The following is a 57,072-nucleotide window of genomic DNA, read 5'->3' on the forward strand; positions in this document are numbered from 1 at the left end:
CCGCTTCGCGGTCCTAGGGCCGGCCCTTCGGGCCGGAGTCCTGCGCTTCGCTCCGGACTGGTTCGGGGTTCCGCTTCGCTCCACCCCGAACAGCCTGCTCTGCAGGCCTGGGTGACCCCGTTTCACGGGGTCGGGGCCTACGGCCCGTTGGGTGGCTTCGCTCCGCTCCCCACCGTCCTTCCGGCTTCGCCTCCAGGACCAGCCCGCTCCGCGGGCGGCTGGCAACAGAAGGCTGTGCGCGCCGCGGTGGGGGCAGGTAGCGCAGAGGTCGACGCGCCCCCCTGCAAGACGCCGGTTCGAATCCCGGCCCGTCCCACCGCGTGCTCTCAAGATGACCCCGGGGTCCAGACCTTCGGCCTGTTGGGCGGGTCCGCTCCGCTCCCCCGCCCTGGGATCCTCCGGCTTCAGCTCCGGCAGCAGGCGCGGCGACTACAAGCTTTCCTGTGGCGTGCCAGGCTGCCAGGTACCGGGGGCGATACCGAGATCCTTCCGCATCTCGTCCCTGGCCACAGTCAACCGATCCCACAACTCGCTTCTGCGTACATCGAGCTCTTGCAGAGCGGACTCCCGATCGGCAGTACCTCTACGCAGTCCCTGCACAAGGCCATGCATCTTTCGGAGGGAGCCGTTGACCGCTCCCAACGCGACGAGTACCTCATCGGACACACTCATCTGCGCTTCAGCATGCTGCGCAACATAAGCCGCCCAAACACTGTCCAGCACAGCACCCGTCTCCGGCGCGACAGACCCCGAATCCAGAAACTCGACGCTGCACGCCACCAGCGCATCCCTGGCACTGCGAGCAGCAGCGTTGATCCTTGCGTAAGACGCTCGCCGCCCCTCAAGGACCTGGGTGTCCCAAGTGTGTTTTCGGTCCTCCAACCGATGGCGATCCAAGCGCTCCAGGTCTTCCCTCCGAAGCCGCTCCGCCCCCCGCTGCGTCAACAGCACCGACATGAGCGTGACCAGACCCCCGAGCACAGCAGCCCCGAGAGTAAGTAATGCCGGCCCCATCAATCTCCCTCCATCAACTCCCCCGGCCGTACCCCCACCCCCGGACATCAACCCAGGCAACCCCACCGAAAGAACCACCGCTCGGGCGTGCTTCAGAATGAGATCTGGATAGAAACTGGACCTGAAGGGATCCCATAGTGCTACTCGGCGCGGGGTTCACTTGCGCTTCGGCGCCAACCTTCAGCTCAGAATCGTGACCAAGGCTTCAGTCACCCAGCCCTCTCGCCAACAAAGCTGCAGGTCACAGGGGTCGACGCCCAACTACAGCCAATACACCAAACCCCTGAAAAAGAGCCGCCGAGTAGCAGTGTTTCGCGTAATCACAGCATGCCGTACGGCGCTCGTTTCGGTTTGTGGCCGGGCGGCTGAGGACAGCCCTTCATGTCTTCGGGCATGAACCAGGGCAGGTAGTGGTGGGCGTTGCTCAGTGGCCACACGGTCGGTGGTGACAGCTTTCGGCACGTGTTCTTGCGCCGCTTGGGGCGTGGCGGCTGGGGTGGGCGAAGTTTCAGCTGCTCTGCGAAATCGGTCAGGCGAGGCAGTCTCCTTGCGTCGAACGGGTCGGTGAAGAGCTTGCCGCTACTGGTATCGGTGGCAAGGAGATGAGCAAACACGGCGGCCTGGAGTAGCGGGCGTGCCCATGGCGGCACCGTGTGGGTCATACAGCCCTGACGGACGTTGTGGGCGTCATGGAGCGTGATCGTGCCGCCGTCGAGCGCGGCGTCGCGGACACGCGCGGTGTCCAGCTGGCTCATCGAGGCTGCGGTGAAACAGGCCGTGGCAAGCTGTGCCGCGAGATGTGGGTGCGCGGTCCCCGTGTGAAGGCGGCGGGCAACCTCCTTCGTGGTGAGGTCCGGCAAAGCGGGAGGTGCGAACCCGCACTCTCCTGTCGGTGGGGCCGTACACGCACACCCGGGGCTGTCCTCCCAAGACAACAACGTGGTCAGGGCCGGCAAGCTGATCCAGCGCCCGCGCAGTGCCCCGGACGCGCTTCCCTCATCGTCGGCCGACTCCCCTTGCTCAGACAGCACCGCCTCCGCGTCGACGAGCTGGTGCTCCGTACGTGCCAGCGCTCGCTCCAAGACCGCGGGCGGTCTGCGGTGGTGACACACCAGGGTGAGCCGCACCCCGGTACAGGCCCGCAGGGCCAAGAGATCAGCCAGGCCGCGGGCGTGGAGGAGATGGGCACGCAGAACCGTCAGGTCAGTAACAGGGAGGGCGAGAATCCAGGCGGCGCACAAAGTCCAGGCCGGGAAGAGGTCCGAACGCCAGTAGCCGGTGAGCGGGACGGGTTTGCCGAGGGCAGCCAGGACGTCCAAGGCCAGGATGAGCGTGGAGTCGGTGCCCGGTGTCGGGTGGATCGTGGCGCGTCCCTTGGGCAGACTGTGCGCGGCCAGCGCCGCCCGGGTGTGGGCCGCGTCGTCACGCGGGTCCATCACCAGTGTGACCGGCGGCAGGTTCGGGCAGGTCAGCACGGTCTCATGCCGCCTGGCGGGTGCTGAGCTTACTGTAGGCCCAGCGCAGCAGTTCCTCGTCCACGGCCTTGCGCCCGGACTCTTTCAAGCCCATGGTCAGGTGGTGGGTGATCTTCGCCCAGGCGCGGAAGTTCCCGTGCGCGGCCTCCTGGTCGCATACCGCGATCAGGGCGGGGTCCGCCTCCTCCCATACCGGGTGGAAAGCGGGAACGACGTCCAGGACCTCATCCATCGGCATACGGCCGATCTCCTGCCACGCATACACACGGGACTCCAGCATCGGCTCGCTCTGCAGCATCTCGAAACAGCCGTTGCCCCCGGTGAAGACGATCGTGAGATCGGAGTCGGTGTCATCCCAGAGGTAGCGCAGGTACTCGAAACAGAGCTTGGACAGCCACTGCGCCTCGTCACACACCAGCACCCGCGGCTCCTCCAACGCCCCGCGCAGCATCCGGTCGAACTCGATCGCATGCGACGGCGGACGGCCCTGCAAACCAAGAGCGTGAAAGAGCTCATGACGCAGGTCCCGGGTGGAAGGGCGGGCGCGGAACTGGATCCGGCGCGTCAGCGTCGGCGCGAGCTCACGCAGACAGGCGTTGACCGCGAAGGACTTGCCGTTGCCGGCCTGCCCGTAAACACAGATCATCGCCTTCGCCTCGATCGCCGCCCGGATGTTCTCCCTCGCTGCCAGCAGAGCGCGGGTGGAGACAATCTGGGCACCGGGAAGGCGCATGAAGTGATCCTCACGCTCTCCCGGCAGCCGTCCCCGCCTTGATGACGTGGGCATCTGGCATCACTCCTCGACAGCCGGTCGCACCCCAGCCACTGGATCGTCTGCGGCGGATGTGGAAAGCCCGGAAGCCTGCGGTACTGCCTGGCCTGTGGGCGCGGCACCGCGCTTGCGAGGCCGGGCCCAGCCCGGCGGCGGCTCGCGGGGCGGGATGAGGTCCGGCAGCGCCCGCGCGGCCAGGTCCACCGCCCCGGACCGGGCGATCTCCGCCTCGGCCTGACCGGAGGTGACCGTGCGCCGAAGACGAGGCGCAGCAGCCGTGGTCGTGGCGGTGTAGCGGGCCTTGCGCAGCTTCTCCGCCGCCTTCAGGTCCGCCTTCAACTGCCGGGCCTTCTTCTCCCTGACCGAATTCAGCGCACGGCGCTGCTCCAGCGTCGCCGCCTCCGCCAGATGGGCGCTGCCCAGGTGCCGGCCCCACCCCTCGGTGGAGAACACCTCGATCTGCCCGTCGTAGTGCGGCAGATACCGCAGCCGGACCCGCATTCCGACGTTCCCCGCCATCCACGGCGCGATATAGGCACGGCGCCGCCATGAAATCCCGTTCGTGGTGATCTTCCGGACCCGGCCATCGTCCTCCAGCGCGAAGAACGCCAGCCTCTCCTCTGCGATGTCCTCGATCGGCGTCGGATCCGCCTCCCACGCCGCCAACGGCGTCAGCCCGTCCGCGAGACCCTCAGGACGGTGACCGGTGTTCCACCCCCGCACCCACCTCAGCAAGGCCTCGACGAACTCCGGATACGACAAGAGGTCTTCCACACGGTCCGGACAATGAGCACCGACCGGCCGGGCCCTGCGGGTATAGCCAGGCAGAGAAACCAGGAACATCTCCTCCACCGCATCGTTCAGCGCCTCGACAGTGCCCTTGAGGTACGGCTTGTACGCCGGCAGATCATGGACCGGGACCGCGAAACCCCCCAGAGCACGCTCCACCGTCCGACACAAGAACTCCTTGCCCCGGTCCACCCGCACCACCCCGGGCAGACCACCGAACGGCCCGTACGGCTCAGCCCGGCTGATCCCCGTGCGCAGCGCGGCCAGGACCGCGTCCCTCGCCGGCTGATGCGGAGTCACCGCCACCCCCACAATCACTTTCGTCGCCACATCGATGAACCACGTCACCCACGGGCACACTGCAAAACCCTCCAGGTCCACGCGTACCGGGATCCGCTTGTGATCCCCCTCCCAGCACGCGTTCCGATGCGTGGGCGGACGCTTGCTGTACACGTCATACCGGCGCCGGGCAGCCTCACCGCCCTTCAGACCCGCCCGCTCCCCCGCAGACAAATCCCGCACCACCGCCCGGTGAAGCACCGACAACGACGGCACCGGGCCCAACGACGGATCCCCCACAGCGCGAGCCACCAGCTCACGGTGCACCGCGGAGACATTCCCACCCCACAACGCCAACAGCTGTCGTATCTCCCGCGTCACCACAAACCTCGACCGCGGCCTCGGACCCGTCCGTCCCTCACGGCGCCCCGCAGACAGCCAGCTCCACACCGTCCGCTCTGACACCTGTAGAGCCGTCGCCACCAAGCGGACGTGCGCGCTCGTCAACTCATCACGCGCGTCCAAATCCAGCAGACGCGAGACCGCGCCCTCACGCCCCAACCCGGCCGACACATCCGAACCCGCTGAACCAGATCCAGGACCGTCCTCCTCCACCCAGCCCCACCCCCGCTACACGCCCGCTACCAGGGGACACTGTCCAGGAACCGGAAGACCACACAGACACACCACGCGAAACACCCAAACGGGGTATCAGGTCTCGCGACAACATAAAGACAGCGCTCTCAAGACCCAGCCCGAGCAACGCGTCTACGCACACAACTGAGGCGAGATACCCGCGCCTGCGAAGCGGTGAGGAGAACGATCAACGCGTAACCGCGCCTGGGCTCAACCAGGCGATTGTCAGTGCCAGGAGGGAGGATAAGGGTGTGGAAGGAGGTCTAGTGTCCCAGTCAGATCCTGCTCGAAACGACTTTTCTCCTGCGCCCAGCGGATGCAGATGGTGCGGCATTGAAGCCTCTGTCCATGCCCGGCAATGGGTGGAAGGGGTGGGGTGGCATGCCTGGGCGGCACCCACCCTCGCTCAACGCAAGGAACGCATGATCAAACGACGGCAGAGTCGCCGACCGGCGAGCCAGTAGCCAGCGCTTGAACCTCAGCAAAGAACTGTCGCAGCTGTTCGGGTACCTCATGGGCGGCCCTCAAGTTTGTGGCCAGCCCGAAGACCATGTCCGGCTTACCATTGGGGCTCGTCTCCTCAGCGTTTTCCTTAATCATCCCGAGAATGCCTGAGCTGAACTTTCCCCCTCGGTGCGCAGCGAAGTCTGACGCCTTCCAGTTCAGCGCAGCGGCACGGGGCCAGCGCGCGTTGGCAGCGGCAGCCCACTGCTCGTCGCTGAACAGCTCTTCCAACTCGTTGTAACCGGCCGCCTCGCCCACGTAGGAGACCTGAGTGCGCAGATCAAGGCCAGCTCGGCGGATCCGGTCGGGTTTGAAGAGCTTGTTGTCCCGACTGTCGGCATCGACCATCAGCATCACGGTCCGCTTGTGTTTGACCAGGTAACTGGCCAGGTGCAGGGCTCCCTCATTGTTCTCGCATGCCCAGAGGGCGACACCGGCGGCCTGAAGGGACAGGCCCTGCGACAAGCGGAAGAGCAGGGGGATGCTCTGACGCTCGGTGTCCCCCTCCACTGCCAGGAAGCAGCGTTCGTGCAGCAGCACTGAGTTTCGCAGACCGAGGGCGGAGGCGATCTGGCCGAGGTGGAAGTCGATGCCTTCGTGTGAGTCGGCGGCGAGACGTTCGACGACAGTGCGGCCACCGTCACCGAGCCTGAGGTGGACAACATCGGCGATGTCGACGCCGTCGATGAGGTTCATGGAATGTGTCGCGACGAGCACGCTGACATGCGGCTGCGCGCACTGCTTGCGAATGATGTCCATCACGGTCCGCTGATGGCGGTAGTCGAGGTGCGTGTCAGGCTCGTCATAGACGACGATCGTCTGGGTGGGTTCTTCGACGTCTTGTTCCGAGGCTGCGGCCAGTTCGTTCTTCTCCAGCAGATTGCTCGTCCACTCCCACACTGCGAGAGCGATACGGCGTGTGCTGCCCTGTCCGGAGCGCGCCAGGTCCACTAGCTCTCCGTCGGCACGCGAGACGTGCAAGGGGGCTCCCTTGAATCCGCCCCTGAAGGACACCTCCGGCTTGACCTCAACGCCGACGAACTCGACACAGTGTTCGCGAATGTGCCGGCACAGGGAGTCAGCCTCCTTCTCCAACCGCTGACTGATCTCTGCTTCGATCTCCTTCACCCGGCCCTGGACAGTCTCATCCTGCAAGTGCAGCTCGTAGCAGCTGTTCAGCGCCGTCCGGACGGCGTCGTCGGGACTCTCGTCCTTGCCTCCGAATGCCAGCAGCCTAGGCAACCGATCTTCCAGCTTCTTGGGGAGCGGATGCCACATTTCAGACTGCGGCAATGTCGCCGCATGCGCTGCCACAGCGGCGAGGAGGTCGTCCTTCAGATTGCCTCTGGCTACGAGGCCGAACTCTTCGACCAGAGCTGCGAGTGTCGACCGGAGCGACCGGCTGAGATCACGCAGACGCGGATCCTCCGGCTGCATGCCCAGGTACTCCAAGGACGGAGCTTCGCCTGCCCGGGCTCGGCGCCGGATGCGGATCGCTGCCGGCAGGTCGCCCTCACTTCGCTCGGTCATGTTTAGAGTGAAGGTTCCCTCCACCCAGGTCTCCGCACACCGGCCCGACTCCGAACCAGTCCCGACCTCGTACGTACGGTCTTCGTCAACCAAGCGGTAAGTACCCAGAAGGAAACCGAGCGCCGCCAGCACACCGCTCTTACCACCGTCGTTGTGACCCGCAAGGATCGTCGGTGAACTGACAGGGATGTCCTCAACGCAGGACAGTGAACGAAATCCGCAGACGGAGAAGCTGTTGAGGTGCACGAAGAGCTGCTCCGTATCCCCGCCCGGACCCCACCAGACGGTTGTGCCTTATGAGTTCATGCAAGCTGCGCCACAAGGCAGCCATGCAGACAGCCAATACTAGGGTGCTCCAGCGCGGCACCTGAGGTGCTTTCAGTCAGTTCCCATACCTCTGGGCTTCGTCTCGTCGAGGCAGTCTGAGGACCGGTCCGGCTCACCTGATTGCCGGATCGGCGAGCAGGGCAGCTCTTCCAGCATCACGAGGGGGGGCTGATGGCACCGAAAAAGTCGTTAGCGGCGCAGCTGATGCAGGCGTACCGCGATGCGCAGAAGGCCAAGGCAGCAGCTGCCAGGCAGGCAGAGGCTGAGCGGGTCCGGCAGGCTCGTGCGGCGGAACGGGAAGCGTCGCAGCGTGCCAAGCAAGAGGCGCAGCGGGAGCGGGAGCAGGCGCAGACCTGGATGCGGGCCAAGAAGCAGAACGAGCGGGCTCGTGCCGAGGAGGCGCGCAAGGCTGATCAGATCGTCCGGGATCTGGAGAAGCGTGAGGCAGCCCGGGTGAAGGCTGCCGAGCAGAAGAAGAAGGCCGCGGCTCGTGAGAAGTCCGAGGCGGATCGGCGCGCGAGGCAGCAGGTGAACGAGGATCTACGCCGCGAGGCTGCGGCGAGGACAGCCGAGGTCGAACAGCAGGTCCAGCGCGTGGAATCCGTGCTCACCACCAGGACTACGGGACTGCAGGCTCACCGCCTACCGGTGGAGGAGGCCCTGGTCAGCGGCGGCCCGGACTCTATGACCGACCATGTCGAAGCCGCGCTCGCCCAGATCGTCTACCCGCCAGGGCTTCGCGGCGTGTGGCGCACCGCGTTCGCGCCGGAATCACGAGAGCTGGTGCTGGAGGTCGAGCTTCCCGGTCAGGCGGTAGTACCAGCGGTCACGCAGTATCGCTACAAAGCATCGACCCCGCCGGCGATTGTGCCACAGCCGCGGAAGGAAGCCGATACCAAGGCCATATACAGGGACCTCGTAGCCAGACTCGCTCTACGCGCCATTGACGAGACCCTCGCCGTGACGCCACCCGCGCTCGTCGATGTCGTGGCATTCAACGGACACGTCAACGCCAAGGACCGCGCCACCGGAAAAGCCGTCCGCCCTTGCCTGATCAGCCTGCGTGCAAGCAGGGAGACCTTCGAAGAGCTCGTCCTCGACGAACCAGAACTCGATCCCGTCCAGAGCCTGCGCTACCTCAACGCGATCGTCTCCCAGCACCCGTACGACCTCGAGCCCATCCGCCCAGTGGTCACCTTCGACCTCACCAAATACAAGCTGGCACCCGAGCAGGACGTGATCGCCGGCCTCGACAGCCGCCCCGACCTCGTCGCACTCGACCCGATTGAGTTCGAACACCTCATCCGCCGACTGTTCGAAGCGATCGGGCTCAAGTCCTGGGTCACCCAGGCCTCACGTGACGACGGAATCGACGCCGTTGCCCTCAACGAAGAACCCCTCATCGGCGGACTCTGCATCATCCAGGCCAAACGCACCAAAAACGCTGTCCCCGCCGAAGCTGTCCGCGCCCTCGCTGGCGTCATGCACGACAAAGCAGCAGCCAAGGGCATCGTCGTCACCACCGCCTGGTTCGGCAAAGCCAGCCACGACTTCGCCCACCGCACCGGCCGCATGGAACTCATCGACGGCCGACACCTCAAAGCGCTCCTCCTCGAACACCTCGGCATCGACGCCCTCATCGGTCTCCCCAAACTCCCACCCGGCTGGGAAACACGAGACCTCACCTAACCCCGCACCCAGCAAGACAACAGCCCCCAACACCAGCCACTGATGGGCCACCCGAGGCCCCACAACCGCCCCCCACCAGGCAGCACACTCACACCGGCTGCCTACAGACTCGGCGCCGAGCTCACCCCCACTTCGGCGTCGCTCTTCAGTAGCAAATCGGCATCAGACCTTCAGTAACGCCACACCCCCACAGCAAACCTGCAGGTCACACAACGCAGCATCCACTGAAAACGAAACGCCAAAGCACTGAAGAACCACCGCCGAATAGCACTCGCGTCCCACCCACGGTGACAGAACAAGGTCGGCGCTGAACGGCCGAAGGTACGTCGGGAACTGCACCCCACCCGACCCAATCCGACTCCTTGCACTGATGTGTGGGAAAGGCATCTCAGGGTCGGCCGGGAAGGGCTCTCCTACGTCTTCGGCGGGGGCTTCGCGTTGCGTCGCTGCCTGCGGCGGTTCTCCAGATCGGTGGCCTCGGCAAAGCCGTGTACGCGACCATCTGGGACCCCGCCACACATGGTCTGACCTGCGCGTTCATCTCCAGGTACCTAGGATGGAACGGTATCCGTGAGGGCGTGGAGCCGGCTTTGTCTGCTTCGGTTACGCCTGCTCACGAACATGCTCAGGACGGTCCAGGGAGGGTGCTTCATGACCGAGACAGGCAACCCCAGTCAGCCCGCGAACGTGCACGAGTACAGCGGCAGCCACATCCAGGTACTCGAGGGCCACGAGGCGATACGCAAGCGCCCCGGCATGTACATCGGCTCGACCGGCGAGCGCGGTTTGCACCAGATGGTGTACGAGGTCGTCTCGTGCGCCGTCGACGAGCATCTGGCCGGCCACGCCGACGTCATCGATGTCACGCTCACCGCGGACGGTGGCGTGCGCGTCGCGGACAACGGGCGTGGCCTGCCCGTTGATGTGCAAGGACCCGGCGGGAAGTCGGCCGTCGAACGCCGACTGACGGAGTTTTTCTTCGACTCCAAGCCCCACACCGGCTACAGGGTTTCCGGTGGCCTCGGCGGCGTGGGCCTGTACGTGGTCAACGCGCTGTCGAGCCGTCTCATGGTCGAGGTCCACCGGGACGGCCACCGCTGGACCCAGGAGTACGAGGAGGGCGACCCCGTCACCGCCCTGACGAGGAACGAGGAGACGGGCGAGCACGGCACCGCGATCGCGTTCCTGCCCGACGCCTCCATCTTCGAGACCACCCACCACTCGTTCGCGACGCTGTCGGAACGCCTTCAGGAACTGGCCTTCCTCAATCCGGGCCTGACCATCTCACTCACCGACGAGCGACCGGAGCGGCCGGTCCGCCACCGGCACACAGACGGCCTGCGGGCCTACGTCGCTCACCTCAACCCCTATCCCCCGAGTCTCGTCCACTCCCCCGCCATCGCCTTCGAGTCGGAGAATCGGGACGCGACGATCTGCGTACAGGTCGCCATGCAGTGGAACACCTGGTCCACGGGAGCGTTCCACTCCTTCGCGAACAGCACCCGCAGTCACGAGGGCGGCGCCCACGAACTGGGCTTCCGTACCGCACTCACGGACATCGTCAACCGTTACGCGCGACGGCAGGGCCACCTGTCGGCAAGCGACGAGGACATCACCACCACGGCCGTCCACACCGGCCTGACCGCGGTCGTCTCCGTGAAGATCGCCCACCCCGTCTACGAAGGCTCCACCAGGACCAAGCTCGCCAACCCGGAAGCAAACGCCTACGTCCAAGAAACCGTCCGAGAACACCTCACCGACTGGCTCGACCACCACCCCAGCGAAGCCACGGCCATCATCCACCACATCCTCGACACCGCCACCTGACCCTGGCGGAAGTCCCTCAGCCGAGCCGCTCCAGGAGGAAGAGGAGGAGCACCACGCACACCACGGCGACCGCCACCCCTCCGGCACCCGTCTTTCCGGCAGAGGGATGCTTGACGTCCTGGATGCAGATGAGTCCGTGCTTGCCGCTTCCGGCGACTCCGGCCAGGTCGATGCCCTGCTGGGCGGCGAACTCCCGGGCTGCGGGGGTCGCGTAGGCGCCGTGTCTCGCCTTGACGGCGGCGATGACGTCCTGCACCCGGACACGGCCGTCGGCGCCCGTGCCCTTGAGGGAGTGCACGTCCACACCGTGCTCGGCCGCGAGCCTGCGGACGGAAGGGTCCAGGGCTCCCTGTCGCCGCTCGTCGGTCGCGCTCAGGGTGGTCGGTGTCCCCGACCGCCTGCCCTCCGTGGAGCGTGCGCCGGTGCTTCTTGCGCGGCCGAGCATGGCCAGCGCCTGGGGGACGGTGGGGCGATCGGCCGGTTCCCTCGCCAGCAGGCCGATGAGCAGTGACGTGAGCGGACCGGCGCGTCGCGGGGGGCGGGGGGTCTGTGTCAGAGCGGCGGTGAGGTTGTCCGAGGGGAACGGGGGCTCGCCTTCCACGGCCTCGTACAGCGTCACGCCCAGCGAGAAAAGGTCGGACCTGCCGTCGTTCGGCGCGCCCTGCCAGCGCTCGGGTGCCATGTAGGCGGGCGACCCGATGACCATGGTGGTGCGGGTGAGCCGGGGATCGGTGTGGGCTACGGCGATGCCGAAGTCCGTGAGCAGGACGTCGCCGTTCTCGCCGAGCATCACGTTGGCCGGCTTGACGTCCCGGTGCATGATCCCCGCGTCGTGGGCCGCACCCAGCGCACTCAGAAGTGCCTCGGCGACGTCGAGGGTACGCCGCAGCGTCAGCGGGCCGTTCGCCCTCAGCTCGTCCGCGAGCGACCCGCCGTCCACCAGCTGCATGACGATCCACGGAGCGTCGTCGACCTCGACCACGTCATGGACGGTGATGATGTGCGGGTGGTCCCGTAAGCGCGCCGCATTGCGGGACTCCCGGGCCGCCCGGGCAAGGAGCTCCGCGCGTGCCTCGTCGGGGACCGAGCCGAGGCGCACCATCTTCATCGCCACGTCCACATCCAGCACCGGGTCGTGGGCCTCCCAGACCTCACCGAAACCGCCGGCCCCCAGCGGTCGGGTCAGCCGGTAACGCCCCCCGATCACCGTCCCCGGATGCGCCCCCCATGCCATCGCTCCCCCGTTCGGACACGCGCCACATGCCCCTTGGTGTCCCTGCCCGGAGTTCGGACAGGAACAGGATAGGAATGCGGACGTCGTTGCGGTAGGTGCACGCCGGGGAGCCGGTGGGCCGCGTGCCCTGCCGCGGGGCGCGGTTGTCCGTCTCGGCGCCGTACACCGGCCCCGGGACATTGAGCCACAAGCGGTCCTCCCGGCGACCGTTACAGCTGGGGTGCACCTGGAACCTCATCGGCTACCTCGACCGCACGGACCCTCTCGTCTGCGACGGGCACGGCACACGCGTGCGGGGGGGGACGGTCTCATGCCATCGAGTTGAAGGCGACTCCGACGCGGCAGGGTACGAGGGCGGGGCGGTCGGCGGGGTCGGAGAAGAGGGCACGGGCGTGTTCGGGGTCGAGGGTGAACTCGATGCGGTCGCATTCCCGGGGGCGGTCCGGGGGGCCGACGACCAGGTGGAAGGCGACGGCTCCGGAGGCCTCGCGGGAGGTGGTGACCACCCCGTCGACGACGCCGGAGATGTCGTGGGCGAGCAGGGCCTGGATCTGATGGACGTGTGCGGTGCTCATGACGGTCATGGCGCTTCTTCCTCGGTTTCGGGGGCGGTTCAGCCCAGTACGGGGGCTCGTGATGCCAGGGCACCCTTCTTGGTCCGGCGCGGCGGCAGGGTCTAGGAGGCCTCTGCGGTCGCGGCGCAGGCCAGTTCGTCGGCGAGGAGTCGCCACAGGCCCGCGTAGCCCTCGGCGAGCTGGGCCATCGGTTCCTTGCAGTGCGTGGGCAGGGTCGCGGTGATCGTCTCGCGGTTCTGGACGACCAGGGCGCAGGCGCCGAGCATGCGCAGGACGTTGCGTCCGGATTCGCTCAGGCGCAGGGAGGGGTCGCGGCGCAAGGATTCGAAGATGCGCAGGAGTTGGGCGGGGGCCGGTGGTGGTTCGGGGGTACGGGCGGGCTTGCGGCGGGATTCCAGGGAGATGGGGGGACGCGCGTCCGCGGGGGCCGCGATCTCGGGGCGGCGGGTGGGTACGGGGTCCTCACCGCGGCGGATCCGGTCGCGTACGTCTGCCACGGTCGCGGGGGACACTCCGGCCTCGGCCGCGATGCGGCGCAGTGAGGCACCGGGGTTGGCGCGCAGGAGTTCGCCGGCGAGGGCGCGCCCGCGGGCGGGGTCCACGGGGCGGGTGCGGCCGTCGCGGCCGACACGGTGGCCGGTTCGGGCCGCCGGGGTGTCCTTGCGGAGCTGGGAGATCCTGCGGGCGGAGAGGCCTGTGACGGCGGCGACCGCGCGGTCGGACCAGTGCGGGTGGGAGGCGAAGACGCGGCCCGCGGCCGCGGTGCGGTCGGCGGTGGAGAGGGGCCGTCCGTGGGTGACGTTGGCCGCAACGGCCAGCAGTTGCGCTTCGGTGTGGTCTCCGTCGAAGAAGCGCACCGCGATGTGGGTGTCGCCGCGGAGGACTGCGGCACGCAGCCGGTGGGCGCCGTCGATGACGTGCAGGGTGGGGCGGTGGACCAGGATGGGCGGGAGTTCGTCGGCGGTTTCCGCGAGGAGCTTGGTGTATTCGGTGTCCTCACCGTCGCTGCGCGGGGTGTACCCGATGGTGATCCGGTCGGTGGCGACGCTTTCCACGGGCTGGTCGAGGAATCCCCGGTCGCGGAATCGGATCAGGTGGTCGGCGCTTTCTGCGTCCATGGCCTGCTTTCCCCCTCGTGGTGGTGGGTGCGGTGAGGGGGTGGTGTCACTGCCAGCCGAGGTCGTCCTGGCCGGTGTTGACCGAGGTGTTCTGGGCGGTGGAGGCGGCGGCGGGGGCGGCGGAGTCGGCGTGCGCGGCAAGTGCCCCGAATGCCGTGGAGGCGGCGATGATCCCCGTGACCAGGGCGCCCCGGACGATACGACGGGAGTTCTCGAAATTCATTGTTTTCCGCCTTTTCTGCCGGCCGGTGTTTCGCTGACAGACAGGAGTCTGCTGGGGGTGCGAGCAGCGGGGAAAGGGGGGTTGGTGCGGGCAATCCGGCCTTGGCCTACTCAGTCCAGTTCCACTCAAGGACGAGTGGGATCCGGGTAAAGAAACTGTCATGTCCCTGCCGAGAGACTCAGCGTGTGCTCCACGGGTCGAGACCGGGCAGCAGGGGCACCTCGGCGCGTTCCACTTCCCATTCGCCGAGCGTGGTCAGCTGCGATCCGACGTGCCGCCACAACCTCCGGGCGGCGGCTTCGGCCTCGTCCAGCGAGGGGGCGCTCAGGTAGAGGCCCACGACGGGTGACGCCTCGGGATCCGGGTGGACGCTGACATGCACGAAGCCGTCCCGCCCCGTGGCGCAGCGGGCGATCGCCGCGGCCGTCGGGTCCGGCAGGCGGGCACCGGAGCGTGGTGGCCTCAGGTGGACGTGTACCAGATACATGGGGGCCCTGACTCGTATGTGCGGCTGCGATGTCGCGCCACCGCCCGCAGTGGAAATTGTTTTCCGAAATCCGCGGCCCTCGGAGGAGGAATGTGCCAGATTCCGGAAGCCGTCTTGCCGGAGGGCGGGGTGCCCCGTACCGTCGGCTCAATCACTCGGCCAATCGGCCTCGTCCCACAGGTGGGAGTCCTTCGGGGCCCCGGACTCTGACGGAACCGGAGTCGCCATCAATGCTTGATCCCCTCGGTCTCGACGCAGTCGCCGAATCCGTCTACCGGGGAATCCTGGCCGACCTCCGAGATGTCCCGGAGCTGTGCCTGCGGCTCGGACTGTCCGAGGAATCCGTGCGCTCCGCGCTCGACCGGCTCAGTGAGATGGCTCTGGTCCGGGTCTCCACCGAGGACGCCACCCAACTGCACGCGGTCAGCCCACATGTCGGGATGGAGCTCCTGCTCGCCCGCCAGCAGGCCGATCTGGCCACTCGGCAGCAGCAGTTGGAGGCGAGCCGAGCGGCGGCCACGCAGCTCATCCTGGAATACGACGGCGGGCGCGCGAGTGCACCGGCGGACCCCGGAGTGCGCTACCTCGACGGGATCGAGTCCATCCGCGACCATCTGTCGACCCTGCTGAGCCAGGTCTCCGGGGAACTGCTGACCTTCGCACCGGGCGGCCCGCAGACGGCCGCCAACATGGCAGCCTCCAGACCGCTGAACCAGCAGCTGTTGCAGCGGGGCGTACAGATGCGCACGGTGTACCTGGACAGCATCCGCGGCTGCCCGGACACCATGCAGTACGCGCGCTGGCTGACCGAACAGGGCTGCCAGGTGCGGACGGTGCCCTCGCTGCCCAACCGGATGATCATCTACGACCGTGCCTCGGCCATCATCGCGGCCGACACCGGCAACACCGGAGCCGGGGCCGTCGAGGTGACCTCCCAGGGGATGGTCACCACCCTGCACACCCTCTTCGAGACCGTGTGGCAGTCCGCCGAGCCGCTGGAGAGCCGGCCCGCTGCCGATCCGGGCGCGCTCACCCGCCAGCAGGCGGAAGCGCTGCGGCTGCTCGCACTGGGCTGCACGGACGAGACCATCGCGCACCGTCTCGGGGTCTCGTCGCGCACCGCCCGGCGCATCGCCTCCGGGCTGATGACCTTCCTCGGCGCCGGGAGCCGCTTCCAGGCGGGGGTGCACGCGGTGCAGCGCGGATACCTTCCGGCCCGCCTCGACTAGCACCCGCCGGGAAACGGACCGCCCGTTCACGCCGAGGCCAGGACCGGGTGCAGTGGGGTGTGGGCCGGCGCGCCGAGCAGGTCGAGCGCCTCCTCGGCGGTGTCGGCGCTGCGGATGAGCCGCCGTTCGGCCGCAGTGAGGAAGCCCTCGGCCACCAGGTGGTCGAGCATCGCGAGCATCGGGTCGTAGAAGCCCGCGTGGTTGACGACCACGATGGGCTTCTGCATCAGGGAGAGCTGGTTCCAGGTGGCCACCTCCATCAGCTCGTCGAGGGTGCCGATGCCACCGGGCAGCACGGCGAACCCGCTGGAGAGCCGGTACATCAGGGCCTTGCGCTCGTGCATGGAGCGGACCACGAAGATGGCGCCGCGGGCCCGGTCGGCGCGTTCGCGCTCGTGCAGGCTGCGCGGGACGATTCCGGTCACCGCGCCGCCTCCCCTCAGCACCCCGTCGGCGACCGCGCCCATGACCCCGACACCGCCGGCGCCGTAGACCAGGTCCAGGCCCCGGCCGGCGAGCGCCCGGCCGAAGTCGTGCGCGAACTCGACGTGATCCTGGCGGACCCCGGGCCTGGCACCGCAGAACACCGCGATGCGCTCACTCTTCTCGACCAGCGTCTTCATGGCTCCTCAACTTCCGGTGGTGTGTCGGTCGACGGGCGGGGCACTGTCCGTGTGCGGCGTACCCGGGCGGGCGCCGGGGCAGATCCCGATGGTGCGCAGTGCCGTGCGCAGGAGCACGCGGGCCCCGGCGACCAGGTCGGCCGGCGCGGTGTCCTCCTCGGGCACGTGGCTGATGCCGCCCAGGCTCGGTACGAAGATCATTCCGATGGGTGCGATGTCCGCGACCATCTGGGCGTCGTGCCCGGCTCCGCTCGGCAGCACCTCGTGGGGCAGGCCCAGTTCGTCGGCGCTGCGCTCGATCGCGGCCCGCAGCACCTCGCTGGTGGAGACGGGGTCGGAGCGGGTCTCGGCGACCACCTCGATCTCGGTGCCGGTGCTCGCGGCGATGGCGCGGAGCATCCGGCGCAGGGTCTCCTCGGCGGTGGCGGCGCGCCACACGTCGGTGTCGCGCAGGTCCACGGTCATCCGTACCGAACCGGCGATGGTGTTCGGGGTGTTGGGGTGGGGGTCGATCCGGCCCACGGTCGCCACCCGGCACAGCCCGCGCTCGCCGGCGATGTGCTCGGCGGCCAGCACGACGCGGGCGGCGGCGGCCATCGCGTCGCGGCGGCCCTTCATCGGGCTGGTGCCGGAGTGGCCGGCGGCCCCGCGGACCTCCAGGGTCAGTACGGTGCGGCCGGTGATCGCGTCGACCACCCCGATGCGGCTGCCGCTGCGCTCCAGGACAGGGCCCTGCTCGACGTGGAGTTCGAGGTAGGCGGCGACGGAGCCGTGCGGCCGGCCCGCGCTGCCGAGGGCGTCGAGGTCCCCGCCGGCCCGGCGCAGGGCGTCGCGCAGCCGCCGGCCTTGATGGTCGCGGGGCTCGCGGGGCAGTCCGGCCAGCCGGCCGGCCATCGCCATGGAGCCCCAGAAGGGCTGCGGGAACAGGGCCCCTTCCTCGTTGGCGAAGGCCACGGCCACCGGCTCGTAGGGAGAGTCGATGCCGCCCTCCTCGAAGACCTGCACCACCTCCAGGGCGGCCAGGACCCCGTACGCCCCGTCGAGACGCCCGGCGTTGACCACGGTGTCCAGGTGCGAGCCCATCATCAGGGCTTGGCGGCCGTCGCCGTACGCGCTGTGCCGCGGCCGGATGATGATGTTCCCGGCGGCGTCCACGGTGGGCAGCAGGCCGGCGTCGCGCGCCTCGTCCATCAGGTACGCGCGGGCCTCGCAGTCGGCGGCGCTGAAGCCCTCTCGGGTGATCCCGCCGGTCTCGGGGTCGAGGCCGATCCGGCCGAGGCGGGCGATGCGCCGCAGCAGCCGGTCACCGTCGATGTCCACTGAGAGGCTGCCGACGCGCTGGACGAGACTGCTGGTCATGACGGCTTCCTTCCGGTCCATTCGCAGATCTTGGAGTCCCGCCAGGTCGACGACGCCGCTCACAGGTGCCTCCCCCACCACTCGAGGACCGCTTCGAAGCGGGCGAGCCGGTGGCTGGGCAGTCCGGAACGGGACATGTCGTGCCCCTCGCCGGGGAAGAGCAGCATCTCGGCGGGGACTCCGCGCACGCGCAGCTCGGTGAACAGGCGCTGGGCCTGCTCCTGCGGGCAGTGCCGGTCTTCCTCGGACTGGATGATCAGCATCGGCGTGGCCATGGAGTCCACGTGGGTGAGGGGGCTCTGCCGGGCCCAGTCCGCGCGGTCCGACCCGTACAGGGCGACGACCAGGTCGACTCCGTCGTCGCTGGTGGCGGCGTAGCTGTCGATGGCGTAGAGGCCCCGCTCGCCGATCATCGCCTTGAAGCGGTCACCGTGGTGGGCGTTGAACCAGGCGGCCATGTACCCGCCGAAGGAGCCGCCCATCACGCCGACGCGGGTGGCGTCGAGTTCGGGCTGGGCGAGGGCGGCGTCCAGGAGGGCCAACAGGTCGACGGCGGACTTGCCGGGCAGGTCGTCGCGTACGTGGGCGCCGTGCTCGGCGCCGTAGCCGGAGCAGCCGCGGGGGTTGCCGAGGACGACGGCGTAGCCGGCGCTCGCGTAGACCTGCGCCTCGTCGAAGGCGGCCGGGCCGTTGAGGGTGTAGCCCCACTGGGTGAAGGGGCCTCCCTTCACCTGGAAGACGACCGGGTGGGGGCCTGGGCCCTCGGGGCGGACCACCCAGCCCTGGAGCGGGTACCCGTCGGGGGCGGTGGCGGTGAACTCCCGCATCGGCAGCAGGGATCCGCGCTCGCGCAGCTCGGCTCCGTAGGAGGTGAGGACCCGTTCCGTGCCGGAGCGCAGGACGAGCAGGTCGCCCGCGCTGTCGGCGGCGGCCACGACCGCGGCGATGACCGGGCCGTCCGGGGTGGCGGTCACGGCGAAGCCGCCGACCTGCCGGGGGCCGGTGATGACCGGGGTGGGGGCGCCGCCGTCGTAGGGGACGAGGACGAGGTTGACCTCGCCGCGCCGGTCCCCGGCGAAGTACACGCCGTCGGCGGTGGGCCAGATCATCTGGCTGGCGAAGCTGAGGTGGTGGGAGCCGTCGGTGAGGCGGCGCGGGGCCGAGGAGCCGTCGGCGGCGGGCGCCCGCACGCCGGGGGCGGTCACCGGGACGGTCCACAGGCCGTACGTGGCGGTGGCGCAGGAGTGGTTGAACTTGTCGAGCTCGGATCCGACGAACACCACGGCGCTGCCATCGGCGCTGAAGCGGGGGGTGAACAGGTACATCCCGCCGTGGGTCAGGGGCCGCAGGCCGGTGCCGTCGGGGGCCGCGGCCCAGATGTCGTTGCGCGAGTCGTCGCCGGCCTCCTCGTGGCGGGCGCACACGAAGGCCAGCAGGTCCCCGGCGGGGCTCCAGGCCAGGTCCATGTGGTCGGCGGGGCCCTCGGTGACCTGGACCGCGGGGGCGTTCGGGTCGAAGGGGTCCGTGACGAAGACGTGGCGGGGGCGGTCGACGGTGTAGCCGAACCCGTCCATCTGGTAGAGCAGGGTGGTGATCCGGCGCGGCCGCTCGGCCTCGGCGGGGCCCTGGTAGCGGCCCGGCTCGGGGATCCGGCTGGTGTACGCGATCCGGGTGCCGTCGGGGCTCCAGACGGGGGCTCCGGCGCCCATCGGGTGGTCGGTGACGGGGTAGGCCTCGCCCGGGCCGTCCAGCGGCAGCAGGTGGATCTGCGGCCGGCCGTGGGCGCCGGGGCGCTGGAAGGCGAGGAAGCGTCCGTCGGGTGAGAAGGCCGCGCAGCCGTCGTAGGGGCCCTGGGTGAGGCGGCGCGGTGCGCTCGCCCCGGTGGTGTCGGCGATGAGCAGCTCGGTGGTGTAGTCGTCCTCGGCCACGACCGGGCGGGTGACCTCGAAGACGACGTGGCGCCCGTCGGGCGAGAGGGCGGGCCGCCCCAGGACGGGCAGCAGCTCGATGTCAGCAGGAAGCATGGCGTGGCCTCACAGGGTTACAGGAGGAAGAAGCGGGAAGCGGGGTCGAGGAACAGTCCGTCGCCGGGCCGCACGTCGAAGGCCTGGTAGAAGGCGTCGAGGTGGCCGAGTACGCCGTTGCAGCGGAACTCGGCGGGCGGGTGGCGGTCCGAGGCGAGGCGCTCGGCCAGCCGGGCGGGGACGGTGCGGGCGCGCCACAGGGTGGCCCAGTGCAGGAAGAACGACCGGGTGCGGGCCTCGTCGAGCGGCCCCTCGTGCGCGGCGAAGGCGTCGAGGGCGACGGTGGCCCCGGCGATGTCGGCCATGTTCTCGCCGACCGTGCGGGCTCCGCTGACGCGGCGGCCGGGCAGTTCGGCCGGCTCGTAGCCGTCGTACTGGGCGACCAGCAGGGCGGTGCGTCGGGTGAACTCGGCCCGGTCCTCGGGGGCCCACCAGTCGAGCAGTCGGCCGTGGCCGTCGTAGCGCGAGCCCCGGCTGTCGAAGGCGTGCGACATCTCGTGGCCGATGACCGCGCCCAGCAGCGCGAAGTTGCGGGCGGGGTCGCCCGCCGGGTCGAAGACCGGCGGCTGGAGCAGTCCGGCGGGGACGACGACCTGGTTGAGTCCGTGCCGGTAGTACGCGGTCACCTGATGGGGGTGGATCTTCCACTCGGTGCGGTCCACCGGGCAGCCCAGGCGGGCGAGTTCCCCGGCGATGCGGCGGGCCCGGCCGCGCTTGACGTTGCCGAGGAGGTCGGCGGGGTCGAAGGGCTGCGGCTCCTCGGCGCCCTCGGCTCGCGGGGCGGGGCCGCCGATCTCGAAGACCATCGCGTCGAGCTTGTCCAGGGCCGCGGCCCGGGTGGCCGGGGACATCCAGTCGGCCCGCTCCAGACGGCGCCGGAAGGCCGCGGTCAGCGCGTCGACCAGCTCGCGGGCGGCGTCCACCGCGCCGGGGGCCAGGTACTCGGCGACGTACCGCTCGCCGACCGCGTCGCCGGCGAAGGTCTCCACGAAGGAGACGGCCCGGATGCGGCGGGGCCGGGGCTGGGTGAACCCGTTGAGGAGCTGCCCGTAGAAGGCGAAGTTGTCGGCGAAGACCTGGCGCGGCCCGAACGGCACCATCTCGTGGACGTAGCGCCAGCAGACCCACTGCTTGAGCTCGTCCAGGGTGTGTCCGGACCACCAGGCGTCGAGGGCGTCGGGCCACTCGGGCCCGCGCACCCGTACGGTGGCGGTCGCGGGGACGGTGCCCAGCGCGGCCAGCCACGCCGCCCAGGGGAAGCCTCCGGTGCGGTCCGCCAGTTCGGCAGCGGTGCAGGAGCTCGGCCGCAGGGGTGCACCGGGCCGGGAGACGGCGTGGCGGGCGGCGAGTCCGGTCTCCAGAGCGAGGACGCGGGCGGCGGACCCGGCTGGGTCGGGAAGGCCCGCGTGGGCCCACATCACCGCGATGTGGCCGAGGTAGCGGCCGCGCAGCGCGGCGCCGTCCTCGTCGTCGCGGTAGGCGGTGGCGGGCAGGCCCAGTCCGGCCTGGGACAGGACCAGGACGTAGGCGTCGGCGTCGGCGGTGTCCACGGCGACGGTGAAGTCGGTGGCGCCGCCCACGCCCTGGGCCTGGAGCCGGCCCAGGACCGCGGCGAGTTCCTCGCCGGTGGCGGCGGCCCGGACCGCTTCGAGGTCCGCGGCGAAGGCTCCGGCGGCGCCGAGCTCCTCGATGCGGTCCTCGTCCATGAAGGAGGCGTGCAGGGCGGCGATCCGGCGGCCGGCCGGATCGGCCGCGGCGTCCCGGGCGCCTTCGGCGGCGCGCAGGATCACCGCTTCGGCGTCGGCCTCGGCGCGGTCCGCGAGCAGGGTGAGGGTGGTGGCCTCGGCCCGGTGGGCGGGCAGGACGCAGCGCTCCGTCCAGTGTCCGTTCACGAACCGGTAGAAGTCGTCCTGGGGGCGTACGGAGAGGTCGAGTTCCACGTCGTCCGGGAGGGCGGGGGCGCCCGCGGCCGGGTCCGAGACCAGCGTCATCGCAGTGCCTCGGCCTTGCGGTCGGCGTCGGCGTTGCGGTCGGCTTCGGCCGTGCGGTCGGCGTCGGCGGACTTCAGGACCCGGCCGCTGAAGAGGAGCAGCGCCAAGAAGCAGAACACTCCGGCGGCGAGGAATCCGTAGCGCGGGGCTGCGAGGCTCATCGCCGCTCCGCCGACCACGTAGCCGATGGCGGGGCCGGTGTTGGAGACGGCGCCCAGGGCCGCGAAGGCACGGCCGCGGTGGGTGTCGGGGACCCGGACGTTGAGCAGGATGTGCGTGACGGTGGCCTGGGCGCCGTTGCCGATGCCGCCCAGGACGTAGAAGGGCACGATCCACCAGACGCCGGGCGCCAGGCCCGTGCCGAGGATGGCGACCGCGATGCAGACGAAGGTCCCTATCAGGACGGTCTCGTAGCGCAGGTTCTTGGCCCGGCGCACCAGCATGCCACCGGGGATCAGGCCGAGCATCCAGGCGGACATGATCAGGCCGAACGTCTCCTCGGAGGCCCCGAAGGACTCCCGTACGTAGAAGACGATCAGGACGTTGATGATGCTCGCGGCGGCCATCACCGCGCCGCTGAGGATCAGGACGGCCGTCAGGAAACGGTCGGAGGTCACCTTGTACGGGGCCTTCACGGGCTCGTCCGCCCCGGCGGCGGGGGCGGCGGCGCCGCGGCCCTTGTGCAGGCGGGTCTTGATGAGCAGGCCGCCGGCGACGACGGCCGCGAAGCTGAGCGCGTCGATCAGCAGCGGGACGGAGACCCCGAAGCGGCCGATGAGGACGCCCGCGATGCCGGGGGCGGCGACCATGCCCGCCATGGCGGTGGTCTGCGAGATCGAGGAGGCCCGGGGCACGTTCTCCTTGCCCACGATGGCGCTCGGCAGGGCGCCGAAGACCGGGTGGGTGAAGGCGAGTCCGGACGAGAGCAGCACGGAGAGCGTGATCAGGACCACCGGGGAGGTCCACAGGGTCATGGCGACGCAGATCAGGGCCTGCAGGGAGCCGACGACCACGATGAGGTTGCGGCTGTCGAAGCGGTCGGCGAACCGTCCGGTCAGCGGGGACAGCAGGACGGGCGGGACGGTCGCGGCCAGCAGCAGTGCCATGACGGCGTAGGAGCCGGCGCCGTGGGACTGCAGTTGGAGGGCGATGGCCGTCTCGGCGGCGATGTCGCCGGCGAAGGACAGGCCCCGCATCCCCGCGAGGACGTACACCTCGCGCCAGGCCCGGCGGGAGGGGGGCGGGGCCTCGGTGGTGGCCGGAATTCGGGTGTCGATGGCCATCTCGTGGCTCACTTCCCCTGGTCGTGGTGGTCGGCGGTGGGCGGCTGTACGGGGAGCACGGCGTGCTCGGCGCATTCGAGGACGCCGATGCGGGCGAGCCCGCGCGCCGCGCTGAGGGAGCGGGCTGCGTCCACGCCGGGGAAGAACTCGGAGGTGGTGACCTGGCGGCCGCCGTCGAGGTCGCGCAGCGAGCGGGCGACGGCGTCGGGCACGGCGATGCGGTGACCGTTCACCCGGATGCCCGTCTTCCCCCCGTCGCTCTCTCCGATCTCGACGGGGGCGCTGCTGCGCCGGACGAGTGAGTCGGTGGTGAGCGCGTCGGCGGCGTGCAGCCGGGAGAACTCGCGGGGGCGGCCGGCGCCCGCCTTCTCGCGGCCTTCCTGCGCCAGACGCTTGGCCTCCGAGACGGGCTCCAGGCGTGCGAGCCGGTCCCGGAGGAGTTCGATGTGCCGGCTCAGGCCCGCCACGGCTTCCTCGCCCCGGGCTCCCTCGCCGGGCAGGTACGGGAACTCGTGGAACTCCGGGTCGCGGACCACGGAGTCGACGGTGTCCCGGAGCAGGTCGCGCCAGCGTCGGGGCTCGATGCCGACCGACAGGTGCAGGGACAGTTCGCTGCGTGCGGCGGCGGCGTGCGGGGTGCCGTGCGGGACGTACAGCACGTCGCCGGGGTTCAGGGTCACCTCGATGACCGGCTCCCCGAGCTCCTCGGCCGTGTACGAGGCCTCGTCACCGCGGCGCACCTCGGGAGTCGCCCACACCCGCCAGGTCTTGGTGCCGTCGACCTGGACCACGTACACGTCGATGGAGTCGTGGTGCGGGGAGAAACCGTCGTTGCGGGCCGGGGTGACGAAGAGGACGACCTCGCCCTCGCAGGCGAAGGTGTCGGTGAAGGGCTCCAGCAGCCGGCGGGCCGAGGGCAGCACGTGGTGCAGGGAGTTCCAGGTGACGGTCCCGCCCGAGCGGAACAGCTCGTAGACCTTCTCCGGGTTCACGGCCTCGGCGAGGGCGGCGCCGCGCGCCACGGTGCGGGTGTAGGCGCCGCTGGGCACGCCTTTGCCGCCCTTGGTCACCCGGAGGTAGGAGGGCGGGGTCGTCTCCAGGGCCAGTACGTCGTCGAGCTGCCGCACCGAGGGGAGGCCGTCGAGGCGACCCGCCAGTGCCCCCTTGCGCAGCAGCGGCTTCTTGTTGAAGTGCTCGGCGAGGAACGTGTCCCGGTCGCCGACGAAATCCTCGAAGGAGTACGTGTCCACCTTCTGTTGCCTCCACTCGTGCACGGGGACGCCCGTCGCGGACCACCGGGGGGATGGTCCGGTGGTCCGCGACGGGTCACGTCCGGTACCGGCAGCTCGTCATCCGGCCGCGGCCAGTTCGAACACACCCAGCCGGGTGAGTCCTTGCGCGGCCTTCGTCGAACGGAGCGCGTCCACTCCCGGGAAGATGAGGGACGCCGCGATCGACGCGTCCGGGCCGAGCGCGGCCAGGGTTTCGGCGATCGGTGTGGGTACCGCGATCTTGTGACCGTTGACGGTCATCTGGGTCCGGCCGTTGTCGCTGGCGCCGAATTCCAGGGGGGCGCTGCCCCGCTTGAGGCGGGCGTCGGGGCCGAGTTCGTCCATGTCGGCGATGGACTGGAAGGTGTTGCCCGAGGAGCTGCCTTCCATGTGCCGGCCGAGGTCGGCGAGCCGGTCCAGTTCGGCGCCGGCGGCCACGCTCTGCAGGCGCGCCGCGAGGGCGGCGATCTTCTCGGCGTAGCCGGTCTCCACCTCGGGCGAACGCAGTTCCCCGATGTAGGGGTACGCGTTGAACTCGTCCGCGTCGGCGGCGGTGATGAGCTCCTCGACGGTCTGGCGCAGCAGGTCCTTCCACATGCGCGGGCGCATCATGACGGACAGGTGCAGCGAGGCCTTGCCCTCCGCGGCGGCGGCGTGCGGGGTGCCGTAGGGGAGGTAGAGGACGTCGCCGGGCTGGAGCGAGACCTCGATCTCCGGCTCGCCCAGTCCTTCGAGGGTGTACTGCGCGTTGTCGCCCAGTCGTTCCGCCGGCGGGTTCCACAGCTTCCAGTGCTTGGTGCCCTCGAGCTGGACGATGAACAGGTCGACCGGGTCGTGGTGGGGCGGGTAGCCCTTCTTCCCGGTGGGCGTCAGGAACGCGACCGAGTCGGTGCGCACGGCCATGCGCTCGCTGATGACCCGGGTGAAGTCGCGCAGGCCCGGCACGATCTGGTTGAGCGAGCACCAGGTGACGGTGGCGCCGGCCCGGAACAGCTCGTAGATCTTCTCGGGGTCGACCACGTCGGTGATGGTCTGGCCCTGGACGACGACGTTGCGGGTGTAGCCCTGCTCCGGGACCCCGTTGCCCCCCAGGTTGACCTTGATGTAGGGCGGCCGGACGACCTCCAGGTTGACCAGCTCGTCCAGCTTGCGGTGCGAGAGGATGTCGCGCGGGTCTCCCGGCACGGCGTTCTTCCGCAGCATGGGCTTCTTGTTGAAGTATTCGGCGAAGAAGACCTGCTCGTCCCCCACCAGATCTGCGAATGCGTAGTTCGCCATACCGAGCTCCTCGAAAGAATCGGGCCGCGGGGAGGGGCGGCGCCTTGCGGCGCCGCCCTCCGCCACAGCGCTACTTCAAGAACAATTACTGGATGTTCTTGTAGTAGGAGGTGGCGAGCAGCTCCTCGGCCGTCTCGATGAACTCGATGTCGTCGAAGTCGACGTTCTCCATGAGATTCACTTCCCTTCGTTTCTTTTCCGACCGCCGGGGTTCTCCCCGGCGATGAGAAAAGAATGCCCGGGGGTATCGGGAGGGTCAACGTCGTTCAACTGCACGGGCTTCGGCGCAGTTGAACGGAAACGAAAAGGCGGCCCCGACCTGTGGTCGGGGCCGCCATTCGGCGTTCGGGAACGGGCGGTTACGGCTGCGGCTGCGGCAGGAGGTCGCCCGCGTAGTTGGCCAGCGAGCGGTTGTAGCGCGGCAGGTGCCGGGCGAGCGCGGTGAGGGCGAGCGACAGCGCCTCGCGTTCGCGGCCGGTGTCGGCGAGTGCCAGGGCCAGGAAGCCGACGACGGCGTCGTCGAGCAGGTCCGATCCCTCGGCCCGCTCGGCCTCCAGCAGCGCGACGCTCTCCTCGGCCCGGCCGAGGTTGCGGATCGAACTGGCCATCTGGATGACGGCGCGCCGGCGCCGCACGCCCGTCAGGCCGGTGGCCAGGGCCTCGCGGTAGAGGGGGGCCGCGAGGTCGGAATGGCCGGTGGAGTCATGGGCGCAGGCGCGCTCGAACAGGCCCCGCGGGTCCCTGTCGGGGAGTTCCGCGGCCAAGGCCTCCACGCGGGCGACGAACTCCTCCTCCTTGTGGTCGTCCAACTCTTCCCAGAGCGCGGCCACACGCTCTTCCCATACCGCTTCAGTCGTCGTCATTTCGACAGCCTCCCACTTCCGCACCGCTCTTCACAATCCCGTTCGAGGTCCGGGGCGAACCTGTCCGGATTTCACCCGTGCAACGCGAAGGGGCGGCGTCCGGATCGACGCCGCCCTTCACGCAGGCATTACTACAGGAACAATTACTGGATGTTCTTGTAGTACGAGGTGGCGAGGAGCTCCTCGGCGGTCTCGATGAACTCGATGTCGTCGAAGTCGACGTTCTCCATGAGATTCACTTCCCTTCTGCCTGTGCATTTCCGCCGGGATGCTTCCCGGCAGTGGCAGAAGAATGCCGAGGAATTCGCCGCGGGTCAACGCGCGTTCAACTGATCCAGCGGCGCAGTTGAACACCCCGCGGGGGCCGGGGTCCTGTGCTCCGTTCCCGCGCCCGGGGGTCGGCCGCCGACTCGCCGTGGCGGACTGCCCCCTCGTCCTCGTCCTCGCCCCAGCAGAACCGGAGGGTGATTCGCCAGGCTATACAGATGCCGTACACACACGTCCCGCAGTGTCCGGGACTGGAGTAATGGAACGGAACCGACGCGGAGGTGTCATGCCCGTGCAGATGAAGTTGAGCGCGATAACACTGGACTGCCCTGATCCACTGGCTCTGGCCGCGTTCTACCAGCAGGCCACCGGCCTTGAGCCCCACCCGAAGTCGGACGCCGACTTCGCCGGTCTCAACCGTGAGGACGGACTCCTCATCGGCTTTCAACGGGTCGACGACCACCGGGCGCCGAGCTGGCCCGATCAGGCCGTTCCCCAGCAACTTCACCTCTGCTTCGACGTCGCGGACCTGGACGAAGCGGAGGCCCGGTTGCTGGAGTTGGGCGCGGGCAAGGCGGATCACCAGCCCCATGAGGACAGGTGGCGGGTCCTCACCGATCCGGCCGGTCATCCCTTCTGCATCGTCAGGGGCTGACTCCGTACCCCCGCCGCCGCAGCCAGGGCGGGGTGGCCTTCAGACGTTCTCGAGGAAGGCGCGGACCGTGGCGGCGAAGCCTTCCGGGTCGGCCTGCTGGACGAAGTGGTCGGTGTCCAGGGAGCGGTAGAGCGTGCCGGGGCGCTCGGTGCACATGGCGTGGGCCTGGTCCGCGGGGAGGACCTGACTGCGCAGGCCGTGGATCAGGAGCGCGGGGCAGTCGGTGGCGAGCCACTGCTTCCAGTGGTCGCCGTGGACGAGGTTCTCGGAGTCGACGGTGTCCTGCGGGTGGAACGGCAGCCGCCAGCCGGCGTCACCGGGGAGCGGGCGCAGTACGGGGCCGAGGGCGGCGGCGAGGGGGCCGCAGGCGGCGGCCAGTTCCTCGCGGGTGGGTGCGGTGTAGGGGAAGCCGAGGACGAAGGCGAGGGGGCTGGTGCCGTGGTCGGGGAGGTCCACGGCGGTGTCGACGCTGATCAGGGCCTCGACCAGGTCGGGGTGTTCGGCGGCGAGGTGGACGGCGTTGAACGCGCCGAGGGAGTGGCCGAGGAAGACGGCGCGGTCGATGCCGAGGTGATCGACGAGGGCGAGGAGGTCGGCGACGTAGCCGGCGCGGGTGTATTCGGGGGCCCTGTCGGAGTCGCCGTGGCCGCGCTGGTCGGGGGCGATCACCCGCCATTCGGGGCCGAGGGCGGCGGCGAGGGCGGTGAAGGAGGCGCCCTCGGAGAGGTGGCCGTGCAGGGCCACGAGGGGGCGGCCGGTGCCGCCGAAGTCGAGGTAGGAGAGGGTGCGGCCGTCGACGGTCAGGGTGGCGCGGGTGGGCTGGACGGTCATGACGGTGCTACTCCCTCGGTTCGGGCGGCTGGGTGGCGTTCCTGCGAACGAGGTTGACTATACGCACGTGTAAGACGGTTGTTCAATACGGTTGTATGAATACCCGTCGGCGGATGGTGCGTCAGTGGACCGCGGGGCCGATCGACAGCGCTTCGCGTACGTGCTCGTCGGTGGTGAGCTGCGCGAGCATGAAGTCGGCGACGTCGGCGAAGGCGACCTTCGAGGCGAAGGTGAGGCGGAGGTCGGCTCCGGTGCGGTAACGCGCGGTGCGGGGGCCTTCGGTGAGGGCGGCCGGGCGGACGATGGTCCAGGCCGTGTCGCCGGCCCGGATGAGCCGCTCCATCCGTTCCTTGTCGCGCATGATGGATCGGATCGCGATCCACACGGCGGTGGTGTAGATGCCGGGGTGGCGGCTGTCGCCCGTGCCGTGGTTGCCGAGGGCGATCAGCCGGCGCACGTCGTGGGCGGCCATCGCCGGCAGGACGGTGCGCATCGCGTCGGCGCAGACGGTGGTCCCCCAACGGCGTTGACCCAGCGCGCTGATGACGGCGTCCGCACCCGCGACGGTCCGTGCCACCGGCTCCGCGTCGCGGACGTCGCCTTCGATGACGCGCAGACGTGCGCGGGCGGGGAGCTTGGCCGGGTCCCGGGCGAGCGCGGTGACGTGGTGTCCGGAGTCCAGGGCCTGGTCGACCAGGTGACGGCCCGTATGACCGGTGGCGCCGAAAACGGCCAGGTGCACGAGTCTGCCTCCGTCTGCCGATGCGGCGGCGCGGTTGCTTGGACTCTCCAAGCATTGGGGAAACGCTTGGATTCTTCAAGGGTTTGGGGTGCCACGTACAGTCGGGGCGTGCCCGTGATTCCCGATGAACGCGACGAGCCGCTCAGCCACGCCATCTTCAAGCAGATCCACGCGCTCGCCACGCGCACGAGCGCGGCCTTCGCCGAGCTGTTGGGGGAGTTGGACCTCACCGAGGCGCTCGCCCAGGTGATGTGGCACCTCGACCCGGCGGTTCCGCCGCCTTCCATGCGCGCGCTGGCCGCGACGCTGGGCTGCGACCCCTCCACCGTCACGTTCCTCACCGACCGCCTCGGGGAACGCGGGCTCACCCGGCGTCAGGCGTCGTCGGTGGACCGGCGGATCAAGGTGATCACCCTGACGCCGCAAGGGGTCCGGGCGCGTGCGAGGCTCGTGCACGCCGTGGACACCCGGTCCCCTCTGGCGCGGCTCTCCCGGGAGGAGCAGGAGCTCCTCCACGAGCTGCTGGCCAAGACGGGTGCGACGGGGGATTCCCGGCCGAGGCCGTAGTCGGAGCCCCCGAGTGGTCGGGGGCGGTCGACGTGTCCGGTCGACCGCCCCGTCAGACCGCGCCGGTCGTCAGTTGGCGCCCAGGTGAGCCGCGTCGGCCCACTCCTTCTCGCCCTCGGCGGCGCACTTCGAGGTGTAGACCGGGCCGACGACCGCCGGAATCGACGCGAGCGACTCACAGGTGCGGGCGAACTGCGAGTGGCCGCCCGAGAAGCTGCCGATCTCGACGCCGTCGTCGGCCAGAGCCGCACCCGCACCGCCGAGCAGGATGCCCGCGGCCAGGACAGAGGACGTGAGAGCAGAGCGAATACGCATGATTCTCCTATAACTCGATCACACGCCGGGAAAGTGCGTGTGCGTGTGCCCCGTTCAACATCACGTCCCGGCGACGGGGAACGGCCCTTCACTCCAATGGCAGGACAGAACCCCTCTCCGGGGAAAGGTCATACGAGCGGCTTACCGCTGGTCACCCGTGTCGAGCGGCGCCGTGGCCGAAGGGCCGAGCGCGGGTTCGGCGCACACGACACGCCCGGCGCGGGGGACGTGGTGTCAGCCGACCGGCCCCCGGCCACGCGCGTCGCGGGCACCGGCGGCCCGCGCGGCTGCTAGTGCTCTGACCGGAAAGGTCCACCGCCTCACGTTCAGGCCTTCGTTCATCGGCCGCCCCTCTGCTCCTTTGGAGACAACCGTGCCCAACCGCGCCTCCGTACGCCGTTGCCGCGGCGGACTGTCCGCCGTCACGCTCGCCGCCGCCGCGGTCGGGGCGCTCTTGCAGCCCGCGCACGCGGTCGGCGGGAATCCCGAGCGCGACGGGCACCTGCAGCGGCAGCTCGAACGGCTCGTCGCTCAGGACGACGGCCCGCCCGGGGTGATCGCCGTACTGACCAGGGGCGGACGGAGCGAGGTGTACACCGCCGGGGTCGGGGACGTCGCCACCGGTCGGCGGCCGGATCCGGACGACCACATGCGCATCGCGAGCATCGCGAAGGCGTTCAGTGGGGCCGTCGCGCTCCGGCTCGTGGACCAGGGGCGGCTCTCCCTCGACGACACGATCGGCGAAGTGCTGCCGGCCCAGCCGGCCGCCTGGCACGCGGTGACCCTGCGGCAGCTGCTCCAGCACACCAGCGGGCTGCCGGACTACTCGGCCGATCCCGAGTTCCTGAGGATCCTGCAGGCCGATCCGCGCCACGTGTTCGACCCGCGGACGCTGCTGGACTTCGTCGCCGGGGATCCGCTGCTCTTCCGTCCGGGTGTTCTGTACGAGTACTCCAACTCCGACAACATCGCCGTCGCGTTGATGGCCGAGGCCGTGACCGGGCGGCGGTACGAGGAGTTGCTGCGGGAGCTGGTGTACCGGCCCGTCGGGTTGCGGCAGACCAGTCTGCCGCTGGGGTACCGGCTTCCGCGTCCGTTCCTGCACGGCTACGACGTGACCCCGCCGGCCGAGCCCGAGGACATCAGCGAGGCCGTCGGCACCTCGGGGGTGTGGGCCTCCGGCGGCATCGTGTCCACGCCCGGGGAGCTGGGCGCCTTCATCCGCGCGTACGGCGGTCCCGCGCTGCTGTCGGAGAAGACCCGCAAGGAGCAACTGACCTTCCGCCCCGGCGATTCCTCCGAGCCGGCAGGTCCCGGTACGAACGCCGCCGGCCTCGCGATCTTCCAGTACACGACCCGCTGTGGCGTGCTCTACGGTCACACCGGCAACTTCCCCGGCTACACGCAGCTCGCCGCCACCAGCCCCGACGGCACCCGGTCTCTCACGTTCTCCATCAACACCCAGACCAGCAAGGGCATGAAGCCCGCGCTGCTCGCCCGGCTCCGGACGGTCCAGGAGGACTTCGCCTGCGCGCTCCTCAAGGAGCGGTGAGCCCCGCGAAGGACCGGTGAGCCCCGCGGCCGTCAGGTCGATTGTCAGTGGTGGGTGCGAGGATTCGAGTATCGATTCGGAGAAATCCGGAGGAGGGGGAGCCGCCATGTCCGGAAGCCAGAATTACATCAACCACGTTGCCCTCGTGCTGGACGCCAGTTCGTCCATGTCGCACCTGAGTGGCAAGGTCATCGAGGTCGCGGACCAGCAGATCGCCTATCTGGCCCGCCGGTCGCAGGAATTGGACCAGGAAACCCGGGTCACGGTCTACGTCTTCGCGCAGGACGTGGAATGCGTCATCTACGACAAGGACGTGCTGCGCATGCCGTCCCTGAAGCAGTTGTACCGGGTCGGGGGAATGACGGCCCTGCTGGCGGCCACGCTGAAGTCGCAGCGGGAGCTGGCGCAGACGGCGCAGTTGTACGGCGACCACAGCTTCCTGACGTTCGTGCTGACGGACGGGCAGGAGAACGCGAGTCATCGCAGCCCGGAGGCCTTCAGCCGGAACCCGCGGCAGCTGGTGCAGGCCGTGGCCAAGATGTTCGAGACGCAGGAGGACAACTGGACCCTCGCGGTCCTCGTGCCGGACCAGATGGGCAAGCGCGAGGCCATGCAGTGCGGTTTCCCGAAGGACAACATCGCCATCTGGGACGCCACGAGCACGCAGGGTCTGGAAGAGGCCGGACAGGTCATTCGGCAGGCCACCGAGAAATTCATGGTGGGCCGCAGCCAGGGAATCCGGGGATCGCGTGCCGTTTTCTCCACCGGCGCGGACGCGGTCAACAAGGACACCATCAAGGCCGCCGGTCTCACCGCCGTGAAGCCTTCGGAATACCAGCTGATTCCGGTGGCCCGGGACGCCTCGATACGCGAATGGGTCGTCGAGTGCGGTCACACTTATCGCACCGGCTGTGCTTTCTATCAGCTGAGCAAGTCCGAGAAGATCCAGGCGCGGAAGCAGATCGCGGTGCTGGAGAAGAAGACGGACCGGGTGTACACGGGGCCGGAGGCCCGTGCCCTGCTCGGGCTGCCGGACGCGGAGGCGCGCGTCAAGCCGGACCACAACGACGACTTCACGATCTTCGTGCAGAGCACCAGCGTGAACCGGAAGCTGGTGCCGAACACGCGGCTGCTGTTGATGATCTGAGGCCTCAGAGGCCGGCGTGGGCGAGGTACGGGGTGATGCCGGCCGGGGAGTCGCCCGCCCAGCCGATGTAGCCGTCGGGGCGGATGAGGAAGAGGCCGTCGCCGTAGGGCTCGTAGGAGGGGAGGCGGACGGTGTGCAGCGGGGGGAGCTCGGCCGAGGAGGCGGGGCCGATGGCCAGGAGGGTCCAGTGCGGGCCGCGGAACTCGTCGAAGAGGCGGGTGGCGGGGGAACCGTCCGGGGCTCGGTCGCCTGCGCGGAGGGCGCCCGTGGGGAGGTCCGTGCGGGTTTCCACGGCGAGGGAGGAGCCCCGGTAGTTGAGGTCCAGTTGCCGGGTGGCCGCGCCGCGGCGGGCTTCGCCGCGGTGGATCCGGGTGGAGAGGCCCAGCATGTCCGCGGCGATGGGCAGGCGCTCCTCCTCATAGGTGTCGAGGAGGGATTCGGGTGCCCGGCCGTGCAGTACGGCGCCCAGCTTCCATCCGAGGTTGTAGGCGTCCTGGACGCTGGTGTTGAGCCCTTGGCCGCCGGCGGGCGAGTGGACGTGTGCGGCGTCTCCGGCGAGGAAGACACGGCCTTCGCGGAAGCGGTCGGCCAGGGCGGCCCTGGGGCGGAAGTCCGAGGCCCAGCTCATGGCGGTCACGGCGTCGGGTGAGAGGTGGGAGCGTGCCGCCACCACCTCGCGGATCGTGGCGAGGGAGGGGGTGATGGCGGTGCCCTGGGGGAACTGGGCCACCAGTTGGAAGTCCTCCGTCCCGGCGAGGGGGCAGATCGCGAGGAATCCGGTGTCGCCCACGGGCGGGAAGACGTGCCAGTTGTCGCGGTCGAGGCCGTCGATGCGGACGTCGGCGACGAGCATCGGGTTCGGGTCCACGGTCTCGCCGGTCATGGCGATGCCGAGGATGCGGCGGACGGTGGAACGGCCGCCGTCGGCGGCGACGGCGTATCGGGCGCGGACCGGCGGGCCCGAGGTGAAGCCGGCCGTCACGCCGTCCTCGTCCTGATCCAGGGTCACCAGCTCGCGAGCGAAGGCGATGTCGCCGCCCAGTTCCGCGAGGCGGGCGGCGAGGATCTCCTGGGTGCGCCACTGGGGCACCATCCAGGGCTCGCGGTGGGCGGAGTCCGCGCCGCCCTCGTCCGACTCGTCGAACATCCGGTGTTCGCCCAGGCGCCGGCCGTCCTGCCAGATCATGCCGACCGGGTAGGGACCGCCGGCCGCCCGGATCGCCTCGCCCACGCCGAGGTCGTCGAAGACCTCCTGGGTGCGGGGCTGGATGCCCTTGCCGCGGGAGCCGGGGAAGAGGCCGTCGGCCCGCTCCACGACGAGGGCGCGCACCCCTCGGCGGGCCAGGTCCACGGCGAGCGTGAGGCCGGTGGGGCCCGCGCCGACGATCAGTACGTCTCGTTCGATGATCATGTCCGCTTCTCCTTAACGCTGTTAAGTTGCCGCTTCCCGGAGGATGCACTTAACGGTGTTAAGCTGTCAAGCGTGACGGCGCGCAGATCTCCCAGGCTCGACAAGAAGCAGGTCGTGGACACGGCGCTGCGGCTGCTCAACGAAGTGGGCCTGGAGGGCCTGACGCTGCGGGCGATCGCGAAGGACCTGGAGGTGCAGGCACCGGCCCTGTACTGGCATTTCCAGGGCAAACAGGAGCTGCTCGACGAGATGGCCACCGAGATGTACCGCAGGATGGTCGCGGGCTCGGACATCGCGGCGGGCGCCACCTGGCAGGAACGGCTCACGGCCGGCAACCGCGGCCTGCGCGCGGCGCTGCTCGGCTACCGCGACGGCGCCAAGGTCTTCAGCGGCACCCGTTTCACGGGCATCGAGCACGCGGTGCAGATGGAGGAGAACCTCGCCGCGCTCACGGGGGCGGGCTTCACGCTGCCGCAGGCGGTGCGGGCGACGACGACCGCGTACTTCTTCACCCTCGGGTTCGTCACCGAGGAGCAGGGCGTCGAGCCCCTCCCGGGCGAGCGCCGGGAGGGCTACGACGTCGACGAGCGCGCCGCCCGCATGGACGGGTTCCCGCTCGCCGCGACCGCCGGGGCCGACCTCTTCCAGAACTACGACGAGGGGTTCGAGGAGGGTCTGGCGCTCGTGATCGCGGGCATCGAGGCCCGCTATCGGGTGGGGTGAGCCCTACTCGGCGGGCGGGGCGCCGGCCGGGAGGCGCAGGGCCAGGCCGTCGAGCACGACCTCCAGGCCGTAGGCGAACTTGGCGTCGCGCATGGCGGCCGGGTCGGACGCGGACACCTCGGTCGCGGCCGCGGCGTAGGAGTCGGTGAGGTGGTCGTGCCCCTCGGCCGCCTGCTGGGCGGCCGGCATCAGGCGGGCGATGAAGCCGGCTTCCGTCTCGCCCGACCGCGCCACCGTCGTCAGCCAGGCCGCTTCGGTGGTGCTCATGCCGATCACGTACGCGAGCAGGGATTCGATCGCCCGCGGGGGTTCGGGGAAGCCCGCCTCGACGAACAGGGTCGCGAGCCGGCTGGAGTACGACATCAGGTTGGGGCCGAGGTAGGCCAGGCCGGCCTGGCCCAGCACCGAGGAGAGCCACGGGTGGCGCAGGGCCGTCGCGCGGAAGGCCGCCGCGGCCTCGGCGGCCGAGGTCCGCCAGTCGGCGGAGCCGACGGGCGGCACGGCCATCTCCCCGAAGACCTCGTCCACGGCGAGCTCCATCAGCTCGTCCTTGGTGGCGACGTGGCGGTACAGGGAGGTCGCTCCGGCGTTCAGCCGGGCGGCCAGCTTTCGCATGCTCAGGGCCTCGATGCCCTCGGCGTCCAGCATCACGATCGCCTCCCGGACGATCGCGTCCCGGGACAGTGCGGGCTGGTCCGCCTCGCGCGGGCGGCGGGTCCAGACGGAGGGAATGGGCTGCGGCTTCGTCTCGGCGGCCATCGGCTCTCTCCTTTGCGTACGGCGTGCGCATTCAGCGTACATGGTTCAAGGGTTGCGAACAGTGTGCGCATACGCGTACGGTGTTCGCAACGCCCGGAACAGTGTGCGCACCGAGCGGAACAGTGTGCGCACGAGGAGAGGACAGACCGATGACAGACACAGGGGCCCCGGCCCGCAGCCCGCACCGCTGGTGGATCCTGATCGTGCTGTGCCTCAGCACGCTCGTCCTGGTGGTCGACAGCATGGCGCTGACCGTCGCCGTGCCGGCCATGACCGAGTCCATCGGGGCGAGCCCCCAGCAGATCCAGTGGATCCTCGACTCCTACGTACTGGTCTTCGCCGGTCTGCTGCTGACCTCGGGAAGCCTCGGTGACCGGTTCGGCCGCCGAAAGGTGATGATCATCGGTCTGCTGCTCTTCGGGGCGGCGTCACTGGCCGCGGTGTACTGCACCACCCCGGGCGAGGTCATAGCCGTCCGCACGGCCATGGGCATCGGCGGCGCGCTGATCATGCCGTCCACCCTGTCGATCCTGATCACGGTCTTCGACGAGGAGGAGCGCCCGAAGGCGATGGCGGCCTGGGGCTCGGTGTCGATGCTCGGCCTGGTCGGCAGCCCGGTCCTCGGCGGTGCGCTGATCGACCACTTCTCCTGGCACTCGATCTTCTTCATCAACGTGCCCGTGGTCGTCCTGGCCGTGGCGGCCGGTCTGCTGCTGATGCCCGAGTCCAAGGCCCCCTGGCAGAAGCCCGACCCGCTGGGCGCCGTCCTCTCCGCCGTCGGCATGACCGCCCTGGTCTGGTGGATCATCGAGATCCCGCAGCACGGCGCCTTCCAGGGCCGCGGGCTGGTCACGCTCGCCGTCGCCGTCGTCGCGCTGGCCGGCTTCGTGGCCTGGGAGAACACCACCGCCTCGCCGATGGTGCCGCTGGTCCTCTTCAAGCACCGCGACTTCACCGGCGGTTCGGTCGCGCTGGCCCTGGTCCAGATCGGCAACGGCGGTCTGCTGCTGGTCCTCACGCAGTACCTCCAGTCGGTGCTCGGGTACTCCCCCGTCAAGGCCGGCCTGGCCTTCATGCCGCTGGCGGTGGCCGCGCTGATCGGCAACGGGGTGGGCGCGAAGCTCTCCGCCAAGGCCGGCTTCCGGTGGCTGATCCTGTCCGGGATGCTCCTGATGGCCGCCTCCTTCGGCCTGCTGACCACCGTCGGCGCCGACAGCGGCTTCACCGTCCCGGCGGTCTCCCTCGGTCTGCTCGGCCTCGGCGCCGGCCTGGCGATGCCCGCGGCGGTGGGCGCCCTGATGGCGACGATCCCGGCCGACAAGGCGGGCGTCGGCTCCGCGCTGAACGACACGATCCAGCAGGCCGGCACCGCGCTCGGCATCGCCATCCTCGGCTCGCTGCTGACCACCACCTTCTCGGCGGAGATGCCGGCCGGCTCCCCCGAGCAGGCCAAGCAGTCGATCGGCGGGGCGCTGGCCGTCGCCCAGGGCGACGCGGGTCTGGTGCGGGCCGCGAAGGACGCCTTCACCGCCTCGATGTCCACCACGCTGACCGTCAGCGCGATCGGTGTCCTGGCCGCCGCGCTGCTGGCCCTGGTGGTCATGCGGGGCGGGAAGGGCGCGGCGGCCCCGGCCGCGGGTGCCGCAGCGGAGAAGGAGGTCGTGACGGCCGCCTGATCTCCCCGAAGACTGTTCCACGGCGCGAGGCCGGCACCCCGAGAGGGTGCCGGCCTCGGCCGTTTCCCGGACGGATCCGGGTGGGTGTTCAGCCGCGGTGGACCCGTACGAGCCGGAAGGCGGCGTAGAGGGCGGCGGCGGCCAGGGCCAGGACGATGGAGGTTTCGACGAGCTGCGTCGGCCAGTAGTGCGAGGCCGGGTGGAAGTCCGCGTACCGGTCGGTGATGTTCATGTCCGCCGGGCAGTCGCTCAGGCTCCGGCTGCGTTCGAAACAGGCGTCATGGGGCAGGCGCTCGCCCGAGGCGGTGAGGAAGCCCGACTCCATCGGGAGGGCACCGCGCGGCATCAGCCACCCGGATTTCCCGGAGAGGGGTCCGCTGTTGGTCACCACGGGGAGGAGCGACCACCTCAGGGCGCCCATGACCAGCAGGATCAGGCCCGTGAGGAGACCGGTGACCGCCATGGCGGCGACGGTGCGTCGCACCAGCCGGCCGACGAGGACTCCGAGGGCCACGCCGAGCAGGCAGTACGCGACGAGGACGGGGCCGGTGGCCTCGTACGTCGCACGGTCGGCCCAGTGGAACCGGTAGGTCATGGAGACCCGGGCCCAGCCGAGGCGGTAGACGCCGACCAGTGCGGCCGAGCCGAGCGCCGCGACCGTCGCGGCCACGAGGACCTTCGCGCCGAGCCAGGCCTTCGGGGTGGACGACTGGGTCAGGGCCAGGCGCCAGGTGCCGCTCTCCCACTCGCGGGCGGTCATGGGGCCTGCCACGAAGGCCCCGATCAGCAGCGGCAGGAACAGCAGGCCCTGGCCCCCGTACTCCATGAACAGCCGCAGCAGGTTGTAGCCGTGGTTCGGGTCCAGCGAGCCGTCGCGGGGGTCGGCGGCCCACGAGCGCAGGGCGACGACGGCGGCGAGGCCGGCCACCACGAGGGCGGGAAGCGTCCACAGGACGCGCCGGTGCCTGCGGACCGTGACCCAGTACGGGCCCTTCAGCGTGAGCGCGCTCATGCCCGCACCTCCGCGGTGACCCGGGAGTCCTCGGCGGCGAACGGCGGGGCGTCGGGGGAACGGAGGTGGGCGAGCAGGAGTTCCTCCAGGGAGGGGTGGCTCGTCTGCCAGGTCCCGCTGTCGACGGGGCCCCGCGGTCGCACGAGTGCGGTGATCTGACGGCCCGTCGTACGGGATTCGACGACGGTGTGCGCGGCGAGGTCGGCGGAGGCGGCGGCGGGGCCGGTGAGCAGCCGGTGGGCCGCGCCGACCTCTTCGATGGGTCCGGAGAGGCGGATCCGGCCGCCGTCGGCGAGGAGGAGGTGGTCGCAGGCGCCCTCCAGCTCGGTGAGGATGTGCGAGGACATCACCACCGAGGTGCCGTTGTCGGCGGCGTCGGCCATCAGCGTGCCCATGAGCTGGTGCCGGGCGAGCGGGTCGAGGTCGGCCATCGGCTCGTCGAGGAGGAGCAGGTCGGGGCGCTTGCCGAGGGCCAGGGCCAGGGCGACGCGGGTGCGCTGGCCGCCGGAGAGCGTACGGACCTTGGCGTGCGGGGCGAGTGCCCCGGCGTCGACGATCCGCTGCACCGTCTCGGCGTCCCAGCGGCCGGGGTTGAGCTCCCGGCCCATGCGCAGGGTCTCGTCGACGGTGAGCTGCGGGTAGAGGGGCTTGTCCTGGCCCACGTAGGCGAGGGTCTCGCGCGGCGCCGTGCGCAGCGTGCCCTCCGTGGGGAGGACGAGTCCGGCCGCGAGCATCAGCAGGGTCGATTTTCCCGCGCCGTTCGGTCCGACGAGCGCGCAGACCCGGCCTTCGGGCAGCCGGAAGGAGCAGTCGCGCAGCGCCCAGCCTCCTCGGCGTCCGTAGCGTTTGCCGAGGCCTTCCGCCTCGATCACGGTTCGCGTCATGCGTCGCCGTCCCCCTCGAATTGTCGTTCCAGTACGGATGTGAAGAGCGCGGCCACGTCGTCCCGTTCCAGCCCGGCGGCGCGGGCCCGCCGCGCCCAGTCGGCGAGTTCGCCGTACAGCGGGGAGTCGGCCGGGGCCGTGCCGCTGCCCAGGGACTTCCGGATGAAGGTGCCCAGGCCCCGCTTCGCCTCGACGAGGCCTTCGCGTTCGAGCTCGCGGTAGGCCTTGAGGACGGTGTTGGGGTTGATGGCGGTGGCTTCCACGACCTCGCGCGCGGTCGGCAGTTTGTCGCCCGGCTCCAACAGGCCCATGCGCAGGGCCTGCTTGGTCTGCTGGACGATCTGCAGGTACGTGGAGATGCCGCTGCGCCGGTCGATGCGGTATTCCAGCACGAGACAGCACCACCCTTTCACTAGGTAAGTAGTGAAAGGGTGGTGCAGGGGTGGGTCCCTTGTCAACAGGCCACGGATCTCGGGCTGCCCGGCACGCGAACGGGCCCCCGCGGTCGCGGGGGCCCGTCGCTTCGGTGCGTACTGTTCCGGCTCGACCCCGGAGGGCCGGACGGGTCAGCTGCGGGACGCGGTGGAGACGACGCACTCCTTGTACTCGCTGCCGTCGCCCTTGCCGGTGTACGGCGTCGTGGCTTCGGCCTGCTGGGACGCGCCCGCCTTGACCTTGAGGTTCGTGACCTGGGCCTGGGCGGGGGTCGCGGTCGAGCCGGCGTTTCCGCGGAACTTCATGGTGATGTTGTAGGTGTAGTCCAGCGAACCGCTGTTGGTGACGGTGAGCTTGGCGACCAGGTTCTTGCCGGTGGCGTCCAGCTTGCAGGCGTCGATGCGGACGTCGCGTTCGGCCTTGTTGGCGCTGCTGGAGCCGCCGGTCACCGAGGTGCCGCCGGAGGTGGTGGTGCTGTTGCTGTCGTGGCTGCCACCGCTGGAACCGCCGCTGGAACCGCCGCTGGAGCTCGAGCCGGAGCTGTGGCTGCTGCCACCGCAGCTGCCGCCGTGGGAGCCGCGGGCTCCGGTGAGGGCGACGATGGCGATGCCGAAGACGGCGATTGCGCGGACATGGCGAAGCTTCACGTTCTAACCCCGTTGGTGTGTCAGTGGCTGAAAATGCCCGCCTTGACGGGCGCATGCCACCCTAACAGCGCACGCCGACACCCCCGGATCGCGAGAGGGGGTGCGTCAGGAGGCGCGCCAGATCGTCAAGTCGCCGGTCACCCAATGCGGCCCTTCGCTCAGCGGGATGATCTGCTTGAGTTGGAGCACGAACAACGCGATGTCCCCCGAGGGGTGTTTGACGCAGAACTGGCTGCCGGAGGCTGCCAGGGACATCGCGACCTTTCGCTCGTGGGCGTGTTCGAGGTCCTTGCGGCAGGTGTCGAGGGTGCCGCTCGCCTTGGAGTCCAGCAGGGTGATCACGCTCGTGTCGCTCGTCAGGTCGCACAGGCTGTGGTCGCACGTCAGGTGGAGGTCACCCGTACGGTCGGCACGCCGCACCGGTTCCTTGATGGCGATCGAGTTGTCCTCTTCCAACTCCAGGCCGGCGTAGGGGACGGGAGCGGGCGGCCCGGACGGTGCGGGGGTGCTCGGCGCCGGGGCGGAGGGCTGCGGTGCGGGCGCGCCGGCCGCCGGGCCGGTCGACGTCGACCCGGGTGCGGACGCGGGCGCCGTGTGCCGCTTCGACGTGGACGCTTCCGCACCGCGCGGGCCCGCCGTTGTCTTGACGGCCCACACCAGGCCGGTCACGAGCAGGGCCCCGGCCGTCACCGCCGCCGCCGCGATCAGTGCCGTACGACGCCGGCCCCGGGGAAGCCGGCTCTGCGGTTCGGGCTCCAGCGGCGGGCGCCAGACCAGGGGGAAGGTGTGCTGCACGGTCGGGTTCGGGACCGGGGCCGGGACGCAGACCTCGGGGCCCGCGAACTCCCGCCAGACGGCCGGTCCGTCGTCGGCGTCACCGGGCAGGTGGCGCCGGCACCATGCCACGATCTCCGCCGGGGTGGCTCGTTCCTCCGGGTCCGCGGCCAGGCAGCGGGCGATGATCGGGCGCAGTTCCTCCGGCAGGCGGGACAGGTCGGGGGCGGAGTGCACGATGCGGAACAGCACGCTGACCCCGGGTCCGGAGCCGTAGAGCGGCTCGCCCAGCGCCGCGTACGCCGCGGTCTGGCCGAGGGCGAAGACGTCGGTGGCGGTGGTGACTTCACCGGCCTCCGCCTGTTCGGGTGCCATGTACTGGGGCGTGCCGATGGTGGCGCCCATGGCGGTGGAGGCGGTGACGCCGGAGGCGAGGGAGATGCCGAAGTCGATGACGCGGGGCCCGTCGGCGGCCAGGAGTACGTTCGACGGCTTCAGGTCGCGGTGGACGACGCCGGCGGCGTGGATGACCTGGAGGGCCTCGGCCACTCCCGCCATCAGCCACAGCACCGCGGGCACGGGCAGCGGTCCGCCGCGGGACACGGCCTCGGAGAGCGCGGGCCCGGGCACGTACAGGGTGGCGAGCCAGGGCGGGGTGCCGTCCGCGTCGGCGTCGATCAACTCGGCGGTGTAGGCCCCCCGCACCCGCCGGGCGGCTTCCACCTCCCGGCGGAACCGGCGCCGGAACTCGGGGTCCTCGGCCAGTTCCGGGCGGACCACCTTGATGGCGACCGGGCGGCCGCCCTGGGTGTGCGACAGGTAGACCCGGCCCATGCCGCCCGCCCCGAGCCGGGCCGCGAGGCGGTAGCCGGCCATGGCGGACGGATCGTCCGGGTGCAGTGGCCGGAACACCTGGGTCGTGCTGCTCATCGGTCTCCCCCCGATCACCCGATCAGCCGATGGACTGATCAGACGTCACTTTAAGCGGCGTGTGGGGAGGGTGGTCTTCCGGGAGGGTCCGCGCGACCTGCGGGTTTACCGGTTCGCGGCGGGCGGTTACCAGCTCGGCCGCTGCCGGTGGACGTACCGGCGCGCACGGCGCTTGGCGGCCTCGATCCCGAGGAACCCGGCTCCCGAGGCCAGGGTCGCGAGGAACGTCAGCCCCATCGGCGCCGCCCGCCAGAAGCCGTCGTGGTCCAGCACGCCCATCCACAGCGCGGCGGTGGCGGCGGAGAGGAGGAGCAGCGCCGGGATCCTGACCCCCGTCGACAGCCTGCCGCTCATCGCGACGAACGCGTAACCCACGATCACGCCCGGGAGGGTGGCGGCCACCGCCCACAGGAGCAGGAAGACGAGAAGGGCGATGACCATGGCGCGCTGACCTCCGGGTGGCAGGCTCTGACGGCCCCCATGCTGCCAGAGAATCTGAACGCGTTCAACAGGGCTTGGCGGGGCTTCGCCGCCCTGCGCCCCTCGTGTCCACCGGTCGGTGGACACGAGGTTCAACCGGTCGAGCCTGTCGTCGTGTCGCCCGCTGCGACCAGCATGTTCTTCATGACGAACCCCACCTTGTGGATGGCCCGGTGGAGCGCCCGAAATCCGTGGCGCGCGATCACCGGCTGGCTCCTCTTCGTCGTCCTCTCCTTGGGGGCGGGCATCGCGATCGGCGCGAATCCCGCCACCAGCGAGGACTTCCGCATCGGCGAGGCGGGCCGTGCCGAGGCCATCGCCGCCGAGGGCGGCCTCCAGCAGAGGCCCGTGGAGCGGGTGTTGATCCACGCCAGGCCCGGCGCCGGCTCCTTCGACACGGCCCTGGCCGAGGCCGCCGCCCGCGACGTCGGCGCCCGGATGGCCGCGCTTCCCGAGGTGGCCGCGGTCGGCGCCCCGGTGCCCGCCTCCGACGGCTCGGCGTTACGCGTGGACGTCACCGTCAAAGGCGCCGAATTCGACGCGAAGAAGCACGTGGACGCGCTCCTGGCGCAGACCGCGGCCGTCCAGGAGGCCTATCCGGGGCTGTGGGTGGAGCAGGTCGGCTCCCCCTCGATCAGCAAGGGCGTCGACGGGCTCCGCGGCGACGACCTGGCCCGGACGGAGGTCATCGCGCTGCCCGTCACCCTGATCACCCTGCTGGTCGTCTTCGGTTCCATCGCCATGGCCCTCGTCCCGCTGCTGCTGGCGCTGTCCTCGATCATCGCCGCGGTCGGCCTGTCGATGCTCGCCTCGCACGTCTTCCCGGACGCCGGCGTCGGCACCAACGTGATCCTGCTGATCGGCCTGGCGGTCGGCGTGGACTACACCCTCTTCTACCTCAAGCGGGAACGTGAGGAGCGGGCGCGGGCGGGCGGACGTCTGACGCCGCAGGCCGTCGTCGAGCTGGCCGCCGCCACCTCGGGCCGCGCCGTCGTCGTCTCGGGCCTGGCCGTGGCCGTCTCCAGCGCCACCCTGTTCCTCGCCGACGACGTGATCTTCTCCTCGATCGCCACCGGCGCCATCGTCGTCACCTTGGTCGCCGTCCTCAGCTCGCTGACCGTGCTGCCCGCCCTGCTGGCCGAGCTCGGCGAGCGCGCCGACCGCCGCCGGGCCCGCAAGGAGGTCCGCGCCGCCGCCAAGGGCCGTACGCCGCGCGTCGGGCAGTCGATGAGCGGAGCCGGCCGGATCACCGCGGCCGTGCTGCGGCCCACCGCGAAGCACCCGGGCGCCACCCTGGCCGTGGCCACCCTCGCGATGATCGCCCTCGCCCTGCCCGTACTGAACCTGAACCTCACCGAGATGGGCCGCGACACCCACTCCCGCGCCATCGGTGCCATGCAGACCTACGACCGGACGATGGCCGCGTACCCCGAGCTGAACTCGATGCACCAGGTCCTCGTGAAGGCGGACGCCGGCCGCCGCGGGGAAGTGGCCGCCGCACTCACCGGGCTCGCCGGCCGCGCCGCTGCCGAGGACCCCGCGATCAGCGGGAAGCCGTTCCTGCGCACCTCCCCCGACGGGCGCATCACCATGCTGGAGATGGCGGTCGCCCACCCCGTCGGCAGCGCCGAGGCCCACACCTCCCTGAAGAAGCTGCGTACGGAGCTGCTCCCCGCCACCGTCGGGAAGCTCACCGGCACCGAGACCGCCGTCACCGGCGACGTGGCCCGCAACGCCGACTACCCGACGCACCAGAAGCAGAAGCTCCCGCTGATCGTCGGCGCGCTGCTGCTCGTCACCTTCGGGATGACCGTGTGGGCCTTCCGGTCCGTCGTCCTCGGCCTGATCGGCATCGTCCTCAACCTGCTCTCCGCCTTCGCCTCGCTCGGTCTGCTGGTGCTGGTCTTCCAGAACGAATGGGCCGAGGGGATCCTCGCCTTCGAGTCGACCGGTTCCATAGGGGCCCGGGTGCCGCTCTTCCTCTTCGTGATCCTGTTCGGGCTCTCGATGGACTACCAGGTCTTCGTGATCAGCCGGATCCGGGAGGCCGCCGTGAACGGCGCCCCGACCCGCCGGGCGGTCCTGGACGGCATCGGCAGCTCCGCCGGGGTGGTCACCAGCGCGGCCGTGGTCATGGTCACCGTCTTCGCGAGCTTCGCCGCACTGCACCTGATCGAGATGAAGCAGATCGGCTTCGCCCTCGCCGCCGCCGTCCTGCTGGACGCCTTCGTGATCCGGATCCTGATCCTGCCCTCGCTGATGCTGCTGCTGGGCGAGTGGAACTGGTGGCCGTCGCGCGGTGTGCGCCAGGTGCGGCCGCAGGCTTCGACTGAACGTCGGCCGGCGACCGTAGGCTGATCCGATGAGCGAACGGCCGCAGTCCTCGGTCCGGTTGGACGTCGACAAGCTCCACGGCTGGTACACCACGGCATGGGCGCTGCTGGGGCTGGGCCCCTCGGTCATCGCGGTGGCGGACGACCCGGGAGCACTGAAGTGGGGGGTCCTGGCCCTGCTGGCGGTCCTCGCCTCCTGCCACGCCGCCGTACGGCGTTTTCCGGACAACCCGCTCTTGCGTCCCCGCGCCTACCTGGCCCTGCTCGCGCTCGGGCTGGGCGCCATGGGGGGCCTGCCGGGCGGCGGGGCCGCCCTCTTCATCGTCTCCCTCCCCCAGTTCTGGCTCTTCACCACCGGCTTCCGCGCCCCGATCGTCCTCAGCGGGGCGGCCGCCGCGGGCACGGTCGTCGGCAGCTGCCTGCGGGGCGACGCGTCCATGACGGGCAACATCGTCTTCATCGTCATCGGTTACGCGGCCTCGGTCCTGATCGGCCTGCTGATCCATCGGCTCGTGGCGGACGGCGACGCCCGGGCCGGGTTGCTGGGCGCGGAACTGGAGAGTGCGCAGGTCCGGCTGGCCGAGGCGTATCGGCAGCAGGGCGCGGCGGACGAGCGGGAGCGGATGGCGCGGGAGATCCACGACACCCTGGCACAGGGCTTCGCCTCCATCATCGTGCTGGCGGAGGCGGCCCGTTCGACGGTCGCCTCCGATCCGGAGCGGACCGTACGGCAGTTGGTCTCCATCGAACGGACCGCCCGCGAGAACTTCGTCGAGGCCCGGGTGCTGGTGGGTTCCGCCCCGCAGAGCGGCCTGGCCCCCCGACCGGTCGCGGTGACCCTGCGCCGGACCCTGGACCGGTTCGTCCAGGACACCGGGTTGACCGTGGAGGCGGAGCTGGCGCCGGACGTGGAATGCGACCAGCAGACGCGGATCGCCCTGCTGCGGTGCACGCAGGAGTCGCTGGCGAACGTACGCAAGCACGCCGCGGCCACCACGGTGGGCGTGGTCCTCACCCGGCACCCGCACGCCATCGAGCTGGAGATCACCGACGACGGGTGCGGCTTCGTCGTCGAGGATTCCCGGGGCTTCGGCCTCGACGGCATGCGCAGGCGGCTCGCCGAGCTCGACGGGGACCTCACGGTCACCAGCTCGCCCGGGGACGGCACCCGCGTCCTCGCCACCATCCACACGAACGGACAGCCCTGAGATGCAGACGACGGACCGAGCCGAGAGCGGGATCCGCGTCGTGGTGGTGGACGACCACACGGTGATGCGCGCCGGCGTCGTCGCGCTCCTCGCCCCCGAGCCCCGCATCGTCGTCGTGGGCGAGGCCGACAACGGGCGGGAGGCGGTGGAGCTCGTCGCGGCCCTGCGCCCCGACGTGGCCCTGATCGACCTGCGGATGCCCGTGATGGACGGGGTCGCGGCCACCTGCGAGATCGTCGCCGGTCCCGCCGCGACCCGGGTGCTGATCCTCACCACGTACGACACGGACGTGGAGATCGAGCGGGCCGTCGAGGCCGGAGCCATCGGCTACCTGCTGAAGGACACCACCCGCGAGCAACTCGTGGACGCGATCCGTTCGGCGGCCCGCGGCGAGACGGTGCTGGCACCCCGGGTGGCGGAGCGGCTGGTGGCCAGGATGCGGCGGCCCGACCCGGTGGTGCTGACCGCCCGCGAGCTCGACGTGCTGGGCGCCGTGGCCGACGGACTGTCCAACTCGGACATCGGCAAGCGTCTGGTGATCGCGGAGGCCACGGTCAAGACCCATCTGCTGCGGGTCTTCGCCAAGCTGGACGTCAGTGACCGCACCCACGCCGTGGTGACCGCCATGGAGCTGGGGCTGCTGGTCCGTCCGGAGCGTGGCTGACAGGGGAAGGATCATCCGTTTTTCCCAGTTGGATGGGCAGGAGTGGTCTTCGCTCCCGTACATGCGTACATGCCGCATTCCGAAAGGGACCGTACTCATGCGTGTTGAGATCTGGTCGGACATCACCTGCCCCTGGTGCTACGTCGCCCAGGCCCGGTTCGAGAAGGCCCTGGCCGCCTTCCCGCACCGGGACGAGGTCGAGGTCGTGCACCGGTCGTTCGAGCTGGAGCCCGGGCGCGCCAAGGGCGATGTCCAGCCCATCATCAAGGTGCTGATGAAGGGCAAGGGGTGGAGCGAGGCCCAGGCGCTGGCCAACGAGAAGAACCTCACCCGGCAGTCCGCCGGCGAGGGGCTGCCGTACGTGATGGGCCGCGATCACGGAGGCACCTTCGACATCCACCGGCTGTTGCACTTCGCGAAGGCGCAGGGTCGTCAGCACGAGCTGGTGGGGCTGCTGTACCGGGCGAACTTCGCCGACGAGCGCTCCATCTTCGACGACGAGCGGCTGGTCGAGCTCGCGGTGGAGGCGGGGCTCGACGCGGACGCGGCCCGGAAGGTCCTCGCCGATCCGAAGGCCTTCGCCGAGGACGTACGGTCCGACGAGCGCGAGGCGGCCGAGCTCGGGGCGCAGGGCGTTCCGTTCTTCGTGCTGGACCGGAAGTACGGGATCTCCGGTGCCCAGCCCGCCGAGGCGTTCAGCCGGGCGCTCGCGCAGGCGTGGGAGAGCAGCCGGCCCGCGCTGCAGGTGGTGGGGGCGGGAGCGGACGCCCACGCGTGCGGGCCGGACGGCTGCCCGGTTCCGCACTGACCCGCCGGGCCCGGCTTCGCCGGAGGGGCCGGATCTGTCGCCACGCGGCAGAACCGGCCCCTCCGGCGTTTGAGGAGCGGGGTGCGGGGCGGACCCTCCGGACAGGCTTGCGGGGCGGAGCCCCGGACAGGCGTCGGCGCCATGTGCCGCCCGTGGGGGCGGGGGCACATGGCGCCGGGGGTGTTCCGTGGGGTTCGGCGGGGTCAGCCGACGTGCTGCGGCTGCCGTTCCACGGCTTCGGCGGGGGCCTCGACCGGGGCGGCCGCCGCGGGGGCGTCCTTCTTCAGGGCGAGGGCCAGGAGGCCGCCCAGGACCAGGAGTCCGGCGCCGATCAGACCGGCGAGCCGGAGGCCTTCCAGGATGTCGGTCTTGGCGGCGTCGACGTAGGTGCCGGAGAAGGTGGAGTTGGCGATGGCGACCAGCACGGCGAGGCCGACGGCGCCGCCGATCTGCTGGGAGGTGGAGGCCATGGCGCCGGCCACGCCCTGCTCCTCCGGGCCGACGCCGGAGCTGGCGGAGGCGAAGACGGAGACGAAGACGAGTCCGCCGCCGACGCCCCAGACGATGGAGCCGGGCAGCAGGGCGTAGAAGGATCCGTCGATGGACATCCCGAAGATGGTCAGGGCGATGCCGATGCCGTTGACGACCATGCCGGTCGACAGGGTGGCGCGCATGCCGAAGCGCTCCATGAACTTCGGGGCGAGCTTGCCGGCTCCGATGATGGAGACCAGGGTCAGCGGCAGGAAGGCGAGGCCGGCCTGGATCGGGCTGTAGCCGAGGACGGGCTGCACGTAGGTGGTGAAGACGTAGTACGCGCCCGCGAGTGCCGTCTGGAAGACGAAGAGCACGGACATGGCGACGACCAGCGGACGGTTCTTCAGCAGCCGCAGCGGCATGAGCGGGTTGCGGGTCTTGGCCTCGGTGATGAAGAACGCGATCAGCAGCACCGCGCCGACGATCAGCGAGCCGAGGGTGACCGTGTCGGACCAGCCCTTCTCCGGGCCGCTGACCAGGCCGGTGACGATGGCGGAGACGCCGATGGTGGAGAGCAGGGCCGCCGGGACGTCGAAGCCCTTGCTGAGGTTGGCGGGACCGTCCGCGCGGATGGCCTTGGGGGCCGGGATCAGGATGATCAGGGCGAGCGGGATGTTGATGAAGAACACCCAGCGCCACGACGCCAGGTCGGTCAGCACACCGCCGAGCAGCGCGCCGGCCGCGAGACCGAGGGAACCGGCCGAACCCCAGGCGGCGAACGCCTTGTTGCGCTGCGTGCCTTCGAAGGAGGTGGCGATGAGGGCCAGGACGGCCGGGAAGAGGAGCGCGCCGCCGATGCCCTGGACGAGGCGGGCGCCGATCAGGAGGCCCTGGTTGGTGGCGAAACCGCCGGCGAGCGAGGAGACCGCGTAGAGGCCCAGGCCCGTCATGAGCAGGCGGCGGGCGCCGATGCGGTCGACCGCGCGGCCGCCGAAGAGCAGCATGCCGCCGAAGGCGACGGCGTAGGCGGAGACGACCCACTGCAGGGACTGGGCGGAGAATCCGAGGTCCGCGCCGATGTCGGGGAGCGCGACGTACACGATGTTGTAGTCGACGCTGATGATGAATTGTGAGAAGGCCAGCAGGAAGAGGACGAGTCCCGTCTTCTTCGCCGGCGTTGCCGTGGTCATAAGGGCTCCTGGATGTGACTGATCGTCAATCTGGGGGTGGTGGGACGGGTGGGGCGGGAGGGATCAGCCGAAGCGGAGCTGGAGCTCGTTCGGGCCGGTGATCCCGATGGCGGGGCGCCAGGTGAGGGGCCCGGTGACGGAGGGCGCCCCCAGCCGGCGGGCCAGTGCGGGCAGCGCCTCGGTGATCTCCATGCGCGCGAGCGGGGCGCCCATGCAGTAGTGCGGGCCGCCGCCGAACTGCATCACGGCCGTCTTGCGCTCGGCCGTGATGTCGAAGACCTCGCCGCCGGGGTAGGCCAGCGGGTCGCGCTGGACGGCCTGCACGCCGATCATGAACATCGTGCCCTCGGGGATGTGCTGCCCGCGGAACTCGATGTCCTCGGCCGCGTACCGGTACACGGCGTTGGAGGAGGGGCGCCAGCGCATGACCTCCTCGACGGCCCGGGGGGCGAGCTCGGGGCGCTCGCCCAGCAGGGCCCACTGGTCGGGGTGCTCGGCGAAGGTGACCAGGGCGTTGGCGAGCTGGAGGCGCGTCGTGTCGTGGGCCGCGAACACCATCGTGACGATGAGGTTCTTCAGCTCGTCGTGGCTGACGTCGCCGTCGGCGCGCCGGGTGGTGACCAGCGCGGATATGAGGTCGTCGGTCGGGTTGGCCAGCTTGTCCGCCATCAGGCCCTCGACGTAGTCGTAGAGGCCGACGACCGCGGCCTCCACCCGCGCCGGGATGTCGCCGCCGAGCGCCAGGCTGAAGACCAGTCCGATCTCCGAGCTCCACTTGCCGAAGACGGGGAAGTCCTTGGCGGGCACGCCGAGGAGCTGGGTCATGACGGTCAGCGGCAGGGCGTCGGCGAAGGCCTCGAAGAAGTCGACCTCGCCGGCGGCGGCGATCTCGTCGGCGAGGCGCTCGCTGGTCTCCCGGATGAGCGGGCGCAGGTTCTCCAGCATGCGGGGGGTGAAGGCCTTGCTCACCAGGGAGCGCATCCGGCGGTGGCTGTCGCCGTCCTGGTTGACCAGGCCGTTCACGAACCAGTCGTAGACCGGGCCGTCGGTGATGCCGTTCTGCTCCATGAAGCCGTGGCCGTTGTGGGTCAGCCGGTTGTCGCGGACGAGCTCCGCGGCCTCGGCGTGACGCAGGACGAGCAGGCCCAGCGGGCTCTCGGCGTACCAGTTCTCGGCCTGCGCCCGGGCCACGTCCGGGGTGTCGAATCGGAACTCGGGGTCGATGACGTTCACGAAGGACACCGAGGTGGAAGCCGGTACGGAAAGGGTTTCCGCTGACATGTCTTAACCGTCCTTGGAATGGCTCGGGTGGAGGTCGGTGGCGCACACGGGCGCGGCCCAGCAGTGAGATTACATAGCGAACGTTCGGTTTTCTCTTTATGGAGCGCTGACCTCCGCGCTCTTGGCAACTTGCCGAACGGGCACCTTTTCGGCCCGGCCGGTTGCGCGCGGGCGCCGGCGGTACTAGTCCTCGCGGTACTGCTGCTCGCGGTACTGCTGCTCGCGGTACTCGGCGGCCGAGCCGGCGGCGGTCGCCTCGCGCAGCTCGATGCGGCGGATCTTGCCCGACACCGTCTTGGGCAGCGGCCCGAACTCGATGCGGCGCAGCCGCTTGTAGGGCGCGAGCACCGCGCGCGAGTGCGCGAAGAGCGTGCGCGCGGTGTCCGGCCCGGGCTCCCAGCCCTCGGCGAGGACGATGTACGCCTTCGGCACGGCGAGGCGGACCTCGTCCGGAGCGGGCACGACGGCGGCCTCGGCGACCGCCTCGTGTTCGAGGAGCGCGCTCTCCAGCTCGAAGGGGGAGATCTTGTAGTCGCTGGCCTTGAACACGTCGTCGCTGCGGCCGATGTAGGTGATGCGGCCGCCCGCGTCCCGCGATCCGATGTCCCCGGTGCGGTAATGGCCGCCGGCCATGACCTCGGCGGTGCGTTCCGCGTCACCGTGGTAGCCGGCCATCAGGCCGACCGGGCGGGGCGAGAGGTCGATGCAGATCTCGCCCTCGTCGGCGGGCTCGCCGGTGACCGGGTCCAGGAGGGTGACGCGGAATCCGGGCGCCGGCAGGCCCATGGAACCGGGGACGACGGGCCGGCCGGGGAAGTTGCCGATGCCGAGGCTCATCTCGGTCTGCCCGTACCCGTCGCGGACCGTCACCCCCCAGGCGGCTCCGACCTGCTCGATGACCTCGGGATTGAGCGGCTCCCCCGCCCCGACCGCCTCGCGGGGCGGGGTGCGCAGCCGGGTCAGGTCGGCCTGGATGAGCATGCGCCAGACGGTGGGCGGAGCACAGAAGCTCGTGACGCCCGCGCGGTCCATCTCGGCCATCAGGCGGGTGGCGTCGAAGCGCGCGTAGTTGTGGACGAAGACGGTGGCCTCGGCGTTCCACGGTGCGAACAGGTTGGACCAGGCGTGCTTGGCCCAACCCGGCGAAGAGATGTTCAGGTGGACGTCGCCGGGCTTCAGCCCGATCCAGTACATCGTCGACAAGTGACCGACGGGGTAGGAGACGTGGGTGTGCTCGACGAGCTTGGGCCGCGAGGTGGTGCCCGAGGTGAAGTAGAGCATCAGGGGGTCGTCGGCGTGCGTCGGGCCGTCGGGTTCGAAGCTCTCCGGGTACCAGTCGGCGCGGTCGTACGACACCCAGCCGGCACCCGGCTTCCCTCCCGTGTCGCCGACGACGATGCGGGTGTAGGTGCCGGGCACCCCGTCGAACTTCGCCCGGTCCTCGGCGCGCACGATCACGTACGAGACCCCGCCGCGCTCGATCCGGTCGCGCAGGTCGACGGGGCCGAGTTGGGGTGTCGCCGGGGTGAGGACGGCGCGCAGCTTCATCGCGGCGAGCGCCGTCTCCCACAGCTCGACCTGGTTGCCGAGCATGACCAGGATCCGGTCGCCGGCCACCACCCCCTGGGCGCGCAGCCAGGTCGCGACCTGGTCGGAGCGGGCGGACAGCCGCGCGAAGGAGTGGCGCTCCTCGCTGCCGTCGTCCTCGACGATGTGCAGGGCGGTGCGCTCGTTGCCCTCGGCGATCACGTCGAACCAGTCGAGCGCCCAGTTGAACTGCGCGGGTCGCGGCCAGACGAAGCCCTCGTACGCGGCTTCCAGGTCCTCCCGGTGGCTCAGGAGGAAGTCGCGTGCGGCCCGGAACTCCCGGGTGGCGGCACTGTTCGGCATGCTCACGCGGCGGCCCCGGCCACGGGGACGACCTTCAGGCCGACGTCGACGCCGGGGTCACGGAGCGACAGCGTGTGGGCGTGGCCCCGGCCGCCGTAACCGATGACCGCGACCTTGCGGCCCCGGACGATGGACAGGTCGGCGTCGTTCTCGTGGAACAGCTCGGCCACTGGAGGAACTCCCTCGGGGGTGGATGGGTGGATGGGGGCGGCTGGGCGGTGGCACGCAGCGGCTTCGAGGGAGCGGACGAGGGACCGCGCGCCCGTGACCTGCTCGGTCTCCATCACGCCCCCCAGACGAGGAAGCGCTTGGGGTGCTCCAGGAGCCGGGCCACGTCGGCCAGCACCTTCGAGCCGAGTTCGCCGTCGACCAGGCGGTGGTCGAAGGAGAGGGCGAGGGTCATGACGTGGCGCGGTTTCACCTTGCCCTGGTGGACCCACGGCCGACGGTTGATCGCGCCGACGGCGAGGATCGCGGACTCGCCCGGGTTCAGGATGGGCGTGCCGGTGTCGACGCCGAAGACGCCGACGTTGGTGAGGGTGACGGTGCCGTCCCGCATATCGGCCGGGGAGGTCTTCCCCTCCTTCGCGGTGACCACCAACTCGGCCAGGGCGCGGGCCAGTTCGGGAAGCGGCTTGGTGTGCGCCCGCTTGATGTTCGGCACGATCAGACCGCGCGGGGTGGCGGCGGCGATGCCCAGGTTGATGTCGTGCTTGAGGACGATCTCCTGGTTGACCTCGTCCCAGGACGCGTTGATCTCCGGGTGGCGCCGGATCGCGACGACCAGGGCCCGGGCGATCAGCAGGAGCGGGTTCACCCGCAGGCCCCGCATCTCCTCGTCCTGCCGGAGTTCCTCGACCAGGTTCATGGTCCGCGTGACGTCGACCGTGACGAACTCCGTGACGTGCGGCGCGGAGAAGGCGCTCGCCACCATGGCCTGCGCGGTGGCCCTTCGCACGCCCTTGACGGGGATACGGGTCACGGGCGGGGCCGGGTCCCCCGCGGGGGGCTCGGCGGTCCGGGGGTGGGTGGCGGCGGCGTGGACGTCGGCGCCGGGCCCTGCCGGGGGCTCGGGGCGGGTGGCGGCGGCATGGACGTCGGCGCGGGTGATGATGCCGTCGGGCCCGGTCGCGGGGACCCCGTCCAGGGCCACGCCGAGGTCCTTGGCGAGCTTGCGGACCGGCGGCTTGGCCAGCGGGCGGGAGCCGTTGAGTGCCGGTACGGCGGGCTTGCCGTTGGCCTGGCCGGTGGCCCCGCCGGCCGTCAGCGCCGGTTTGCGCGGGCGCCGGCGGGAGGGGCCGTCGGACACCCCGTAGCCCACGAGCACGGGCTGCCGGGTCGCCGCGGACGCCGGTTCGGGGGAGGTCTGCGGAGGCAGGGCGAGCGCGGCAGCACCGGCCGGGGCGGCGGGCGCTGCCGGGGCGGCGTTGGCCCGGGCGCTGGTGGCCGGGGCGGACGCCGGGGCGGTGTCCACGGAGATGATCACCTGGCCGACGTCCACCGAGGTGCCCTCGGGGTGGCGCAGTTCGTGCACCACGCCGTCGTACGGGATGGGCAGTTCGACGGCCGCCTTGGCGGTTTCCACCTCGCACACGACCATCCCGTCGTGCACGGTGTCGCCGGGGGCGACGTACCACTTGAGGATTTCCGCCTCGGTGAGGCCCTCGCCGACGTCGGGCAGCTTGAATTCGCGCAAGCGCTGTTCGGTCACCGGTCCCGCCCCCTCAGTACGCCATGGCGCGGTCGACGGCGTCGAGCACCCGGTCCAGGCCGGGGAGGTACTCGTCCTCCAGGCGCGAGGGCGGGTACGGGGAGTGGTAGCCGCCCACGCGCAGCACGGGTGCCTCCAGGTGGTGGAAGCAGCGCTCCGTGATGCGAGCGGCGATCTCCGCTCCGGCCCCGAAGAAGACCGGGGCCTCGTGGACCACGACGAGGCGACCGGTGCGGCGCACGGAGGCGGCGACGGAGTCGAAGTCGATGGGCGAGATGGAGCGCAGGTCGATCACTTCGAGCCGGTGCCCGTCGCGCTCGGCCTCGGCGGCGCTGTCCAGGCAGGTCTTCACCGTCGGCCCGTACCCGACGAGCGTGGCGTCGCGGCCCTCGCGCACGACGCGCGCCGTGTGCAGGGGGTGCGCGGGCGCCGCGGTGTCGACGTCGCCCTTCTCGTAGTAGCGGCGCTTCGGCTCGAAGAAGATCACCGGGTCGTCGCTCTCGATGGACTGCCTGAGCATCCAGTAGGCGTCCGAGGCGTTCGCGGGCGAGACCACCTTCAGGCCGGCGACGTGCGCGAAGAGGGCCTCGGGGGATTCCGAGTGGTGTTCGACCGCGCCGATCCCCCCGCCGTACGGGATGCGGATGACCACCGGCAGCCTGACCTTGCCCAGGGACCGGGCGTGCATCTTCGCGAGCTGCGTGACGATCTGGTCGTAGCCGGGGAAGACGAACCCGTCGAACTGGATCTCCACGACCGGCCGGTAGCCGCGCAGGGCCAGGCCGATGGCGGTGCCGACGATGCCCGACTCGGCGAGCGGGGTGTCCATGACCCGCTCCTCGCCGAACTCCTCCTGCAGGCCGTCGGTGATGCGGAAGACACCGCCGAGCCGGCCGACGTCCTCGCCCATGACCAGGACCTTCGGGTCGTGTGCCATGGCGGCGCGCAGGGCCTCGTTGACGGCCCGGCCCAGCGGCAGCGGCTTCGCACCGGAGGGCACGGCGGCCGTCGCCGTCTTCTTCTCGGTCGTCAGGGTCGTCATGTCACTTCCCTCCGGTGTGGGCGAAGGACGCCTCGTAGCGGGTGAACCCGGTGCGTTCCTCGTCGACCAGGGCGTGCGGGTCGGCGTAGACGTGTTCGAAGATCGCCTCGGTGGCGGGGGCCGGCATGGAGCGGACCTGCTCGCGCAGCCGCCGGGCGAGCGCTTCGCCCTCCCGGTCCACCCCGGTCAGGAAGGCCTCGTCGGCCCATCCGTTGTCGAGGAGGTGGCTCTTCAGCCGGGCGATGGGGTCGCGGCCCGCCCATTCCTCGACCTCGGCGGAGTCCCGGTACTTGGTCGGGTCGTCGGAGGTGGTGTGGGCGCCCATGCGGTAGGTGTACGCCTCCACGAGCGTGGGGCCCCCACCGCTGCGGGCCCGCTCCAGCGCGGCCCGGGTCACGGCGAGCGTGGCGAGTACGTCGTTCCCGTCGACCCGGACGCCGGGGAAGCCGAACCCGGCCGCCCGCCGGTGGATGGGGACCCGGCTCTGCTTCTCGGTGGGTTCGGAGATGGCCCACTGGTTGTTCTGGCAGAAGAACACGACCGGGGCGCCGTGGACGGCGGCGAAGTTGAAGGCCTCGCTGACGTCGCCCTGGCTGGTGGCTCCGTCGCCGAAGTACACGATGACGGCGGTCTCGGCGCCGTCCTTGGCGACGCCCATGGCGTATCCGGTGGCGTGCAGCGCCTGGGAGCCGATGACCAGGGTGTAGAGGTGGAAGCCGTGGTCGGCCGGGTCCCAGCCGCCGTTGTTCACGCCCCGGAACATGGCCAGCAGCTTCACCGGGTCGACGTCGCGGCACAGGGCGACGCCGTGGTCGCGATAGCTGGGGAAGACGTGGTCGCCGGCGTGCAGGGCGCGGGCGGAGCCGATCTGTGCGGCTTCCTGGCCGAGCAGGGAGGGCCACAGGCCGAGCTCGCCCTGCCGCTGGAGCGTCACTCCCTCGGCGTCGGTTCGGCGGGCGAGCACCATGTCCCGGTAGAGCCCGCGCAGTTCCTCCGGGGTGGGCTCGATGTCGTAGTCGGGGTGTGCCACCCGCCGGCCGTCGGGGTTCAGCAGCTGTACCGCGTCGGCCGCGGGCGGCTGCGCCCTGCCCGCTCCCCCTTTCCCGTCGGCGAGACCGCCCGCCGTTTTCCCCGTTCCCATCGGAATGTCCACTCCCCTGTCGTTCGCTGCGTGTTCTCGGTGCGCGGCTCCGTCCGGCCGCGGCTGCCTGCTGTCCTCGGCGCGCTCAGGCGCTCGTCCTCTGGCGGGGCAGCACCGCCTCGGCCGTGGCGCGGGCCTTGCGCGAGCGCGACCACCTGCGGGTGAGGGGGCGCTCCACCCAGGCGTAGAGCGCCCAGGCGAGCAGTACGGCGGCGGCCAGCTCTCCGGCGAGGACCGCGAAGGCGGCCGGGGTGTCGAAGAGGCGGTCGCCGAGCAGGTGGCGGGCGTACTCCAGCACGGTGAAGTGCACGAGGTAGAAGGCGAAGGAGATCTCGCCGAGCCAGACCATCGCGCGGTTGCGGAAGATCGTGAAGCGGCCCTCGTCGTCGGCGATGGCGCCGGCGGCGATGAGCAGGGCGGCGGGGATGATGCAGGTGATGCGCAGCCCGAACATCCACGGCACGTACAGGGTGGCGACGTACGAGACGGCGAGCAGCGCGCCCGACCAGATCATGCCGATGTTGCGCCAGCGGCCCAGGACCACGGCCCGACCGACGAGCATGCCGAGGGCGAAGTCGAGGAGGCGGCCGGGCGGGAAGACGTAGGAGAACCAGAAGTAGTTGGCCGACTGGCCGGGCTCGTTCGGGACGACGCCGGTGCCCACCGGGATGATGGCGTAGGTGACGAGCGGGGTCACGGCCACGGCCGCGACGACGCCGCCGATCCAGTACTTCAGCCGGTGGCCGGGGATGCGCCGCAGCACCAGGTAGAGGGCCGGGAAGGCCAGGTAGAAGAACGCCTCCGTGGACAGCGACCAGCCGACGTTGTTCACCGCGAAGTTCGTGGCGACGTCGGGCACCCACGACTGGAGCATGAAGAGGCTGAGGAAACCCTGTGCCGGGGTGGTGTGCGAGCCGTCGACGCCCTCGACGAGCACGAGTGCGAGCACCCAGGCCACGACGTACGGGGGCACGATCTTGGCGTAGCGCCGGCGCCAGAAGGCCCTCGCCGTGTCACCGGGGCGGGCGGACCAGATCAGGATGAAGCCGCTGAGCATGAACCAGAAGGGCATGGTCAGCCCGGCCACGCCGCCGAGGGCCTTGTAGATGCCCCGCTCCACGCC

The 57,072-nt window shown here is 70.5% G+C and carries 48 protein-coding genes and 1 pseudogene (1 of these 49 only partly in view); 13 read left to right on the forward strand and 36 right to left on the reverse strand.

The window, feature by feature from the left end:
• Positions 1–1,334: 1,334 nt before the first annotated feature.
• The 4 genes from ACFYZL_RS34230 to ACFYZL_RS34245 all read right to left on the reverse strand — a co-directional run bounded on the left by ACFYZL_RS34230 (position 1,335) and on the right by ACFYZL_RS34245 (position 7,245).
• The gene (locus ACFYZL_RS34230) at positions 1,335–2,489 is read right to left on the reverse strand and encodes a hypothetical protein (protein ID WP_388684431.1); all 1,155 of its coding nucleotides are present in this window, start codon (positions 2,487–2,489) and stop codon (positions 1,335–1,337) included.
• Between the two features lie 4 nt (positions 2,490–2,493).
• Positions 2,494–3,222 (reverse strand): AAA family ATPase, encoded by a 729-nt coding sequence (locus ACFYZL_RS34235; RefSeq protein ID WP_388684433.1) that lies wholly within the window; start codon positions 3,220–3,222, stop codon positions 2,494–2,496.
• Positions 3,223–3,282: 60 nt separating this feature from the next.
• A complete protein-coding gene (locus tag ACFYZL_RS34240; RefSeq protein ID WP_388684501.1) occupies positions 3,283–4,863 on the reverse strand; it encodes a Mu transposase C-terminal domain-containing protein in 1,581 nt (526 codons plus the stop codon).
• A 528-nt stretch (positions 4,864–5,391) separates the two neighbouring features.
• On the reverse strand, positions 5,392–7,245 hold the full coding sequence (locus ACFYZL_RS34245; protein WP_388684435.1) for an ATP-dependent endonuclease: 1,854 nt from the start codon (positions 7,243–7,245) through the stop codon (positions 5,392–5,394).
• 252 nt (positions 7,246–7,497) lie between these two features.
• Here ACFYZL_RS34245 and ACFYZL_RS34250 point away from each other — a divergent pair, with 252 nt between their 5' ends.
• Together ACFYZL_RS34250 and ACFYZL_RS34255 are read left to right on the forward strand one after the other, a co-directional pair.
• Complete coding sequence (locus tag ACFYZL_RS34250; RefSeq protein ID WP_388684438.1) at positions 7,498–9,015, forward strand: restriction endonuclease; 1,518 nt, start codon at positions 7,498–7,500, stop codon at positions 9,013–9,015.
• 651 nt (positions 9,016–9,666) lie between these two features.
• A complete protein-coding gene (locus tag ACFYZL_RS34255; RefSeq protein ID WP_388684441.1) occupies positions 9,667–10,842 on the forward strand; it encodes an ATP-binding protein in 1,176 nt (391 codons plus the stop codon).
• Positions 10,843–10,858: 16 nt separating this feature from the next.
• Here the strand turns inward: ACFYZL_RS34255 and ACFYZL_RS34260 are convergent, their stop codons facing one another.
• From ACFYZL_RS34260 to ACFYZL_RS34280, 5 genes are all read right to left on the reverse strand, one after another.
• On the reverse strand, positions 10,859–12,049 hold the full coding sequence (locus ACFYZL_RS34260) for a protein kinase (protein ID WP_388684444.1): 1,191 nt from the start codon (positions 12,047–12,049) through the stop codon (positions 10,859–10,861).
• Between the two features lie 335 nt (positions 12,050–12,384).
• The gene (locus ACFYZL_RS34265) at positions 12,385–12,660 is read right to left on the reverse strand and encodes a hypothetical protein (protein WP_384744561.1); all 276 of its coding nucleotides are present in this window, start codon (positions 12,658–12,660) and stop codon (positions 12,385–12,387) included.
• Positions 12,661–12,752: 92 nt separating this feature from the next.
• Positions 12,753–13,769, reverse strand: a complete 1,017-nt coding sequence (locus ACFYZL_RS34270; protein ID WP_384744559.1) for a ParB N-terminal domain-containing protein — start codon at positions 13,767–13,769, stop codon at positions 12,753–12,755.
• A gap of 46 nt (positions 13,770–13,815) precedes the next feature.
• Positions 13,816–13,992: a hypothetical protein gene (locus tag ACFYZL_RS34275; protein WP_384744557.1), complete on the reverse strand. Its 177-nt coding sequence runs from the start codon at positions 13,990–13,992 to the stop codon at positions 13,816–13,818.
• 178 nt (positions 13,993–14,170) lie between these two features.
• Positions 14,171–14,479, reverse strand: a complete 309-nt coding sequence (locus ACFYZL_RS34280) for a hypothetical protein (protein WP_384744555.1) — start codon at positions 14,477–14,479, stop codon at positions 14,171–14,173.
• 230 nt (positions 14,480–14,709) lie between these two features.
• On the opposite strand from ACFYZL_RS34280, the gene ACFYZL_RS34285 reads away from it, so the two are divergent.
• On the forward strand, positions 14,710–15,708 hold the full coding sequence (locus ACFYZL_RS34285; protein ID WP_384744554.1) for a helix-turn-helix transcriptional regulator: 999 nt from the start codon (positions 14,710–14,712) through the stop codon (positions 15,706–15,708).
• A gap of 26 nt (positions 15,709–15,734) precedes the next feature.
• Here ACFYZL_RS34285 and ACFYZL_RS34290 read toward each other — a convergent pair whose 3' ends face one another.
• The 8 genes from ACFYZL_RS34290 to ACFYZL_RS34325 form a co-directional block, all read right to left on the reverse strand.
• Positions 15,735–16,331, reverse strand: coding sequence for a TIGR00730 family Rossman fold protein (locus tag ACFYZL_RS34290; protein ID WP_384744553.1), 597 nt, complete (start codon positions 16,329–16,331; stop codon positions 15,735–15,737).
• Between the two features lie 6 nt (positions 16,332–16,337).
• Complete coding sequence (locus tag ACFYZL_RS34295; protein WP_384744552.1) at positions 16,338–17,690, reverse strand: Zn-dependent hydrolase; 1,353 nt, start codon at positions 17,688–17,690, stop codon at positions 16,338–16,340.
• A gap of 59 nt (positions 17,691–17,749) precedes the next feature.
• On the reverse strand, positions 17,750–19,714 hold the full coding sequence (locus ACFYZL_RS34300) for a S9 family peptidase (protein ID WP_388684448.1): 1,965 nt from the start codon (positions 19,712–19,714) through the stop codon (positions 17,750–17,752).
• Between the two features lie 17 nt (positions 19,715–19,731).
• Positions 19,732–21,705, reverse strand: a complete 1,974-nt coding sequence (locus ACFYZL_RS34305; RefSeq protein WP_384744550.1) for a M13-type metalloendopeptidase — start codon at positions 21,703–21,705, stop codon at positions 19,732–19,734.
• Positions 21,702–23,000, reverse strand: a complete 1,299-nt coding sequence (locus tag ACFYZL_RS34310; RefSeq protein WP_384744549.1) for an MFS transporter — start codon at positions 22,998–23,000, stop codon at positions 21,702–21,704. The genes ACFYZL_RS34305 and ACFYZL_RS34310 overlap by 4 nt, the downstream gene beginning before the upstream one ends.
• A complete protein-coding gene (locus ACFYZL_RS34315; protein ID WP_384744547.1) occupies positions 22,997–24,238 on the reverse strand; it encodes a cupin domain-containing protein in 1,242 nt (413 codons plus the stop codon). The genes ACFYZL_RS34310 and ACFYZL_RS34315 overlap by 4 nt, the downstream gene beginning before the upstream one ends.
• Before the next feature lie 99 nt (positions 24,239–24,337).
• On the reverse strand, positions 24,338–25,537 hold the full coding sequence (locus ACFYZL_RS34320) for a cupin domain-containing protein (protein WP_384744546.1): 1,200 nt from the start codon (positions 25,535–25,537) through the stop codon (positions 24,338–24,340).
• Between the two features lie 359 nt (positions 25,538–25,896).
• Positions 25,897–26,400 carry a tetratricopeptide repeat protein gene (locus ACFYZL_RS34325; protein ID WP_384744545.1) on the reverse strand — a complete coding sequence of 168 codons (504 nt, stop codon included), beginning with the start codon at positions 26,398–26,400 and terminating at the stop codon, positions 25,897–25,899.
• A gap of 553 nt (positions 26,401–26,953) precedes the next feature.
• Here ACFYZL_RS34325 and ACFYZL_RS34330 point away from each other — a divergent pair.
• A complete protein-coding gene (locus ACFYZL_RS34330; protein ID WP_384744544.1) occupies positions 26,954–27,322 on the forward strand; it encodes a VOC family protein in 369 nt (122 codons plus the stop codon).
• A 39-nt stretch (positions 27,323–27,361) separates the two neighbouring features.
• Here ACFYZL_RS34330 and ACFYZL_RS34335 read toward each other — a convergent pair whose 3' ends face one another.
• Positions 27,362–28,153, reverse strand: coding sequence for an alpha/beta fold hydrolase (locus ACFYZL_RS34335; protein ID WP_384744542.1), 792 nt, complete (start codon positions 28,151–28,153; stop codon positions 27,362–27,364).
• 121 nt (positions 28,154–28,274) lie between these two features.
• Positions 28,275–28,895 carry an NAD(P)-dependent oxidoreductase gene (locus tag ACFYZL_RS34340; RefSeq protein WP_388684452.1) on the reverse strand — a complete coding sequence of 207 codons (621 nt, stop codon included), beginning with the start codon at positions 28,893–28,895 and terminating at the stop codon, positions 28,275–28,277.
• 108 nt (positions 28,896–29,003) lie between these two features.
• On the opposite strand from ACFYZL_RS34340, the gene ACFYZL_RS34345 reads away from it, so the two are divergent.
• On the forward strand, positions 29,004–29,462 hold the full coding sequence (locus tag ACFYZL_RS34345) for a MarR family winged helix-turn-helix transcriptional regulator (protein ID WP_384744539.1): 459 nt from the start codon (positions 29,004–29,006) through the stop codon (positions 29,460–29,462).
• 69 nt (positions 29,463–29,531) lie between these two features.
• Here the strand turns inward: ACFYZL_RS34345 and ACFYZL_RS34350 are convergent, their stop codons facing one another.
• On the reverse strand, positions 29,532–29,777 hold the full coding sequence (locus tag ACFYZL_RS34350) for a hypothetical protein (RefSeq protein WP_384587050.1): 246 nt from the start codon (positions 29,775–29,777) through the stop codon (positions 29,532–29,534).
• Positions 29,778–30,150: 373 nt separating this feature from the next.
• Between ACFYZL_RS34350 and ACFYZL_RS34355 the strand changes: the two genes are divergently transcribed.
• Both ACFYZL_RS34355 and ACFYZL_RS34360 read left to right on the forward strand, forming a co-directional pair.
• Positions 30,151–31,329 carry a serine hydrolase domain-containing protein gene (locus ACFYZL_RS34355; protein ID WP_384744537.1) on the forward strand — a complete coding sequence of 393 codons (1,179 nt, stop codon included), beginning with the start codon at positions 30,151–30,153 and terminating at the stop codon, positions 31,327–31,329.
• Positions 31,330–31,435: 106 nt separating this feature from the next.
• Complete coding sequence (locus ACFYZL_RS34360) at positions 31,436–32,476, forward strand: vWA domain-containing protein (RefSeq protein WP_388684456.1); 1,041 nt, start codon at positions 31,436–31,438, stop codon at positions 32,474–32,476.
• A gap of 4 nt (positions 32,477–32,480) precedes the next feature.
• Here the strand turns inward: ACFYZL_RS34360 and ACFYZL_RS34365 are convergent, their stop codons facing one another.
• Positions 32,481–33,887 carry an FAD-dependent oxidoreductase gene (locus tag ACFYZL_RS34365; RefSeq protein ID WP_384744535.1) on the reverse strand — a complete coding sequence of 469 codons (1,407 nt, stop codon included), beginning with the start codon at positions 33,885–33,887 and terminating at the stop codon, positions 32,481–32,483.
• Positions 33,888–33,959: 72 nt separating this feature from the next.
• Between ACFYZL_RS34365 and ACFYZL_RS34370 the strand changes: the two genes are divergently transcribed.
• Complete coding sequence (locus tag ACFYZL_RS34370) at positions 33,960–34,610, forward strand: TetR/AcrR family transcriptional regulator C-terminal domain-containing protein (protein WP_384744533.1); 651 nt, start codon at positions 33,960–33,962, stop codon at positions 34,608–34,610.
• A 3-nt stretch (positions 34,611–34,613) separates the two neighbouring features.
• On the opposite strand, the gene ACFYZL_RS34375 is transcribed toward ACFYZL_RS34370, so the two are convergent.
• On the reverse strand, positions 34,614–35,369 hold the full coding sequence (locus tag ACFYZL_RS34375; RefSeq protein WP_384744532.1) for a TetR/AcrR family transcriptional regulator: 756 nt from the start codon (positions 35,367–35,369) through the stop codon (positions 34,614–34,616).
• A gap of 149 nt (positions 35,370–35,518) precedes the next feature.
• Between ACFYZL_RS34375 and ACFYZL_RS34380 the strand changes: the two genes are divergently transcribed.
• On the forward strand, positions 35,519–37,045 hold the full coding sequence (locus tag ACFYZL_RS34380) for an MFS transporter (RefSeq protein WP_384744531.1): 1,527 nt from the start codon (positions 35,519–35,521) through the stop codon (positions 37,043–37,045).
• Between the two features lie 88 nt (positions 37,046–37,133).
• On the opposite strand, the gene ACFYZL_RS34385 is transcribed toward ACFYZL_RS34380, so the two are convergent.
• From ACFYZL_RS34385 to ACFYZL_RS34410, 6 genes are all read right to left on the reverse strand, one after another.
• Positions 37,134–38,057 (reverse strand): ABC transporter permease, encoded by a 924-nt coding sequence (locus ACFYZL_RS34385; protein ID WP_384744529.1) that lies wholly within the window; start codon positions 38,055–38,057, stop codon positions 37,134–37,136.
• Positions 38,054–38,941, reverse strand: coding sequence for an ABC transporter ATP-binding protein (locus ACFYZL_RS34390; RefSeq protein WP_388684461.1), 888 nt, complete (start codon positions 38,939–38,941; stop codon positions 38,054–38,056). The genes ACFYZL_RS34385 and ACFYZL_RS34390 overlap by 4 nt, the downstream gene beginning before the upstream one ends.
• Positions 38,938–39,333, reverse strand: coding sequence for a GntR family transcriptional regulator (locus ACFYZL_RS34395; protein WP_384744526.1), 396 nt, complete (start codon positions 39,331–39,333; stop codon positions 38,938–38,940). Before ACFYZL_RS34395 ends, ACFYZL_RS34390 begins: the two co-directional genes overlap by 4 nt.
• A gap of 174 nt (positions 39,334–39,507) precedes the next feature.
• Positions 39,508–40,023, reverse strand: a complete 516-nt coding sequence (locus ACFYZL_RS34400) for a hypothetical protein (RefSeq protein WP_384744524.1) — start codon at positions 40,021–40,023, stop codon at positions 39,508–39,510.
• A 105-nt stretch (positions 40,024–40,128) separates the two neighbouring features.
• Positions 40,129–41,727 (reverse strand): serine/threonine-protein kinase, encoded by a 1,599-nt coding sequence (locus ACFYZL_RS34405; protein ID WP_388684463.1) that lies wholly within the window; start codon positions 41,725–41,727, stop codon positions 40,129–40,131.
• A gap of 126 nt (positions 41,728–41,853) precedes the next feature.
• Complete coding sequence (locus ACFYZL_RS34410) at positions 41,854–42,168, reverse strand: hypothetical protein (protein ID WP_384744520.1); 315 nt, start codon at positions 42,166–42,168, stop codon at positions 41,854–41,856.
• Between the two features lie 183 nt (positions 42,169–42,351).
• On the opposite strand from ACFYZL_RS34410, the gene ACFYZL_RS34415 reads away from it, so the two are divergent.
• From ACFYZL_RS34415 to ACFYZL_RS34430, 4 genes are all read left to right on the forward strand, one after another.
• A complete protein-coding gene (locus ACFYZL_RS34415) occupies positions 42,352–44,565 on the forward strand; it encodes an MMPL family transporter (RefSeq protein ID WP_388684466.1) in 2,214 nt (737 codons plus the stop codon).
• A gap of 4 nt (positions 44,566–44,569) precedes the next feature.
• Positions 44,570–45,748, forward strand: coding sequence for a sensor histidine kinase (locus tag ACFYZL_RS34420; RefSeq protein ID WP_384744517.1), 1,179 nt, complete (start codon positions 44,570–44,572; stop codon positions 45,746–45,748).
• A gap of 1 nt (position 45,749) precedes the next feature.
• Complete coding sequence (locus tag ACFYZL_RS34425; protein ID WP_384744515.1) at positions 45,750–46,412, forward strand: response regulator; 663 nt, start codon at positions 45,750–45,752, stop codon at positions 46,410–46,412.
• Positions 46,413–46,509: 97 nt separating this feature from the next.
• Complete coding sequence (locus tag ACFYZL_RS34430) at positions 46,510–47,220, forward strand: DsbA family oxidoreductase (protein WP_384744514.1); 711 nt, start codon at positions 46,510–46,512, stop codon at positions 47,218–47,220.
• A gap of 203 nt (positions 47,221–47,423) precedes the next feature.
• On the opposite strand, the gene ACFYZL_RS34435 is transcribed toward ACFYZL_RS34430, so the two are convergent.
• The 8 genes and pseudogenes from ACFYZL_RS34435 to ACFYZL_RS34470 all read right to left on the reverse strand — a co-directional run.
• Positions 47,424–48,884: an MFS transporter gene (locus ACFYZL_RS34435; RefSeq protein ID WP_384744512.1), complete on the reverse strand. Its 1,461-nt coding sequence runs from the start codon at positions 48,882–48,884 to the stop codon at positions 47,424–47,426.
• Between the two features lie 63 nt (positions 48,885–48,947).
• The gene (locus ACFYZL_RS34440; protein WP_384744511.1) at positions 48,948–50,165 is read right to left on the reverse strand and encodes a cytochrome P450; all 1,218 of its coding nucleotides are present in this window, start codon (positions 50,163–50,165) and stop codon (positions 48,948–48,950) included.
• Positions 50,166–50,348: 183 nt separating this feature from the next.
• Entirely contained in the window at positions 50,349–52,055 is a 1,707-nt protein-coding gene (locus ACFYZL_RS34445) for an AMP-binding protein (protein WP_388684504.1), read from the reverse strand.
• A 5-nt stretch (positions 52,056–52,060) separates the two neighbouring features.
• Positions 52,061–52,225 (reverse strand): annotated as a pseudogene (locus ACFYZL_RS34450) (ketol-acid reductoisomerase); the annotation flags it as partial.
• 113 nt (positions 52,226–52,338) lie between these two features.
• Positions 52,339–53,766 (reverse strand): dihydrolipoamide acetyltransferase family protein, encoded by a 1,428-nt coding sequence (locus tag ACFYZL_RS34455; protein WP_384744509.1) that lies wholly within the window; start codon positions 53,764–53,766, stop codon positions 52,339–52,341.
• A gap of 13 nt (positions 53,767–53,779) precedes the next feature.
• Positions 53,780–54,808, reverse strand: a complete 1,029-nt coding sequence (locus ACFYZL_RS34460; RefSeq protein ID WP_384744508.1) for an alpha-ketoacid dehydrogenase subunit beta — start codon at positions 54,806–54,808, stop codon at positions 53,780–53,782.
• A 1-nt stretch (position 54,809) separates the two neighbouring features.
• Positions 54,810–55,949, reverse strand: coding sequence for a pyruvate dehydrogenase (acetyl-transferring) E1 component subunit alpha (gene pdhA, locus ACFYZL_RS34465; RefSeq protein WP_388684472.1), 1,140 nt, complete (start codon positions 55,947–55,949; stop codon positions 54,810–54,812).
• 85 nt (positions 55,950–56,034) lie between these two features.
• On the reverse strand, positions 56,035–57,072 hold the 3' portion of the coding sequence (locus ACFYZL_RS34470) for an acyltransferase family protein (protein WP_384744506.1). 177 nt of this gene lie beyond the right edge of the window; the window shows 1,038 of its 1,215 coding nt (coding positions 178–1,215); the start codon falls outside the window, past its right edge; its stop codon occupies positions 56,035–56,037.

It is taken from the genome of Streptomyces sp. NPDC001717, assembly GCF_042892775.1.
Classification (GTDB): domain Bacteria; phylum Actinomycetota; class Actinomycetes; order Streptomycetales; family Streptomycetaceae; genus Streptomyces.

Bases quoted from the DNA above. Each gene is read 5' to 3' on its own strand.
- ACFYZL_RS34255 (WP_388684441.1), top strand. From the start codon at position 9,667: ATGACCGAGACAGGCAACCCCAGTCAGCCCGCGAACGTGCACGAGTAC.
- ACFYZL_RS34300 (WP_388684448.1), bottom strand. From the start codon at position 19,714: ATGCTTCCTGCTGACATCGAGCTGCTGCCCGTCCTGGGGCGGCCCGCC.
- ACFYZL_RS34425 (WP_384744515.1), top strand. From the start codon at position 45,750: ATGCAGACGACGGACCGAGCCGAGAGCGGGATCCGCGTCGTGGTGGTG.
- ACFYZL_RS34285 (WP_384744554.1), top strand. From the start codon at position 14,710: ATGCTTGATCCCCTCGGTCTCGACGCAGTCGCCGAATCCGTCTACCGG.
- ACFYZL_RS34235 (WP_388684433.1), bottom strand. From the start codon at position 3,222: ATGCGCCTTCCCGGTGCCCAGATTGTCTCCACCCGCGCTCTGCTGGCA.
- ACFYZL_RS34325 (WP_384744545.1), bottom strand. From the start codon at position 26,400: ATGACGACGACTGAAGCGGTATGGGAAGAGCGTGTGGCCGCGCTCTGG.
- ACFYZL_RS34295 (WP_384744552.1), bottom strand. From the start codon at position 17,690: ATGACCAGCAGTCTCGTCCAGCGCGTCGGCAGCCTCTCAGTGGACATC.
- ACFYZL_RS34265 (WP_384744561.1), bottom strand. From the start codon at position 12,660: ATGACCGTCATGAGCACCGCACACGTCCATCAGATCCAGGCCCTGCTC.
- ACFYZL_RS34335 (WP_384744542.1), bottom strand. From the start codon at position 28,153: ATGACCGTCCAGCCCACCCGCGCCACCCTGACCGTCGACGGCCGCACC.
- ACFYZL_RS34250 (WP_388684438.1), top strand. From the start codon at position 7,498: ATGGCACCGAAAAAGTCGTTAGCGGCGCAGCTGATGCAGGCGTACCGC.
- ACFYZL_RS34390 (WP_388684461.1), bottom strand. From the start codon at position 38,941: ATGACGCGAACCGTGATCGAGGCGGAAGGCCTCGGCAAACGCTACGGA.
- ACFYZL_RS34410 (WP_384744520.1), bottom strand. From the start codon at position 42,168: ATGGTCATCGCCCTTCTCGTCTTCCTGCTCCTGTGGGCGGTGGCCGCC.
- pdhA (WP_388684472.1), bottom strand. From the start codon at position 55,949: ATGGGAACGGGGAAAACGGCGGGCGGTCTCGCCGACGGGAAAGGGGGA.
- ACFYZL_RS34280 (WP_384744555.1), bottom strand. From the start codon at position 14,479: ATGTATCTGGTACACGTCCACCTGAGGCCACCACGCTCCGGTGCCCGC.
- ACFYZL_RS34380 (WP_384744531.1), top strand. From the start codon at position 35,519: ATGACAGACACAGGGGCCCCGGCCCGCAGCCCGCACCGCTGGTGGATC.
- ACFYZL_RS34305 (WP_384744550.1), bottom strand. From the start codon at position 21,705: ATGACGCTGGTCTCGGACCCGGCCGCGGGCGCCCCCGCCCTCCCGGAC.
- ACFYZL_RS34365 (WP_384744535.1), bottom strand. From the start codon at position 33,887: ATGATCATCGAACGAGACGTACTGATCGTCGGCGCGGGCCCCACCGGC.
- ACFYZL_RS34275 (WP_384744557.1), bottom strand. From the start codon at position 13,992: ATGAATTTCGAGAACTCCCGTCGTATCGTCCGGGGCGCCCTGGTCACG.
- ACFYZL_RS34415 (WP_388684466.1), top strand. From the start codon at position 42,352: ATGACGAACCCCACCTTGTGGATGGCCCGGTGGAGCGCCCGAAATCCG.
- ACFYZL_RS34460 (WP_384744508.1), bottom strand. From the start codon at position 54,808: ATGACGACCCTGACGACCGAGAAGAAGACGGCGACGGCCGCCGTGCCC.
- ACFYZL_RS34445 (WP_388684504.1), bottom strand. From the start codon at position 52,055: ATGCCGAACAGTGCCGCCACCCGGGAGTTCCGGGCCGCACGCGACTTC.
- ACFYZL_RS34270 (WP_384744559.1), bottom strand. From the start codon at position 13,769: ATGGACGCAGAAAGCGCCGACCACCTGATCCGATTCCGCGACCGGGGA.
- ACFYZL_RS34330 (WP_384744544.1), top strand. From the start codon at position 26,954: ATGCCCGTGCAGATGAAGTTGAGCGCGATAACACTGGACTGCCCTGAT.
- ACFYZL_RS34320 (WP_384744546.1), bottom strand. From the start codon at position 25,537: ATGGCGAACTACGCATTCGCAGATCTGGTGGGGGACGAGCAGGTCTTC.
- ACFYZL_RS34435 (WP_384744512.1), bottom strand. From the start codon at position 48,884: ATGACCACGGCAACGCCGGCGAAGAAGACGGGACTCGTCCTCTTCCTG.
- ACFYZL_RS34290 (WP_384744553.1), bottom strand. From the start codon at position 16,331: ATGAAGACGCTGGTCGAGAAGAGTGAGCGCATCGCGGTGTTCTGCGGT.
- ACFYZL_RS34360 (WP_388684456.1), top strand. From the start codon at position 31,436: ATGTCCGGAAGCCAGAATTACATCAACCACGTTGCCCTCGTGCTGGAC.
- ACFYZL_RS34420 (WP_384744517.1), top strand. From the start codon at position 44,570: ATGAGCGAACGGCCGCAGTCCTCGGTCCGGTTGGACGTCGACAAGCTC.
- ACFYZL_RS34430 (WP_384744514.1), top strand. From the start codon at position 46,510: ATGCGTGTTGAGATCTGGTCGGACATCACCTGCCCCTGGTGCTACGTC.
- ACFYZL_RS34405 (WP_388684463.1), bottom strand. From the start codon at position 41,727: ATGAGCAGCACGACCCAGGTGTTCCGGCCACTGCACCCGGACGATCCG.
- ACFYZL_RS34375 (WP_384744532.1), bottom strand. From the start codon at position 35,369: ATGGCCGCCGAGACGAAGCCGCAGCCCATTCCCTCCGTCTGGACCCGC.
- ACFYZL_RS34440 (WP_384744511.1), bottom strand. From the start codon at position 50,165: ATGTCAGCGGAAACCCTTTCCGTACCGGCTTCCACCTCGGTGTCCTTC.
- ACFYZL_RS34385 (WP_384744529.1), bottom strand. From the start codon at position 38,057: ATGAGCGCGCTCACGCTGAAGGGCCCGTACTGGGTCACGGTCCGCAGG.
- ACFYZL_RS34350 (WP_384587050.1), bottom strand. From the start codon at position 29,777: ATGCGTATTCGCTCTGCTCTCACGTCCTCTGTCCTGGCCGCGGGCATC.